This window comes from Nostoc sp. EspVER01 (assembly GCF_034530635.1).
In the GTDB taxonomy this organism is placed as follows: Bacteria; Cyanobacteriota; Cyanobacteriia; order Cyanobacteriales; family Nostocaceae; genus Nostoc.
Window position 1 is genome coordinate 1 of sequence record NZ_JAVRCS010000009.1, and the last position, 51,415, is coordinate 51,415.

General features: G+C 41.9%; 38 protein-coding genes and 2 riboswitches. Of the genes, 20 read left to right on the forward strand and 18 right to left on the reverse strand.

Annotated features, from left to right (window positions below; translation table 11 throughout):
• Positions 1-104 precede the first annotated feature (104 nt).
• Both RMX69_RS09940 and RMX69_RS09945 read right to left on the reverse strand, forming a co-directional pair.
• Positions 105-545, reverse strand: a complete 441-nt coding sequence (locus tag RMX69_RS09940; protein ID WP_322637347.1) for a hypothetical protein — start codon at positions 543-545, stop codon at positions 105-107.
• 133 nt (positions 546-678) lie between these two features.
• Positions 679-819 carry a tyrosine-type recombinase/integrase gene (locus RMX69_RS09945; protein ID WP_322637348.1) on the reverse strand — a complete coding sequence of 47 codons (141 nt, stop codon included), beginning with the start codon at positions 817-819 and terminating at the stop codon, positions 679-681.
• Between the two features lie 169 nt (positions 820-988).
• Between RMX69_RS09945 and RMX69_RS09950 the strand changes: the two genes are divergently transcribed.
• The 6 genes from RMX69_RS09950 to RMX69_RS09975 all read left to right on the forward strand — a co-directional run bounded on the left by RMX69_RS09950 (position 989) and on the right by RMX69_RS09975 (position 7,718).
• The gene (locus RMX69_RS09950; RefSeq protein WP_322637349.1) at positions 989-1,858 is read left to right on the forward strand and encodes a DNA adenine methylase; all 870 of its coding nucleotides are present in this window, start codon (positions 989-991) and stop codon (positions 1,856-1,858) included.
• Positions 1,825-2,958, forward strand: coding sequence for a restriction endonuclease, SacI family (locus tag RMX69_RS09955; RefSeq protein ID WP_322637350.1), 1,134 nt, complete (start codon positions 1,825-1,827; stop codon positions 2,956-2,958). Before RMX69_RS09950 ends, RMX69_RS09955 begins: the two co-directional genes overlap by 34 nt.
• A gap of 93 nt (positions 2,959-3,051) precedes the next feature.
• Positions 3,052-3,978 carry a DUF4349 domain-containing protein gene (locus tag RMX69_RS09960; protein ID WP_322637351.1) on the forward strand — a complete coding sequence of 309 codons (927 nt, stop codon included), beginning with the start codon at positions 3,052-3,054 and terminating at the stop codon, positions 3,976-3,978.
• Between the two features lie 234 nt (positions 3,979-4,212).
• Positions 4,213-5,568 carry an NAD(P)/FAD-dependent oxidoreductase gene (locus tag RMX69_RS09965; RefSeq protein WP_322637352.1) on the forward strand — a complete coding sequence of 452 codons (1,356 nt, stop codon included), beginning with the start codon at positions 4,213-4,215 and terminating at the stop codon, positions 5,566-5,568.
• Positions 5,569-5,730: 162 nt separating this feature from the next.
• On the forward strand, positions 5,731-6,966 hold the full coding sequence (locus RMX69_RS09970) for an LL-diaminopimelate aminotransferase (protein WP_322637353.1): 1,236 nt from the start codon (positions 5,731-5,733) through the stop codon (positions 6,964-6,966).
• 113 nt (positions 6,967-7,079) lie between these two features.
• On the forward strand, positions 7,080-7,718 hold the full coding sequence (locus RMX69_RS09975; RefSeq protein ID WP_322637354.1) for a Uma2 family endonuclease: 639 nt from the start codon (positions 7,080-7,082) through the stop codon (positions 7,716-7,718).
• 62 nt (positions 7,719-7,780) lie between these two features.
• Here the strand turns inward: RMX69_RS09975 and RMX69_RS09980 are convergent, their stop codons facing one another.
• The 4 genes from RMX69_RS09980 to RMX69_RS09995 form a co-directional block, all read right to left on the reverse strand.
• Positions 7,781-8,395, reverse strand: a complete 615-nt coding sequence (locus RMX69_RS09980) for an RloB family protein (protein ID WP_322637355.1) — start codon at positions 8,393-8,395, stop codon at positions 7,781-7,783.
• On the reverse strand, positions 8,388-9,578 hold the full coding sequence (locus RMX69_RS09985) for an ATP-binding protein (RefSeq protein ID WP_322637356.1): 1,191 nt from the start codon (positions 9,576-9,578) through the stop codon (positions 8,388-8,390). Before RMX69_RS09985 ends, RMX69_RS09980 begins: the two co-directional genes overlap by 8 nt.
• Positions 9,579-9,796: 218 nt before the next feature.
• Entirely contained in the window at positions 9,797-11,125 is a 1,329-nt protein-coding gene (locus RMX69_RS09990) for a voltage-gated chloride channel family protein (protein WP_322637357.1), read from the reverse strand.
• 61 nt (positions 11,126-11,186) lie between these two features.
• Complete coding sequence (locus tag RMX69_RS09995; protein WP_322637358.1) at positions 11,187-12,836, reverse strand: cation:proton antiporter; 1,650 nt, start codon at positions 12,834-12,836, stop codon at positions 11,187-11,189.
• Positions 12,837-12,931: 95 nt separating this feature from the next.
• A riboswitch (Fluoride riboswitch) is annotated at positions 12,932-13,016 on the reverse strand.
• Between the two features lie 104 nt (positions 13,017-13,120).
• Between RMX69_RS09995 and RMX69_RS10000 the strand changes: the two genes are divergently transcribed.
• Positions 13,121-15,190, forward strand: a complete 2,070-nt coding sequence (locus RMX69_RS10000) for a potassium channel family protein (protein WP_322637359.1) — start codon at positions 13,121-13,123, stop codon at positions 15,188-15,190.
• Between the two features lie 59 nt (positions 15,191-15,249).
• Here RMX69_RS10000 and RMX69_RS10005 read toward each other — a convergent pair whose 3' ends face one another.
• A complete protein-coding gene (locus tag RMX69_RS10005; RefSeq protein WP_322637360.1) occupies positions 15,250-16,461 on the reverse strand; it encodes an MFS transporter in 1,212 nt (403 codons plus the stop codon).
• A gap of 82 nt (positions 16,462-16,543) precedes the next feature.
• Here RMX69_RS10005 and RMX69_RS10010 point away from each other — a divergent pair, with 82 nt between their 5' ends.
• The 5 genes from RMX69_RS10010 (at position 16,544) to lnt (ending at position 24,196) form a co-directional block, all read left to right on the forward strand.
• Positions 16,544-17,095, forward strand: coding sequence for a Chromate resistance protein ChrB (locus RMX69_RS10010; protein WP_322637361.1), 552 nt, complete (start codon positions 16,544-16,546; stop codon positions 17,093-17,095).
• Positions 17,096-17,368: 273 nt separating this feature from the next.
• A complete protein-coding gene (locus RMX69_RS10015; RefSeq protein WP_322637362.1) occupies positions 17,369-18,238 on the forward strand; it encodes a zinc metalloprotease HtpX in 870 nt (289 codons plus the stop codon).
• A gap of 312 nt (positions 18,239-18,550) precedes the next feature.
• Positions 18,551-19,855 carry a chloride channel protein gene (locus RMX69_RS10020; protein WP_322637363.1) on the forward strand — a complete coding sequence of 435 codons (1,305 nt, stop codon included), beginning with the start codon at positions 18,551-18,553 and terminating at the stop codon, positions 19,853-19,855.
• 152 nt (positions 19,856-20,007) lie between these two features.
• Positions 20,008-22,611: a DNA topoisomerase (ATP-hydrolyzing) subunit A gene (gene gyrA / locus RMX69_RS10025; RefSeq protein WP_289796320.1), complete on the forward strand. Its 2,604-nt coding sequence runs from the start codon at positions 20,008-20,010 to the stop codon at positions 22,609-22,611.
• On the forward strand, positions 22,592-24,196 hold the full coding sequence (gene lnt / locus RMX69_RS10030; RefSeq protein ID WP_322637364.1) for an apolipoprotein N-acyltransferase: 1,605 nt from the start codon (positions 22,592-22,594) through the stop codon (positions 24,194-24,196). Before gyrA ends, lnt begins: the two co-directional genes overlap by 20 nt.
• Positions 24,197-24,471: 275 nt before the next feature.
• On the opposite strand, the gene RMX69_RS10035 is transcribed toward lnt, so the two are convergent.
• From RMX69_RS10035 to RMX69_RS10045, 3 genes are read right to left on the reverse strand one after another with little or no spacing between them, the layout of a single operon-like run.
• Complete coding sequence (locus RMX69_RS10035) at positions 24,472-25,083, reverse strand: rRNA large subunit pseudouridine synthase E (RefSeq protein WP_322637365.1); 612 nt, start codon at positions 25,081-25,083, stop codon at positions 24,472-24,474.
• 54 nt (positions 25,084-25,137) lie between these two features.
• Positions 25,138-26,400, reverse strand: coding sequence for a sensor histidine kinase (locus RMX69_RS10040; protein WP_289796317.1), 1,263 nt, complete (start codon positions 26,398-26,400; stop codon positions 25,138-25,140).
• A 45-nt stretch (positions 26,401-26,445) separates the two neighbouring features.
• Entirely contained in the window at positions 26,446-27,120 is a 675-nt protein-coding gene (locus tag RMX69_RS10045; RefSeq protein ID WP_322637366.1) for a response regulator transcription factor, read from the reverse strand.
• A 213-nt stretch (positions 27,121-27,333) separates the two neighbouring features.
• Between RMX69_RS10045 and RMX69_RS10050 the strand changes: the two genes are divergently transcribed.
• Both RMX69_RS10050 and RMX69_RS10055 read left to right on the forward strand, forming a co-directional pair.
• Complete coding sequence (locus RMX69_RS10050; protein WP_322637367.1) at positions 27,334-27,993, forward strand: hypothetical protein; 660 nt, start codon at positions 27,334-27,336, stop codon at positions 27,991-27,993.
• Between the two features lie 830 nt (positions 27,994-28,823).
• On the forward strand, positions 28,824-29,201 hold the full coding sequence (locus RMX69_RS10055) for a hypothetical protein (protein WP_322637368.1): 378 nt from the start codon (positions 28,824-28,826) through the stop codon (positions 29,199-29,201).
• A 369-nt stretch (positions 29,202-29,570) separates the two neighbouring features.
• On the opposite strand, the gene RMX69_RS10060 is transcribed toward RMX69_RS10055, so the two are convergent.
• Positions 29,571-32,309, reverse strand: coding sequence for a cation-transporting P-type ATPase (locus RMX69_RS10060; protein WP_322637369.1), 2,739 nt, complete (start codon positions 32,307-32,309; stop codon positions 29,571-29,573).
• A 481-nt stretch (positions 32,310-32,790) separates the two neighbouring features.
• Between RMX69_RS10060 and RMX69_RS10065 the strand changes: the two genes are divergently transcribed.
• A complete protein-coding gene (locus RMX69_RS10065; protein WP_289796312.1) occupies positions 32,791-33,783 on the forward strand; it encodes a 2-hydroxyacid dehydrogenase in 993 nt (330 codons plus the stop codon).
• 79 nt (positions 33,784-33,862) lie between these two features.
• Positions 33,863-33,959, forward strand: a riboswitch (TPP riboswitch).
• Between the two features lie 7 nt (positions 33,960-33,966).
• A complete protein-coding gene (gene thiC / locus RMX69_RS10070) occupies positions 33,967-35,340 on the forward strand; it encodes a phosphomethylpyrimidine synthase (RefSeq protein WP_322637370.1) in 1,374 nt (457 codons plus the stop codon).
• 229 nt (positions 35,341-35,569) lie between these two features.
• On the opposite strand, the gene RMX69_RS10075 is transcribed toward thiC, so the two are convergent.
• Positions 35,570-37,558: a S8 family serine peptidase gene (locus RMX69_RS10075; RefSeq protein ID WP_322637371.1), complete on the reverse strand. Its 1,989-nt coding sequence runs from the start codon at positions 37,556-37,558 to the stop codon at positions 35,570-35,572.
• Positions 37,559-37,674: 116 nt separating this feature from the next.
• On the opposite strand from RMX69_RS10075, the gene RMX69_RS10080 reads away from it, so the two are divergent.
• From RMX69_RS10080 to RMX69_RS10090, 3 genes are all read left to right on the forward strand, one after another.
• On the forward strand, positions 37,675-37,797 hold the full coding sequence (locus RMX69_RS10080; protein WP_289796310.1) for a hypothetical protein: 123 nt from the start codon (positions 37,675-37,677) through the stop codon (positions 37,795-37,797).
• 71 nt (positions 37,798-37,868) lie between these two features.
• The gene (locus RMX69_RS10085; RefSeq protein ID WP_289796309.1) at positions 37,869-38,153 is read left to right on the forward strand and encodes a hypothetical protein; all 285 of its coding nucleotides are present in this window, start codon (positions 37,869-37,871) and stop codon (positions 38,151-38,153) included.
• A 75-nt stretch (positions 38,154-38,228) separates the two neighbouring features.
• The gene (locus RMX69_RS10090) at positions 38,229-39,125 is read left to right on the forward strand and encodes a DUF4351 domain-containing protein (protein WP_322637372.1); all 897 of its coding nucleotides are present in this window, start codon (positions 38,229-38,231) and stop codon (positions 39,123-39,125) included.
• Positions 39,126-39,223: 98 nt separating this feature from the next.
• On the opposite strand, the gene RMX69_RS10095 is transcribed toward RMX69_RS10090, so the two are convergent.
• The 6 genes from RMX69_RS10095 to RMX69_RS10120 all read right to left on the reverse strand — a co-directional run bounded on the left by RMX69_RS10095 (position 39,224) and on the right by RMX69_RS10120 (position 47,400).
• Positions 39,224-40,396, reverse strand: coding sequence for a hypothetical protein (locus RMX69_RS10095; protein WP_322637373.1), 1,173 nt, complete (start codon positions 40,394-40,396; stop codon positions 39,224-39,226).
• Between the two features lie 169 nt (positions 40,397-40,565).
• Entirely contained in the window at positions 40,566-41,843 is a 1,278-nt protein-coding gene (locus RMX69_RS10100) for a decarboxylase (RefSeq protein ID WP_322637374.1), read from the reverse strand.
• Between the two features lie 32 nt (positions 41,844-41,875).
• On the reverse strand, positions 41,876-43,774 hold the full coding sequence (locus tag RMX69_RS10105; RefSeq protein ID WP_322637375.1) for an asparagine synthetase B family protein: 1,899 nt from the start codon (positions 43,772-43,774) through the stop codon (positions 41,876-41,878).
• A gap of 5 nt (positions 43,775-43,779) precedes the next feature.
• On the reverse strand, positions 43,780-44,403 hold the full coding sequence (locus RMX69_RS10110) for a DUF3859 domain-containing protein (protein ID WP_069068325.1): 624 nt from the start codon (positions 44,401-44,403) through the stop codon (positions 43,780-43,782).
• Positions 44,404-45,046: 643 nt separating this feature from the next.
• Positions 45,047-45,301, reverse strand: a complete 255-nt coding sequence (locus RMX69_RS10115; protein ID WP_322637376.1) for a hypothetical protein — start codon at positions 45,299-45,301, stop codon at positions 45,047-45,049.
• 284 nt (positions 45,302-45,585) lie between these two features.
• Positions 45,586-47,400: a ShlB/FhaC/HecB family hemolysin secretion/activation protein gene (locus tag RMX69_RS10120; RefSeq protein WP_322637377.1), complete on the reverse strand. Its 1,815-nt coding sequence runs from the start codon at positions 47,398-47,400 to the stop codon at positions 45,586-45,588.
• A gap of 207 nt (positions 47,401-47,607) precedes the next feature.
• On the opposite strand from RMX69_RS10120, the gene RMX69_RS10125 reads away from it, so the two are divergent.
• Positions 47,608-51,415 (forward strand): glycosyltransferase (locus RMX69_RS10125; protein WP_322637378.1); only part of this gene is annotated, 3,808 nt, incomplete at its 3' end.

The following is a 51,415-nucleotide window of genomic DNA, read 5'->3' on the forward strand; positions in this document are numbered from 1 at the left end:
TAGAGTTAGTGTAACTAGATATGTAAAGTTTTGTATTAGGATTCAACATTTCTGCCTTCCTCTATATATTTGACAGTCCCAAAAATCACCATCGATTGTAAGCTTCAGAGGTTGCATTTTTTATATTGCTTGATTTTGTCCATTTGTGTTTTAGTAATTATTCCTTTGTTTTTCCAGTCCATTAGTATATTTAAAGATGGTCTATCTTGTTTCCTTCTACAATAATCTGCTGGATAACCATGCCATTCAGTAGTTGAGCTACTATCGACAAACTTAGCAATTTTTAAAGGTTCATTTTGTTCAGATAAACCAAGTTCAGCTAAACCTCTTTCTTCTATGTTAATTTTCAATCCCCATCCTTTTTTCTCTTCTAACCATTTCTCAAATACTGCATACTTGAAACAATCTACCTCTTCTTCTACAGAAATAATCCATATGCACTTCTCAGCATTTCCATGTCGCCTATGTACTGCTCTCAACTTGTAATAAATTATTTTATCGGCTGAAAGGGAAATAGATATAGGGGTATCGTTAAAATTATACATTTGGTATTTATATTTAAATCTAAATTATATGCAATTACCCAACTTCATCTGTCTAACACTTTAGAAGTATTACGACAACTTAAGTATAAGTTTAGACCAAAATTATAACACTCTATTGTTCTTACAAATCACCCTAGTCAAAATTCAGGAACCGTCGAGCATTCAGCTTGGTATATTTTTCAGTGTGTTTGATATCACGATGTTCTAAGAAGTCCTGAATCTCTCTGGTGCTGTAACCCTGATTTACCAGATAATAACCGCAAACATGGCGCATCCAGGCTCAATGCCGCGATCGCCTTACCGAGAATGATAGATTATTCTCTGAAAAAATAATGTAAGTATTTTTGTTTGTTTATACTTTATTTCTCAAGACTATATAATAAATTGCGTTTTACCCTTATCCTCGGTTTCGGGTAAAGCACTCCCTTTGAGGTTGGTCTTTCATGGCAAAGAAAATTGCATTTGGTTGGTATGGCGGCAAGTACAGTCATTTAGACTGGCTTTTACCCTTGTTGTCAAAAACGACCCACTACTGCGAACCCTTTGGCGGTTCAGCAGCCGTGTTGTTGAACCGGGAGCCTTCGCCTGTGGAAACCTACAATGATATTGATGGCCAGGTAGTCAACTTCTTTCGTGTGCTACGCGACCAAAAAGACCAACTCATCGAGGCGATTGGTTTAACCCCGTTTTCGCGTGAAGAATTTCGGATTGCTATTACCAAAGAAGAAGAAAGTTTGTCAGACCTGGAAAGGGCTAGACGATTTTTTGTCCGGGCGCGACAAGTGAGAACAGGCTTGGCACAAACCGCCAGTGTTGGACGATGGGCGCACTGCAAACTTACTAGCCGCGCTGGAATGGCTGGTGCAGTTTCCCGGTGGCTTGGTAGTGTTGAGGATCTGCCCGAAATCGTGCAACGGTTGCTACGCGTGCAAATTGAGAACGACCGAGCAATTGATATTATTCGACGGTACGATAGTCCAGAAACATTATTTTACTGTGACCCTCCCTACCCGCACGATTCCCGTGGAGATAGCAAGGCTTACGCTTATGAAATGACCGACGACCAGCATCGGCAACTAGCGGATGTTTTGCGTTCAGTCAAAGGTAAAGTTGCCCTTTCAGGCTATGATTGTTCGTTGATGCAGGAACTTTACGGTGACTGGAACTGCATTAAAGCGCCCGTGAAACACTGCCATTCCATCAAGCAGTTACGGCAAGAAGTACTTTGGCTCAATTATGACCCCCAAGCCTCCACACTTACTGTTGAAGAAATCGCTCCATGTCCACAACCCCAGCAGCTATCCTTGATGTAGCCTTACAAAAAGCCGAAGCATCGATAGTCCAACCGATTGTCACCAACCCCAGCATTGCCGAAAAAATTGACTATGTATCGCGCTATGTAGGCAATCGTGCTGTAGTTCGTTTGTTACTGGCCTGCTCTTTGGCATCAATTCACCGTGGAAATGTTGATATCCGCAAGCCTTACACCGAAATAGGCACACCAGATGCTTACTCTGGACGCTACTACGATGAAAGCTACATCACAGCATTCATTAACAAGCACGAGTTGCCCTGTAATCCCACTACTGCGTTCCTCACCCCTGCCCTGCGGAACCGTAACATCACCTTAACCCCAGCAGTCAATCTGGTGGGACGACCGCCCAAACTCTATGAAGCTGCCCTGGAATTACTTGATGATGTTCATGAAGGTAGGATAACTGCTGAGGATTTGCTAGCCCAAACCATTCGCTGTCTAATTATCGCTCGGAACGAGAAGCGGCAGCGTATGGAAACACTACTAGCCGACCTGAAGAAGTCGGAAGACGCAATACCTTTGTCAGCAGAGGAAATTATCACACTCCTGAAACAGCATTTGGCTTGCCGAGGTTCAAGCCGTCTTCCTGTACTAATTGTTGCTGCTGCCTATCAAGTAGCAGAACAATATATTGGGGAGCGTTTTTTACCTCTAGAATCCCATAATGCCGCAGACGAGCAGACTGGAGCTTTGGGAGATTTGGAAATTACTTTAGTTGATGACAAGAAGGTGATTACCAGCTATGAAATGAAGACCCGACGCGTCACGTTAGCAGATATTGACCGTGCCTTGCAAAAAATCAACAGCACAGGCAAGCGGGTTGACAACTATATTTTTATCACGACGGATGCGATCGAAGAAGGTATTCAGGAATATGCCTCAAGTATGTACGACCGTACAGGTGGTATGGAAATTGTGGTTTTGGATTGCATCAGTTTTGTACGTCACTTTCTGCATTTGTTCCATCGGCTGCGATCGCAATTTTTGTCAGCCTACCAACAGCTAGTGCTAACAGAACCAGACAGTGCTGTTAGCCAACCTCTAAAAGAGGCTTTTTTGGCATTGAGACAGGCTGCTGAAAGTGCCAGGGAATTTTGAATGACTAAATCTGTTACATAAATCGCAACAATGCAGGCTTTGAGTTTTACTTCAGTAATACTGGGGTTAACTTCATCCATCTGGGGGTAGATTATGTATACTTCAACTAAATTACCGCGCACATCTGCTTTATTTGTGAGTGCATTATTAGGAGGGGTGATTTTCACCAGTTGCGCTTCTGCTGATCGCTCAACAAGTTCTGGTTTACCTCCAAATGCGGCTGATAGTACGGCAAATCAAGCAATAGCACCTGCTGGTGAAAGCAGTATTTCCCAAAAGGCGGAAGCTTCACCAATAGCGCGTTCTCGTCCCCAACTCATCAAAAAAGCGGCAATCTCTTTGACTGTCAACTCTGTAGATAAGACTGTTGATGCTGTTTCACAAATTATCAATAAACAGCAAGGGGATTTAATCGGTTTGAAGCAACAACAACCCAAAAGTGACAACCCGCGTCACACAGCAACAATACAGTTGCGGATACCTGAGAATCGGCTAGAACCTACCCTAGAGCAATTAGCTAAATTGGGCACTGTCGAGAGTCGTAATATCACTGCGGAAGATGTAGGCGATCGCCTTGTAGATTTCCAAGCTAGATTAACGAATTTGCAGAAAACTGAAGCCAATTTACAAAAAATTATGGATCGGGCTGGTTCTGTCAGAGATGTGCTTAGTGTTGCCCAAGAATTAAGTAATGTCAGACAAACCATAGAACAAATCAATGCCCAATTGAAAAGCCTACAAAATCAAGTTGCTTATTCCACGATTACGCTGAACCTAGAAGCCGCAGTTTCTAGTACCAGTCCCCAACCTGCCTTGGGTTTGCAAGTTCAAGAAACTTGGAACAACTCTACCCACTCTTTGAGTGCATTTTCTGTTGGCTTACTCAAGCTGGGTATTTGGTTAATTGTTTACAGTCCCTATTTGTTAATTTTTGTTGCTCTTATCTATGGCTTTAACCGTTGGCGGCGAACTCATTCACCACGTTTGACACAAACACCAGAATCAACTAGCTCTGAGTAAACTTGCATAAATCTTACATCTACCTTTGATAAATTTACACAAGTAAAAAGCGATTCAAGTATTCCCAACTATGATTGTCTGCGCCTCTCTCTTGAAAAGTTCTGCTTATCCTGTAGTTTTGATTACTTTAATCATTCTTTAAATGTAAAAGGCAATACAAAATATATGATGACAAGTTTGATACAAATTTGTTAAGAATAGTTACAATAGTCGGCATCCCGGATAATATTTCTTATGGTAAATTCACTTGACAATAATCCACCCCATCAAGTAGTTATTGTAGGCGGTGGTTTTGGTGGACTTTATGCAGCAAAAACACTAGCCAAAGCGGCAGTAAACGTTACTCTGATTGATAAACGTAACTTTCATCTATTTCAACCCCTCTTATATCAAGTCGCTACAGGTGCGCTGTCTCCGGCTGATATTTCTTCGCCGTTGCGTTCTGTCCTCAGCAAGAGCAAGAATACGACAGTGCTGCTGGGAGAGGTGAATAATATTGATTCACAAGCGCAAAAAGTTATTGTAGGCGACGAAGCAATTCCTTACGATACGTTAATTGTCGCCACAGGTGCGAAGCATTCCTACTTTGGTAAAGATAACTGGGAAGAATTCGCCCCAGGCTTGAAAACTGTAGAAGATGCGATAGAAATGCGTAGCCGGATTTTTTCGGCCTTTGAAGCCGCAGAAAAAGAAACCGATCCAGAAAAACGCCGGGCTTGGTTAACCTTTGTAATTGTGGGTGGTGGCCCAACTGGTGTAGAGTTAGCGGGTGCGATCGCAGAATTAGCAAATCAAACCCTCAAAGAAGACTTCCGCAACATCGACACATCAGAAGCCAAGATTTTGCTATTAGAAGGTTTGGATCGAGTTTTGCCACCTTTTGCACCAGAGTTATCACAAGAAGCGGAAGCATCCCTGACGCGCTTGGGTGTGGTTGTGCAGACAAAAACATTGGTAACAAATATTGAAAATGATGTTGTTACCCTCAAACAAGGCGATGAAGTTAAAGAGATTGCCTCAAAAACGGTATTATGGGCAGCAGGTGTGAAAGCTTCCGCAATGGGAAAAGTGTTAACCGAACACACAGGTGCAGAGTGCGATCGCGCTGGACGGATTATCGTCGAACCTGACTTGAGTATTAAGGGACATCCCAATATTTTTGTAGTTGGCGACTTAGCAAATTTTTCTCATCAAAATGGTAAACCCCTACCTGGTGTTGCACCTGTAGCCAAGCAAGAAGGTGAATATGTAGCAACATTAGTTCAACAGCGGCTTGCAGGTAAAAGTTTGCCACCCTTTGCTTATAAGGATCATGGTAGTTTAGCAATGATTGGGCACAATTCTGCTGTAGTAGATTTGGGCTTTATGAAGCTGAAAGGTTTCTTTGCATGGCTGTTTTGGCTAGTGATTCACATCTACTTCCTAATTGAATTTGACAACAAATTAGTAGTAATGATTCAGTGGGCGTGGAATTACTTTACTCGTAATCGCGGAGCAAGATTGATTACAGGTAAAGAATCAATTACGGAGTTTGTAATTAGCGATCGCAACAATTATTCAGCCGATAATAAACAGCCGGTAAATGTCTAAATTGGGAATTGGGCATTGGGCATAGGAGAAAGAACTCTTATAACTCCTAACTCCTAACTCCTAACTCCTAACTCCTAACTCTCCACTTCTAACTCCCCACAACAAAGTTATCGCCCTCATAAATTAGCAGTAAGCTATTTGAGGGCGTTTTTTGTATTTACTATGGCAACTATTAACGACAACTACCTGAAACTGAAAGCGGGTTATCTGTTTCCAGAAATTGCTCGGCGGGTGAATGTCTTTGCAGAAGCGAATCCTGATGCTAAAATCATTCGGCTGGGCATTGGTGATGTTACTGAACCTCTGCCAGAGGCTTGCCGCACAGCTATGATTAAAGCTGTGGAAGAAATGGGCGATCGCAATACTTTCAAAGGCTATGGCCCAGAGCAAGGCTACGCTTGGTTACGGGAGAAAATTGCTACTCACGATTTCCAAGCACGGGGAGCCGATATAGATGCTTCCGAAATCTTTATCTCCGATGGTTCCAAGTGCGACACAGGCAACATTCTAGAAATCTTTGGTCATGACAACATAATTGCCGTAACTGACCCAGTTTACCCTGTGTATGTAGACACTAATGTTATGGTGGGAAATACTGGGGATGCCAACGATAAAGGCGAATTTGAGGGTTTAGTTTATCTACCAATTACGGCTGATAACAACTTCACCGCCGAGATTCCCTCAAAGAAAGTCGATTTAATTTATCTCTGCTTTCCCAATAACCCCACTGGCGCAACTGCTACCAAGGAATATCTCAAAGCATGGGTGGACTATGCCAAAGCTAATAACTCGATTATTTTCTTTGATGCAGCCTACGAAGCTTATATCACCGATCCCTCGATTCCCCACTCAATTTATGAAATTGAAGGTGCAAGAGATGTTGCGATCGAATTTCGGTCTTTTTCCAAGAACGCAGGTTTTACAGGAACCCGTTGCGCGTTAACCGTAGTACCGAAGACACTCACAGCAAAAGCCGCCGATGGTTCCGATGTCGAACTGTGGAAACTGTGGAATCGTCGCCAGTCTACCAAATTCAACGGCGTTTCTTACATCATCCAACGTGGAGCCGAAGCGGTTTACTCCGAAGAAGGACAAGCGCAAATCAAAGGATTGGTGAATTTCTATCTAGAAAACGCCAAAATTATCCGCGAAAAACTCACAGCCGCCGGATTATCAGTTTATGGTGGCGTGAATGCACCTTACGTTTGGGTGAAAACGCCTAATGGTTTATCCAGTTGGGAATTCTTTGATAAGTTGCTGCAAACCGTGAACGTTGTAGGAACACCCGGTTCTGGCTTTGGTGCTGCGGGTGAAGGTTACTTCCGGATTTCGGCGTTTAACAGCCGGGAGAATGTCGAAGAGGCGATGAAGCGGATTACAGAGAAGTTTAAGGTGTAGAGCGATCGCTTTTGTTAAACTCATTCTATTAGTCTAAAGGTTACGGTGGGCTGTATTATCCACCGCAACCTGATAGATTTTGAATTTTGAATTTTGAATTGGAGCGAAGCGATGTGACTGCTGCTATCCCCGTTTTCAAAGCTGTTAGCCAGATGCAATTAGCACCTGGTAGCACGGTGACAATTCCTGATGTTAGCTGGCAAGAATTTGAATCTATTTTAGAAGAATTAGGAGAAAAAAGAACTACCCGAATTGCCTATAGCCAGGGTACTTTAGAAATTATGGCTCCTTTACCAGAACATGAAATTCCCAAAGATTTAATTTCTGATATTGTCAAAATATTGCTGAAGGCTAAAGATATCAGATATCAACCTTTTGGTTCCACCACCTTTAAACGCCAAGGCGTAGCAGGAGTTGAACCTGATGCTTGCTTTTATATTCAGAATTATCAACAAATGATTGGCCATCGTCGCTTACAAACTGATGATCCCCCGCCAGATTTAGCGATTGAGACTGATGTCACATCGAAAACTACTCTTGATGCTTATGAAGCCATTAAAGTCCCAGAATTATGGGTTTACGATAACGGAAACCTTTCTATTTATTTGCTGAGAGATGGGAAATACATAAAATCTAATACCAGTCCTAATTTTGCAGATATAGCTATTACTGAGATTATCCCTGCTGCGGTGGAACGTAGTTGGCAAGTAGGAAGTTTTCAAGCTTTGGAAGAATTGGAAGCGATGATTTAGTAAATAATAAAGTAGCCACTGGATGGTGTAAACAATAATTGATGTAATCTAAAAGATAAGAATTATCGAATGAATTTGTTTAGCTCCTCAACTAAAAGATGTACTGTTGTTGAAGGATTATCATTTACTGGATTGGGATGATTATATTGCTTCAGAAGACTTTTAGCGTGTTTGATGGCAGTAGATTGACGATTTTCTATTTCTTCATAGATGGTTGCACTATTTTTTTTATATTTGTATCCAAGTAATTTCTCTAATTTATCGATATAATCCTTGCGAGGAAGTCCAGTATTTAAAAACTCAAAATGCAATACATACCATAATTCAAAAGCTTCATTAGAATAAGCAACTTGAAATCCTTCTCTTTCAGCGTTTGCAATGGCGTTGTTAAAATCTTGCTTAGGCCAATCATCCCTATCAAATACGCACCAAATTTGATCGTAATCTCCTTGAGCTTTTAATTCTTTAGCTTCTTGTACTAGTTTACTTGGATTGTATCCAAATCCTCTAACATCAATCTTTTTCACAGTTGTGGAAACGCGAAAGCTCATGAAGTAATTTGGCTCGGTTTTTTCACCTTCACAAATAATTAAAAATATTTGCCTAAGCTCTCTTGTTTCAACTTTTCTATCGGTATATCCACGAGATGATGATCTCCTTGAATTATTTCTAGGCATTAGGCTCACCAATAAATGGAATAGCACCATATCTGCCTTTAAGATAGTCACTTTCAAAAGAGGCATCATTCCGTATTTTATATTCAACTAAGGAATATAAATCTGTAGCACCATATTTGTTTTTCTCAGTAAACCAAATCTGATCTCTCCGAAATATTTTATTACTGAGCAAATTGGTGTCATCAGTCATAAATATTAGTTGTGCATTATTAGAATTTGTCTTTATTGAATTAAATAATTCAACAATTGCTTTGCTGATTAGCGGGTGAAGTCTCGCATCCAATTCATCAAATATTAAAACTTTGCCATATTTAAGAGTATCTACCAAAAGTCCAGCAATAGAAATTATTTTTTTAGTTCCCTCCGATTCTTGATTTTCTAAATCGAAGAATTTTATAGAAACATAATTACCTTTTTTGTCAAATTTTTGATGCCCTGTCTTAATTAAATTTTCTGTTTTGAAATGATAAGAGCTTTGTTCTATAGGGATAATTTCTGCTTGCTTTATTCTTATTTGTTTAATGCCTAAATCTAGTTGTTTAATTAACTGAATGATTTCTGATTTATTATCATTATTTCTGGCTAAATAACTTACTGTATGAATCAAATGCTCTTGATCATCTAAACCTGAAACTATATTTACTTTTTTTGTAAGCCAATCTAGTATTCTCTCAGCTATTTCAACATTAAATTGAGCAGCTACTGATAGAAAAAGTGCATTACTCCTAGTTTTTGGGTAAATACCCTGAGCTTTAAACTTTTTAGATAGATATTTTAGCTTACGCGAATTTCCTTCAGAAACTCGCTCAAAAAGAGGAGTTTTTCTTGTGTTAGGAACGTAAGATAACCATTCAGAAATAACTCTTTTTTGATTAGCTTCAAACCCATATCTATACTTGATAGCATCTAATAAAAACACAATTTCAAAAAAAGATGGTTGTGCTTCAGTTTCTGTACTTAGCTCAAATGGCTCAACTCCTATTTTTTCTGTACTTTGAGTTTCCTTAGAGGAATTAATCATAAACCACTTCATGAAGCTCAAAGCTTTCGCAAGATTACTTTTGCCACTAGCATTAGCACCATAAATTGCAGCACTTTTGAGTAATTTTAGATCATCATCTATCGCAAAAACATTGTTTTCATCAAGTTCTTTTTCTTTGGCAACAATATTGGCAGCCACCATACTAAAGGTAACTTTATCCTTAAAAGATCGGTAATTGCCAATACTAAACTCTATGAGCATAGTAACTTTTTATCCTAAACAGCATATTTGTGAAACGATCGCAAATATATAAGTTAAGCATAGCGGTTATCGCACATAAAATATGACTACTCTGACTATGCGATGCCTACAACGGTAAACTATACACTTTCCCAATTATCCATTCATGCATCAATAAATTATTCCTGAGCATTACTTCCTCCTTCTTCACTATCATCAGGTAAATCAATTTTCGGTTGCCCATAATTAGCCAAAGTCACCCCTTCTTCTAAATATACAGCAGAGTATTTGCTCAACCCAATACGCTGTGCAGAATAAATTCCAGAATGACCGGAAAATAAATAGCTCACTACACAGCCAATAGCAATAAATACCCCCGATTCCAGACCAAATAATTCAATTCCCATTAAGGTTGATGCCAAAGGTGTATTTGCTGCACCCGCAAACACACCCACAAATCCCATTCCTGCTAACAGTGGTGCAGGTAATGCTAAAAGCAACGACAAAGCATTACCTAAAGTTGCACCAATAAAAAACAAAGGTGTCACTTCTCCACCCTTAAAACCTGCACCTAAAGTTAAAGCAGTCAAGCCTAATTTGGCTGCAAAATCCCAAGGAGGTAGCTGAGTATAGAAAGAATCAACGATTGTTGGAATACCAAGCCCAATGTATTTGGTTGTTCCACTCAACCCAACAATTGCTGCTATTATCGCACCACCTATTAAAGGACGCATTGGAGGATAAGATATCTTGGTTTTAAACAAGTTACTTATTTGGTGAGTTACTTTAGCAAAGAATCTCGCTACAATTCCAAAAATTGCACCTGCAATAATGGCAGAAATCAGTCCCCAGAGTGTGAGCGTCGGTATAGAGGGAGCGTGCCGATATGCTGTATGATGTAAACCTAATAGTAAGGTGACTTGATTTCCAACGATCGCAGCAATCAAAGAAGGAAAAAGAGCATCATAATGAATCCTACCAATTGCTAAAACTTCCAGACCAAATACGGTTCCAGCTAAGGGAGTACCGAACACTGAAGCGAATCCTCCACTTATACCTGCTGTTAATAAAATTCGCCGATTAGCCCCTTTAAAATGCAGTATTTTAGTTACCTGATCTGCCAAAGAAGCACCCATTTGTAATGCTGTACCTTCACGACCGGCTGAACCACCAAAAAAATGGGTGAGGTCTGTTCCTAGTAACACAAGAGGAGCCATGCGGAAGGGAATAACTTTTTTGGGATTATGAATTTCTTCAAGTAAAAGGTTATTTCCAGCTTCTACAGTCCGACCAAATCGATGATAAATCCAACCACTTAAGAAGCCGCCAAGGGGAAGGAAGGCGATAATCCAGCGATGTGATTCTCGCCAATCAGTTGCCCATTCCAATGATGCTAAAAGAGCCGCAGAAGCAGTTCCAGCCAGAATGCCAACTACAGCAGAAATTGGCAGCCATTTGATTAGGTGGGGTAAGGCAATAAAAGGTTCAAATTGACGTAGTTTTTTCATAAAAAAAATCGTAATTAAAGTAGAATCCCGAAATTACTTTATTTTAGATTTCTCTTTCAATCTAAAATCTAAAATCCAAAATTTCATTATGCTGAAGATTTTCTAGCAAGATTACAGGTATTGGGCTGGCTTCTAAGACTGCTTGTGATACTGAGCCAATAAGCACTTTTTCCCAAGGTTGATGTCCGCGTTTTCCCATCACGATCGCAGTGACACGATACTCCTCGGCAATGCGAATAATCTCTTCTGGAATCGCGCCTGTAACAGTCAAAAATTCATACCTGATATCAGATAACAACTGTTTGCTTTGTTCTTTTATTTGTTCGATATCTTGCTGGTTTGAAGTGTTAACTACATGCAAAACGATCGCTTCCCCGTTGCTGCGACGTGCTAAATCTGCGACTTTGGTTAAAACTTCTGTGGCTAAACTCGATGTATCTACGGCTGCCAGCAATACTGTACGAGTAGCAACTGTTACCTTGGTGGGGTCAACTTCGCCTTTGGTAAGCAATTTCGGCGCAAAGGTCATAGTTGCCCAAGCGCCTAATGGTGCTGTGATTAAAATTGATAGAGCTGCGATCGCTAAAATTATCTCACCTCCGGCAATTCCTTGGGAGAGGGGTATTGCCCCAATGGCAGCTTGGACTGTAGCTTTTGCTGAGTTTCCTGGTAGCAGAAATAATCTTTCTCGCCAATTCCAATTACTACCCAAGGTTGAAAGATACCAGCCCAACATCCTACCAATTAGTAAACCAATTACTAGAATTAAAATGCCAGGTAACAGAATCTTTTCTAATACTTGCAGTTGAATAGTTGCCCCTAACAAAACAAACAAAAAAATCTCCGCGACTATCCATAAAGTGTCAAATCCGCCGCGTAATCTTCGGGCTAAGGGAGCATCTAATTCAATTAAGAAAAACCCCATCGCCATTGCTGCTAAATAACCAGAAAAGTAAGGCAAAGCATGAGCAACAATGACCAGGAATAAAGCTAAACTGGCAGCAATCACAGTATCTTGAACGGCATTCTGAGTCCAGTTTTGTTTGGTTAATAGTAAAACTAATAAACGGGCTGCTAAATAGCCAAACAAAACTCCCAGCAATATTTGCATGATAATTTGGAACGGCAGCAATTGCAGAGCAGTCAAAGTAAATCCCCCAGGTAGGGTAATCTGCTCAACACCTCCGTCACCTAAGAAACTTAGCAGTAGGCTAAAAACTAGTAATAGCAGCACATCAGATAAAGCACTACCAGTCAAAATTGCATCGGGAATTCCTTTTGTGACACCCCAACCTAAACTTTTCAACCTGAGCATTCCTGGGACAATTACAGCCGGAGATTCAGCGCCAATCACACAACCCAGAAGTAATCCAGTGGGAAAGTCAAATTTAAAAATTATCATAGCGGTAATTGCGATCGCGATCGCTTCTGTTGCTGCTGGCAAAAATCCCAAGCGTAGCGCCACAGTTCCCTGTTGAGCCAGTTTTTCTCTATCTAAGCCCAGTCCGGCTTTCATCAGAATAATCATTACCGCCAAGGTTCTTAACTCATCAGCAGCACCCAGCACATCTTCACTGATGACATTCCGAACTTGGGGGCCGAGAATAATCCCCACTAAAATCATCCCAATTAAAGGCGGAGCACCTAAACGACGGGCAAGTTGACCGGCAAAAAAGCCCATCATTAAAATCCACAATACACTGGCTAGCATTCCATGACTCCTTGAGGCGCGATTTGTAGATTTACACTTTCTACAGGGGAGTCAGGTAATGCTTTTAGCCAAGCCCTACTCTCCCGCAGTTAGCGAAGAAAGTAGGAGCCATCAGCCTTCCATATCAGAATTTATCCGTTTGGAAAGGCGGTTTTGGCGAGCTCCATCACCATTGATAGTTTTTCATTAAATTAATAATACCATTTTTGCTGTGAGTCAATATCTTTGGTATTCTACGATATAAATAATATTAGTTAAATAATGTGTATCATTGGCGGTATTATATGCTGCCATCATCAGAAAGTAATTACCAGCCTGTTGAAGATTCTCAGACAAAACTAGATCAGTTTTTAGTTTGTGGGCTAGGAAGTTTGGGTCAGCATTGCGTTGCAGTTCTAAAAGAGTATGGTGCTGTTGTCAATGCTATTGATCAAGAACAACCCCAATATTTGGAAATACCAAATTTATTAAGTTTATTAGAAAACTTATTCATCGGAGATTGTCGTCAGAGCAGTGTTTTAGAACAGGCAAATATTTCTCGGTGTCGAACTGTACTTTTAGTCACTAGCAATGAACGGGTAAATATAGAAGCTGCCTTTGCGGCAAGGCTTTTAAATCCTCAAATTCGCCTGGTTGTACGTTCTGATAAACAAAATCTCAATGAACTGTTAAGTCAGACCCTTGGTAATTTTATTGCTTTTGAGCCGAATCAAATTTCCGCTTCTGGCTTTGCTCTGGCAGCCCTTGGAGATGACAATCTTGGATATTTCCAACTGGAAGAACGTCAATTTCGGGTAGTAAAGCGTCAGATAAAAATAAGTGATAACTGGGCTAATAAATGGCATATACATGAATTAAATACTTTATATCGTCGGGTTTTAAATTACGCTAATGATTCATCTCCTTTGCCTAAAGAATTTCATCATTGGGAACCAGAAGCGACATTAAAACCAGGTGATACGATTATTTATATTGAAGTTACAGAGCAGCTTAAAAGTTTAAAACAAATTGCTACTGTGCGTCAACATAACTGGCAGCAGTTATGGCAAGAGATTGTATTAGGTAGAACCTGGAAAAATTTAAAAAATAAAATAGTATATCTCTCGCGGACATTCTCTCGTTATCAGAGTTTGCGGGTGGCAATTATTTGTGGAATTACAGTACTTTTTCTTTGGTGTTTTGGAACAATTATTTATATCTTAAATTATCCTGAAAGTAACATAATAGAAGCATTTTATGCTATTGCTGTCTTGCTTTTGGGAGGATATGGAGATGTCTTTGGTGGTGTTAATTTTAAAACGCCACCAGAGCCAGCTGAAAATATGCCAGGATGGTTGCGATTGTTTAGCCTCGCGCTAACTGTAACTGGTATAGGTTTTGTTGGGGTTTTATATGCGTTGCTAACTGATACTCTGTTAAGTTCAAGGTTCCAGTTTTTTAATAATTACCAGCCATCAATACCCCAAAAAGACCATGTTGTACTTATTGGATTAAATCGAGTCGGTCAGCGAGTCGCGGCTTTGTTACAAGAATTCAAGCAGCCTGTGGTGGGTATTAGTAGCACAGCACTCAATGCCGATTTTCTCAACAAAATACCACTGATTATTGATAATATTGCCGATGCTTTAGATAAGGTAAATCTCGCTCACAGTAAAAGTGTCGTTGTAGTTACAGACGATGACATGGAAAATTTGGAAATAGCTTTGATGGCATACGCTAAAAGTCCTAAAACTCGTGTGGTTATTCGGACTTATGACCGATATTTTCGTGATAATGTCGCACGATTGTTTCCTTATGCTCAAGTTATTTGTACCTCTGCTATTTCAGCAGAAGTATTTGCTGCTGCGGCTTTTGGAGAAAATATTCTCAGCTTATTTAACTTCGATACTCAAACTATTTTGGTAGTAGAGTACATAATTGAAGCTGGAGATACACTAAATGGATTACTATTGGCTGAGGTTGCCTATGGTTATGGAGTTGTACCAATTTTATACCAAAGTCTCAAGCGATCGCCTGTTAAGTTCATGCCTTCTGATCATACACAACTTGCTGTTGGCGATCGCCTGATTGTTCTGGCAAATAGTCATAGCCTCCAGCGAATTGAACGAGGTGAAATGTTTCCTCGAAATTGGCAAGTACAGATTGAGAAAGTTTTAGCTCAAGATGCTATTTTTGATGGTGCAAATGAAATCAGTATAATATCGGGATGTAACATCGGCACTGCTAGAGAGTTGATGCATAATTTGCCTGGACTGCTACCAACAGCATTATATAAACAACAAGCTCTTTTACTAGTAAGAAGACTTAGTAAATTAAGAGTTACAGCCCGGTTGAAATCATTCGTTGAGAATTAAAAACTTATTAGAATAACGAACCGCAGAGGACACAGAAAAATGAGAGTTTGAAAGATATTTTACGTAAGTCCTACTTGGATTTGCAAATATTTTCTTCTATTAATTACTAATAATAAGACAGCAGCGATCGCAAATAAGCTTCCAGTTATAAATGTTGCCTCTGCTCCCAATGTTTGCCACAATCCACCAGCTAGCAGACTGGCGGGTAAAAGCGCTAATCCTACAGCCAAATTCAGGAATCCAAAAGCAGTACCGCGCAGATTTGCAGGGATACTATTTGCCACTAGCGCCAATAGCAATCCTTTACTCATACCCAAATGCAAACCATAAAGGGCAAACAATCCCCAGACTTGCCAAGATGTCTGCACGAAAGCAAAACCCAGATACACCAGGGCGTATAGGAGAAATCCGCCTACTAGTAACCCAAATTTACCCACGCGATCGGAAAGTATTCCTATTGGGTAGGCACTGAATGAGTAGGTGATGTTCATCATCATTAATGTCAATGGGATGAGTGAGGCTGAAATACCTGTTTGCTCGGCTCGCAACAACAAAAAAGCATTACTGGAGTTGCCTAAATTGAATAACAGCGCCACTGCTACAAGTACCCAGTATCCTTTACCCAAACTGCGTAAAGCTTCCCATTGAAGAGGGTTGCTTCGGTTCCCTTGAATTTCACTTGTTTTTGGTTCACTCACTCCCACTGCTAATAAAGCCACTGCGAAGAATCCAGGGATGAGTGCTAGCCAAAAAATCAGGCGGAAGTTGTTTTGGGAAGCAGCCATCAGGGCAAATGCTGCCAAAGGCCCTAAAAATGCTCCGATAGTATCGAGAGATTGACGCAATCCATAAGCTGCACCGCGTACCTCTGGATTAGTGGAATCAGCAACCAAAGCATCACGGGGTGCTACCCGGATACCTTTGCCAATGCGATCGCCAAATCGAGCTATTAATACTCCAGTTGGGCTGGTAGCTACAGCAAATAAAGGTTTTACAAAGGTTGACAATCCATACCCAAACACCGCTAATCCTTTACGATGTCCTAAGTAATCACTCAATACTCCCGAAAAGATTTTTAAAATTGAAGCTGTTGCTTCTGCAATACCTTCAATAATGCCCACTGTCAAAATATTCGCCCCTAAAACTGACACTAGAAATAAGGGCAACAGAGAATTAATCATCTCGGAACTAATATCTGTCAGTAAACTGACAAACCCCAAAACCCAAACAGTCTGAGGAATTTTCTGAACAAATTTATTTTGTAGCCGCATATTTACTTGCAATGCAACAAATGTTTCATTAGTTAACCTAACAATAAATTAAATTCAATGCAACACTTGTTACAATATCTCTATGGATAGACAATCTTGGAATCTATTGGTGTACAAAGTACCTGCACAGCCTTCGACGCAGCGGGTGTATGTATGGCGTAAACTTAAGGGATTGGGCGCACTTTATTTACAGCAGTCGGTGTGCTTGCTACCACAGCGAGAAGACTTGCAGAGCCATTTAAAAGAATTGAAAGCGGACATTACAGCAGGTGGCGGTGAAGCAGATTTATTCACCATTTGGATTGATGAACCTGAGCAAAATGCTATGTTGGTAGAGCGCTTCCAACAGCAGTCAGACCAAGAATATCAAGAGTTTTTGGGGCAATGTCGAGATTTACATAGCGAATTGAGCGAGGAACGGAAAATAAGTAACCTCACTTTTGCAGAATTAGAAGAGAATGAGGCGGAACTAACGAAACTGCGTTCTTGGTTGCCAAAAATTCGCGATCGCGATTTGTTTGATGCCCCAAAATACTCACAAGCCACTGAAACTTTAAAGGCGTGCGAATTAGATTTTCAGCTATTTTCCCAACAAATATATCAAGCACAAGGAATAGACTCAGAATCTTTATAAGTAAATGGATCTTAAATAATTGCATAGGCATAGGCAACACCTCAGTATCGCCCTTGTAATTTCTGCCTAGATAAATAATTTATTCCTATAGATAGATGCGTTTTTAGTATTTATAAATATTAATTATATGACTAAAACTTAAGTAGGAAAACCGTACTTATCTGATAGGTTTTCTGTACCATATATCTAAGTTTAGCTGGGTAAAATCAAAATGTAGCTGAAGTAATGCTGTTTTCTGAAAAATTTACACAGCATTAGCAGGAGAGCAAAAATATGACAAATCAATTAAAAACGGCTGCAATGCTTGCTGCACTAAGTGGTCTTTTGATTGCAATTAGTTACTGGGTAATTGGCGGTTCTGGTGGTTTGATTATCGGGATTGGCTTGGCAGCAGCAACCAATCTGTTTTCTTGGTATCAATCAGATAAAATTGCCCTAGCAGTATACCAAGCACAGCCAGTAAGTGAAAGGGAAGCACCAGGACTTTATCAGATGGTGCAGAGATTGAGCGATCGCGCTAACATTCCCATGCCTAGAGTTTACATCGTTCCAAGCCTTGGCGCTAACGCCTTCGCTACAGGGCGCGATCCAGAACACGCTGCTGTGGCTGTCACCGAAGGTATTCTAAATATATTGCCAGACGATGAACTCGAAGGTGTTATCGCCCACGAGCTAACCCATATTATTAATCGTGACACCCTCACACAAGCCGTTGCTGCGACTGTGGCTGGTGCGATCTCATTCCTAGCCCAAATGGTTAGTTACAGCCTATGGTTTGGTGGTGGTTCGCGAGATGACAACAGAGGTGGAAATCCTTTAGGAGTTTTATTAACAGTCATGCTTGCGCCGATAGCTGCGACAATCATTCAGCTAGCAATTTCGCGCACACGAGAATTCTCTGCTGATGCAGGTTCTGCTAAATTAACTGGTAATCCCCGCGCCTTAGCTAGGGCATTGCAACGCTTAGAAGCCTCAGCAAAGCAGATGCCTTTAAATGCTAATCCAGCTTATGAGCCGTTATTAATTATCAATTCCATCTCTGGACAGTTTTTGGGTAACTTATTTTCCAGTCACCCAGCTACAGAAATGCGAGTTGCAGCATTGTTGAAATTAGAGCAACAACTGCCAACAAAAGCTTATTAATTTGTTATTTGTCATTAGTCACTTGTACTGAGTTTCGACTGCGCTCAACTACCGCGTAGTCGAAGGCGTGGTAACAGAGCGTAGTCGAAGGCGTGGTAACTGAGCGTAGTCGAAGTGCAGCCTCTCGTAGAGAAGGGCGGGCTACGCCTAAGCAGATAAATATTTTAGGGGCGTACAGATGTACGCCCTTTTTTATAGCCCGTCAAAAATATCGCTCTTTGTAGACCAAAAATGATTCACTAAACTAAATAGCCCTTACCATAAAAAACGTAAATATTCAGTACTCTAGGTTTCACAAATAGGAAATAAGCAGTGTTACCAAACAAGCCCCCCGCCAACAATCAAACTCAACGCTGGACATTTGCTCAACTTTTTGGACTGGTAAAGCGTAATCCCCTAATGATTTCGCAGTGGGTTATCCGCTGGATAGTCGTGGGGACTGCTGGTGGTCTGTTTGCAGCGTTGTACTGGAATATTCTAGAGTTTTTAACTCACAGACTCCAGCGATTTGAGGGTTTTAGCCTCCTGATAGTGATGCCACTTAGCGGTTTAATTATCGGTCTGGTGATTCATTTTTTAGGAAATCCCGGTGAAATCGCTGTGATTGTTGATAATATTCATTTTCGTGGCGGACGCCTAGATGTTCGCAAAAATCCTTCCATGATTCTTGCTTCTCTAGTCAGCATCTCGGCAGGCGGTAGTGCTGGGCCAGAAGCGCCACTGGTACAGGTAACAGGTTCTTTTGGTACTTGGATTGCCGATCGCTTAAAACTCCAAGGTGAAGACCTCAGAACCATGAGTTTAGCAGCAATGGCGGCTGGCTTCACTGCCTTATTTGGCGCACCTCTTGGCGGTGCGATGTTCGCTTTGGAGATTTTGCACCACGAGCATATTGTGGAATATTACGAAGCCTTAATGCCAGCCATTGTTTCGAGTTGCGCTAGCTATCTGGTGTTTGCAGCAATTACACATTTGGGTATTGCCCCTACTTGGCATTTTCCTCAGTATCACTTAGAAAGGATTGATGATTTTGCGATCGCGATCGCATTTGGAATTATCGGGGCTGTAGCGGGATGGATTTTTATGGGCATTTTTCGCGGCTGCGATGCCTTTTGGCAAGCCGTTTCACCAACTTCTGTTCCCATTTATGTACGTACAACACTAGCAGGAGTGGGACTTGGCATTTTAGCAGTATTATTACCCCTCACCCGTTATTTTGGACATGAAGAGTTAGATTCAGTCTTGATTGCTAACTTTGGTGCTGTTTTTCTCTTAACTCTAGCTCTTGGGAAAATGGCTGCCATTAGCATTACGGTAACAGGTGGGTGGCGCGGTGGATTCATCATTCCCCTATTTTTCACTGGTGCTTGCATTGGTAAAGCAGTAGCAATCTTAGTTCCGGGACTCGATCCTGCCCTTGCGATGATTTGTACAATGGCGGCTGTCAACGCAGCCGTAACGCGCACACCGATAAGTACGACTTTGCTACTGTCAAAACTGACTAACTTAAGTCCCTTTACGCCAATCCTTTTTGCCAGTTTGGTGGGATTTTTTCTTGCCCCTAAAGTTCCCCTGATCGCATCTCAACTCAAATCCCAGAGAGAAGCTACAGATTGAACAATTGCCTGAGTTAGCTGCCCAGGCAATAAAAAGCAATATATGCTAAGATTGTATCAAATTATAGCAATTATTCAAGAGCAATTTAGAATAATTTTGCGCTTTGTTGAGTAAACAAGCTAAAATCTACGATTTTTGGAGATTTTTAGGTTATGACAACCTCACAGGAGAGGATTATCCCGATTGACTTGCGAACCGAAATGTCGCAGTCTTATCTGGAATACGCCATGAGCGTGATAGTGGGTCGGGCGTTGCCAGATGCCAGGGATGGTCTAAAACCTGTGCATCGTCGCATTCTCTACGCAATGCACGAGCTAGGTCTGCTCCACGATCGCCCCTTTAAGAAATGCGCCCGTGTAGTGGGTGAAGTATTGGGTAAATATCACCCCCACGGTGACACAGCAGTATATGATGCCTTGGTGCGGATGGCGCAGGATTTTTCCATGCGATCGCCCCTAGTTAACGGACATGGTAACTTTGGTTCGGTAGACAACGATCCGCCAGCCGCCATGCGGTACACTGAATGCCGCTTGCAAGCTTTAACTAGCGCTGGTTTACTCCACGACATTGAGTATGAAACCGTAGACTTTGCCGATAACTTCGACGGTTCCCAGCAAGAACCCACAGTTTTACCAGCACGGATTCCCCAGTTACTACTTAACGGTTCCTCTGGGATTGCCGTGGGCATGGCCACCAACATTCCCCCCCACAATTTGGGCGAATTGATCGATGCTTTGGTGGCTGTAATCCACAATCCAGAAATCACCGATCTCGAATTAATGCAGTATGTCCACGGCCCAGACTTTCCGACTGGGGCGCAGATTTTGGGAACATCAGCCATTCGAGAAGCTTATACTACCGGGCGTGGTTCCATCACTATGCGTGGTGTCGCCAACATTGAAACCGTTGAACAACGGGGACGCCCAGATAGAGAAGCAATTATCATCACCGAATTGCCCTATCAAACCAACAAAGCGGCGCTGATTGAAAAAATCGCCGAAATGGTGAACGAGAAGCGTCTAGAAGGGATTGCAGATATCCGGGATGAAAGCGATCGCGACGGGATGAGAGTTGTCATCGAACTCAAGCGTGATGCTTACCCTCGCGTCGTTTTAAACAACCTTTACAAGCAAACGCCGCTACAAGCCAACTTCGGCGCGAATATGCTGGCGTTGGTGAATAGCGAACCCCAAGTACTCACCCTCAAGCAGTTTTTAACCGTCTTCTTGGATTTCCGTATCGAATCCATTGCCAGACGCACCCGCTACGAACTGCGGAAAGCCGAAGAACGCGACCATCTATTGCAAGGGTTATTAATTGCCTTAGCCCAGTTAGATCCAATTATCGTCTTGATTCGTCATGCTCCCGATGCACCTACAGCTAAAGGTGAGTTGATCACAACTTACGGACTTTCAGAAGTGCAAGCAGATGCGATTTTGCAAATGCAATTGCGGCGCTTGACTGCCTTAGAAGCAGACAAAATTCGTTTGGAACACGAGGAATTACAAGCGAAGATTACCGACTTGCAAGATATTTTGGCACGTCGGGAGAGAGTGCTAGAAATCATTGAAACTGAAGTCGGGCAACTCAAAACTAACTTCGCCACACCCCGCCGCACGATAATTTTACCAGGGGAAGGGGAATTAGACGATCGCGACCTGATTGCCAATGAAAAAGCGATAATTCTGGTGACAGAGCAAGGCTACATCAAACGAATGCCAGTTAACACCTTTGAAGCCCAAAGCCGTGCTACCAGAGGCAAAGCCGCAGCCAAGGTGAAAGATGATGATACCATTGAGCATTTCTTAACTTGCTGCGATCACGACAGTATTTTATTCTTTAGTGAGCGTGGTGTTGTTTATTGCCTGAGAGCCTATCAAATCCCAGCGAGTTCGCGTACCAGTCGCGGCACACCAATCGTCCAGATGTTACCGATTCCCAAAGAGGAAAAAATCACCTCAATTGTACCCGTTGACGAGTTTAGCAGCGAAGAATATCTGGTCATGCTCACTAAGGGCGGCAATATCAAGAAAACCGAATTGGCAGCCTTTAGTCACATTCGCGCCAATGGCTTGATTGCCATTTCCTTAGAAGAAGGCGACCAACTCCGCTGGGTGCGACGCGCTAGAGTTGAGGACAGCGTAATCATTGGTTCTCGTAACGGGATGGCGATTAACTTCCGGTGCAACCACGAACAACTGCGTCCTTTAAGTAGGGCGACTCGTGGGGTGAAAGCCATGAAACTTAAGAATAAAGATGAGCTGGTGGGTATGGATATTCTGCCCGCAGCAATTCTGGAAACTTTGGATGTTACAGAAGCAGAAATTGAAGATATCGAAACAATCGAAACAGAAGATATCGAAATTACCGAAATTACTGAAGAGTCCGCAGAAGTGCCTAGCAGTGGCGTAGTTGGCCCTTGGGTGTTGGTAATTACAATGGGTGGATATGGTAAGCGCGTACCAGTTGCTCAATTCAGGCTGCAAAATCGTGCTGGTCAGGGTTTAATGGCAACCAAGTTCAAAAACCGCAAAACCAAGGACAAGTTGGCAACCCTACGCATTGTGAACAACGATGATGATGAAATCATGATGGTGACAAATCGCGGTATTATCATCCGTCAAGCGGTGAATGCGATTTCTATCCAATCGCGATCGGCAACTGGAGTCAGAGTGCAGCGTTTAGACGAAGATGACGCTATTACCGGAGTAGCAATAGTTCCACCTGATGCTGTCGATGCAGAAGAAGCAGAATAAAAAGCAGGGGGAGAGGTTAATCGCCTTACTCCCCTATTTGATTGCATTCGCTAGCGGCATTTTAATGGGGCTAACCGTAGCCCCAGTAGGTGCATGGTTCTTGGCTTGGATTGCCATAGTTCCCTTATGGGTGCTAGTTGTCACTTCAGCCAAAGGTAAAAACAAATTCCCCCCGGCTTTCCTATGGGGTATTGGTTTTCACGGTGTCGCCCTATTCTGGATTACCGGAATTCATCCGATGACATGGTTGGGCGTTCCTTGGTTGCCAAGTTTGGCAATTACGATTTTTTGTTGGGGATTTATCAGCTTCTTGGGAGGGGTATTCCTTACTATTTGGGCGGCTGTGATGGTTCGCCTAGCCGGACAAAAACCGTGGCTACGTATACTAATTGGTACAGCCGTTTGGTGCGGTTTAGAAAGTCTGTGGAGTGCTGGCCCTCTGTGGTGGAGTTCTCTTGCGTACACACAAAGCCCGCATAATCTCGTAATTGTACATCTGGGTCAACTGTCTGGGTCTAATACTGTGACAGCAGCGATCGTTGCCATTAATGGTTTAATTGCTGAAGGATGGATGAACCGCAGAGAGGCAGAGAGAATTTCCTCTGTGTCCTCCGCGCCTCTGCGGTTCGTTAATAAATACTGGGTTATCGCCACAGGACTATTAATTACCTTACACTTGATTGGTTTTATCTTATACAGCCGCCCCATCGCTCAACCCCCAGAAGCGGCTTTAAAAGTGGGGATTATTCAGGGTAATATCCCGAACCGACTTTTACGAAGTTCCGAAGGGTTTCGTCGCGCCCAAGAAAATTACACCAATGGATATCTAACTTTAGCAAATCAAGGTGTAGATGCAGTCCTGACCCCAGAAGGAGCCTTACCTATTTTCCAGCGTAACTTGATGCAAACTGCTTTAGTCGCAGCAGTGAAAGAAAAAGGCGTAGTTGCTTGGATTGGGGCTTTTGGCGAACGGGGAGATAGTTATACAATTAGTTTGTTTACTTTCAACAGTAAAGGTGAAATTGTCAGCCGCTACGATAAGTCCAAACTAGTACCTCTGGGAGAATATATTCCCTTTGAAGGGATTTTAGGTGGACTAGTTCAGCGCTTGTCGCCTTTGGATGCACACCAAGTTGCTGGCTCAGCAAATCAGCTATTTGACACTCCTTTTGGTCGCGCGATCGCTAGTATATGTTATGAATCTGCTTTTCCCGAACAATTTCGCCGTCAAGCGGCGGCGGGTGGGCAGTTTATTCTCAGTTCTTCTAACGATGCCCATTACACTGCATCCATGCCATTCCAGCATCATGCACAGGATATCATGCGGGCAATTGAAACTGATAGATGGTCAGCACGGGCAACTAATACCGGATATTCAGCCTTTGTAGATCCTCATGGCAGAACCTTATGGATGTCTGGATATAATACCTACGAAACTCATGCTGAAACAATTTATCGGCGACAGACACAAACTTTATATGTGCGTTGGGGTGATTGGTTAACACCGTTGTTATTGATCTCCTCTGGAGGAACTTGGCTAGTAATTCGCGCTATAAAGAAATTTAGTAATGTTGGAAATCTTTAGCATATTAATGGCAAGTCAACGTAGAAACTCGACTTCCTGTTAAGGGACTTCTAAATAAAAAAATATCCAATTAACTCCTGTGGGGTGGGCGTCTCGCCCGCCCAGTTGATATGGCGGGCAAGATGCCCACCCCACAATATTGGATAATTTATTTCTTGAAGTTCCCTAAGCAATTTTTTCCTTCTCTTTCTTTTCTCTGCGTCCTCTGCGCCTCTGCGGTTCGTAAAAAAAATGACTTTGACAAAGACTGCTAGGCTTAACCCAAGCGTATTGTGTTATTGGGCATTGGCTTTTGAGGGAAAACTTTTCGATTTACTAAAATTATCGAGTTCAGAAGCGGTGAGGTCACGCCATTGACCCAATTGTAGGTCATCTAATTGTAGGTGAGCGATGCTAACTCTAACCAGTCGCAAAGTCGGAAACCCAACAGCCGCAGTCATGCGCCTTACTTGGCGGTTTTTTCCCTCTGTTAAAGTCATTTCCAGCCAAGCTGTCGGTACATTTTTACGAAATCTAATTGGTGGAGTGCGTTCGGGTAACTGTGGTTCTTCTGATAGAAGCTCAACTTCTGCTGGTTGAGTGCGGTAATCTTGAATTTCCACACCTGTTTGCAACCTTTTGATAGCCTCTGCATCTGGAATTCGCTCTACCTGTACCCAGTAAGTACGTTTATGACCAAAACGCGGATGGGCGAGGCGATGTTGCAATTGTCCATCATTTGTTAACAGCAGCAATCCTTCACTATCCCAGTCCAAGCGTCCCACAGGATACACATCAGACACATCAATATAATCTTTTAGGGTGCTATGTGTGGGGGCATCTTTTGTAAACTGGCTGAGAACGCCATAGGGTTTGTAAAAAATAATATATCGGTAATGATTGGGCATGGCGCATTGGACTTCTGAATTCTCTTTTAACAATAGAAGCAGAATTTATAAATCTTACTTTAGAGGCAAAGCAATTTGTAAAATTGTACCTTCTTGGAATACACTCTTAATAGTAATTTTACCACCATGAGATTCAACTATTTGTTGGACAATAGCTAACCCTAAACCAAATCCTCCAGTTTGACGCGATCGCTTTTTATCCACTCGATAAAATCGTTCAAAAATATATGGCAAATCAGCTTCAGGAATCCCAATACCATTGTCTATAATTTGAATTACACCCCAATGTGATTGGGTAAATAATTGCAATTGAACTTGGCCACCAGTAGGAGTATATTTACAAGCATTATTAAGTAAATTTATAACTACTTGACGGAGCAAGTCGGCATCGCCAAGCACCGTTATATTATTATTTGGTAGTTTGCAAACTAAACTAAGATGTTGTGCATCTGGTTGAGTGGCATAATCATCTGTTATCTGCGCAAGCAAATTATTTAAGTCAATTACTTGTAATGATTCAGTCGGTAATTGTCCTTGAGAACGTGCCAGAAACAGCAGATTATTTACTAGAATACTCATTGACTTAGCGATATCAAAAATCTTTTGGAAGCGCTGACGTTGCATCTCCAAATCGGTAGATTTAGATAAAAAGCCGTACTGAGCATTACTAATAATTGCTGTCAGAGGCGATCGCAATTCGTGGGAAGCATCAGCTGTAAACCTTTGCAGATGATGGTAATTGTGGCGAATTGGTTGCATTGCTAGCCCTCCCAACCACCAACCTGTGAGGGCAACTACAGCTAAAGTTATAGGCGCTGAGATAGCCAAAACCATACGGAATTCAGCTAAAGCGCTTTCAGTAGCTATCATCGGCATCGCTGCCTGCAAATAACCAATTAATAAACCATTTTGGTAAACAGGCAACGTTACCTGACGTAGCCAGACTTTACTATCAGTCTTGATAGTATCAAACCCACCTGAGATTGAAAGGCGATCGCTAGGAATCGTACCAAAAAATTGTACCAGCTGCTTTTGCTCATCGTACCAGCTTGCATACACTAGTTGACTATCCGGCAATGGTTGTACCATACTTCCCAACAATGGTACATGTTCCAAGTCTACCTGTCGCTGGCCATTATGCAGCTCCGACTTGACATTAGCTGCCATCACACTCGTTTTTTTATAAAGTAATCGATCTAGTTCCTCCAACTCATCTATGACTTCCCAGTAGTACACTACCGCCGCAAACACAATTAAAATACTGCCCATTGTTAGCGTGAACCAACTTGCAAGATTGCGACGGCTGCGATTAAACATAAGTAATCGTTAGTAATGTTATTATTCTTCTCACTCTCCCAGTTTTTATTCTTGAGGATTTAAGCGATAACCCATACCATAAACTGTTCTAATCCAGTCTTCTGCACCCAATACTTGCAAGCGCTGCCGCAACTTGCGTATTAGCACAGTTAGGGCATTGCTTTCTGGTTCCATACCGTACTCCCACAAAGCTTCTTCAATCTGGTTGCGAGTTAAAACCTGATTGGGATGACGCATCAGGTATTCTAGTAATTGTCCTTCACGTGGAGATAATTCTACTTTTACCTGACTCCGTTCTACACTTAATTCAGCTAAATGAAATTGTAAATCTGCTATACGTAAACTATATCCCTGCCAATTAGGAACTCTTCGCCCCAAAGCACGTACTCGTGCTAACAGTTCTACCAAGTCAGCAGGTTTAACTAAATAATCATCGGCTCCTGCGTCTAAACCCATAACTTTGTCGGCTGTGGTATCTTTAGCAGTTAACATCAATACTGGTGCATTTTTACCAGAGAGACGATACTGGCGACACAAAGCCAACCCACTAATTGTTGGTAACATCCAGTCCACAATTAATAGATCGTAATCTTTTTGCGAAATCAGCCATTGGGCAATTTCCCCGTCTTCTGCGGCATCTACAATATATCCTGCCTCGGAGAGAATACCTTGTAGTGGTTCTAATTGTTCTAAGTCATCTTCTACTAGTAAAATCCGCATAAAACTTTTTGGTATGAAGCCTTGCCAGAGAATTATTAACTCTCTTTTAAAATTAGATATGTTAATTACCTCTATGTCTTCTATCTAATTTTAGATTTTAACTTTCAGATTATTCTTCATCAGGAATAAAGTATATCTGTCAACAGGTAGTTACAAACCATGCTATACCTTCGTGACTATTGAAATTTAGGGTTATCTATAAAATTACAAAATATGCCTGATTTACGTCCAAAAATTTTACTATTGTTTCTACCTCTGCTATTAGTAGGAATTGCCTTTTGGGCTGGTAGTGATTTCCTAACAAAGCAATTATTAAGTTTCTCTTACAGAACGCCAGATAAATTGCAAGCTGATAAACTACTACAGGTTTTGCTCAAGCTTAATTTTACAGTAATTGATCTGAAGATACAGGAACAACAAAACTTTACTCAAGTTCAAATTAAAACGGCAAACTCCATCATTAAAAGGTTAGAACTAGAAATTCCTAATTCAAAATTTACCGAAGTAGCGATCGCACAAAAATTAGGATTGTATCCTCAAATTAAAAAACTAAAACGTAATCAACAAATACAAATACAAATTCCCTTGAATTTGACAGCAATCAAAGCTGAAATTCAAAAAAAACAAGGATTTAGCTTTGTCGAAGTTAGAACGGCTAATAGTCCTCTAAAAAAGTTGAATTTTGCACTGCCAATAACTGAAGTTAATATATTAGAAGTCATGATTGCTCAATTACTTAATTTATCTCTTGAAGATGTCAGAAAACTTATAAGTTATCAAGTTAAAAATCAATCGCGTTTAAAACCACAACCTAAACAACGCATACAAATAGAAAAAGATGCTAAAACTGAGACAATCTCAATTAGTAATTGAAATTGCAAGGGAGCTAGAGCCAAACCCCAAATTAGAAGAATTGTCCCGCTGATCATAGCAGTAATGCGACTAATTTCGTCTTTAGTATTGAAAGCTAAGAAAAAAGTTGCTAAACCAATTAATAATAAGATTAAGCTACTCATAAACATATTTCTGAGTTGTACTGTTTTTTGTGAAGCTGTATATACAGCAGAATTCAGGAGTAAAACACACTTCATATCAGTCTTTAAGACGAATCGTTGTATTCTTTACCTTCCTTGAAACCTGTTGTATTTCCTCCTGTGTCTTACCGTTAGCTTGGGCGGACTACAGGGAAGGCTTGTTATGTGCATCTTAATACAGAATTGGTATTAGTAATTAAAAATCAATCAATACAAATTTACCATATCGCATACAGCAATCCTATTTGAGTTGTGAAAATTACCGAACCGCCATCTCTACGAGAGGCTTCCGCCAACGCGCAGCGTCTCGTTAGAGAAGAACGCCAAGAAAACAAGCAGATAATTAAGTATACTAAAAACCCCCGTTTCCATTCCTCTCCCCGAAGTGAAAATAAAGTTATTGTCTTCCTGTCACTTTCTGCTCACATTTTTTTTGTAGATTTTTTAATGTAAATACAATACTTGTCGGATTTTGGGGAAAGAAAAAACCTTTAACCCAAACTCAGTAACCTTTTTATCAAACCAAATTCCAGTTTAAAATTCTTAACCTAGCAGTATTGAATGTAAATAGAATTAGTATGAAAGTTTCAGTAATAAACTAATTCACAACTATCTTTAAATTTATTTAAAGGATATATGAAAAATTATTTTATATCAAAGGTAAATAACATGGAATCCAATAAAAATTTCAATATATATATACCAGATGAATTAAAACTTTATTCAAGTTCAACAAACATATCTAGAGAAATATCGAGTACAGAAAAGGGTGATAGCGAAAATTTAATTAGAGAGAATACAACTACTGCCATAACTTCAGATCCATCTCTAATTTTGGCTCCTTTTATATTGTTAGTAATGGGTGGGACAGTTATTCTTCATAAGATAAAACTGTCGCGTCAGACTTACGACATAAAAAATTCAAATGACTTTCCCTGTCAAAATTGCCATTTTTTTTCAAAGAACAGCTATCTCAAGTGTGCAGTGAATCCTTCTCTGGTTTTCACAAAAGCAGCAATTAATTGTTGTGATTATCAGCCGTTGTAATATCATGTCCGCTTGATTACTTACTAAACCCCAAGAACCCCACCCCGCCAAAGCTGCGCTTTGTCTCCCCTCCCCGCTTGCGGGGAGGGGCTGGGGGTGGGGTGCAATGACTCTGGGAATCATAACTAATTATGCGGACATGATATAACCCATCATAAAAATTAGATATTCCAATATTTCATGGTAAAAGCAAAGTTAAATAAACAATTATTAAAACAATTTCTTCCTGGCACTCACATTGTTTTCTATAGCTTTGATATAGGTAAGTGAGAAGCAAAGCAAGTAATTAGAGTAAACGGCACAACCCTTTATCTATGAGTAGTGCCTGAGAATGTAGCTGTAAATTTGGGATTAGGTTAGGAGAGTAAATCAGTTGAGAGGGTCGAAACGATTTACTATAATTGATACTCCAATCATTGGCAATCCTATAAGGAAGCAAATTAACCATTGATTTAAATTCAGTGGAGCAGTATAAAATAAGCTATTCATTAAGTTCCACTGACTAAAAATAATCTGCAAAACTATTGTAGTAGCGATACCAATTCCCATTGCTGAGGCATCACTAAATGTCTGTCTGACTCCCCGAATCGTATTAACTAGAGCCGTTCCTAATTGACTAATACTTAAAAGATAAAAAATTCTTCCGGCGACTAAAGCCTGAATTGCCATTGTTCGGGCTAAATCGATATTTCCTGTAGTTTGTCGTATCCATTCAAATACACCAAAAATCAAAATCCAGTTAAAGAGAGAAATTGCTATAATCCGTTTGACTAAACTTTTAGAAAGTAACGGTTCGCGGGGGCTGCGTGGTGATTGTTCCATTACCCGTTCAGACTTTGGCTCAAAGGCTAAGGGTACTGTCATGGCAATGGAATTCACCATATTCAGCCACAAAACTTGTAAAGATAAAATGGGCAATTCTCTGGCAAATAATACACTAATCAAAATCGTCATCGATTCGCCACCATTAACGGGTAGGATAAAGGCGATCGCTTTGAGCAAATTTCGATAAACAGTCCGCCCTTCCTCAACGGCAGCTTCTATTGAGGCGAAGTTATCATCAGTCAAAATCATATCTGAGGCTTCTTTGGCTACCTCTGTACCAGCGCCTCCCATTGCAATACCAATATCTGCTTGTTTTAGGGCTGGTGCATCATTAACACCATCCCCAGTCATGGCAACAACCTCTCCTTTAGCTTGCAGGGCTTCAACGATGCGAAGTTTCTGTTCTGGTGCAACACGGGCGAATACTGCCCCATCTTCTATCGCTGTAGCCAGTTCTGATTGATCCATTTGCGCCAGTTCACTGCCTGTAAAAGCGAGAACTTCGCCATTTTTATTAAAGCCCATACTTTGAGCGATCGCTCTTGCAGTCACAGCATGATCGCCTGTAATCATTTTGACTTGAATACCAGCATTTTGACAGGCTTCTACAGCCTTGATAGCCTCACTTCTGGGCGGATCGATCATCCCTTGCAATCCCAAGAAAACCAAATTCTTTTCGATATCTGCATGATCGAGTGAATCTTGAGCATTGGATACAGATTTATTCGCAAAAGCTAGTACCCGTAAACCAAGATTCGCCATCACATCAACTTCTTGATGTATGGTTTCTGGATCTACAAAGGTAAGGTTTCCCTCAGCATTTAACATCTGCTGACAACGTTTCAGAATTGCCTCTACCGAACCTTTGACGTAAATAGTTTTAACTCGTGAAGAATTTTCTCTACTCCCATCGTCATGCAAAGTTGCCATGTATTGAAACTCAGACTCAAATGGGATAACATCTAGTCTGGGCATTTGGGCTTCTAAGTTACTGCGATTCAGTCCAACTTTATCAGCAACAGCGATCAATGCTCCCTCTGTAGGATCACCAAAAACCTGCCATAGTCCTTCCTTTTGTTCTAGATACGAGTCATTGCATAACAAACCGGCTTTGAGACATTCTGCTAAAGCCGGAAGATTCTGCCAATCTATTGGCTGTTCATCTAATAAAATTTCTCCTTCTGGCGCATATCCCGTACCAGTGGCCGTATATTGTTCACCGCCTACATAAATTGCTTGTACAGTCATCTGGTTTTCAGTTAGCGTCCCAGTTTTGTCAGAACAGATGACTGTAGCACCGCCAAGAGTTTCCACCGCTGGCAATTTCCGAACGATCGCATTTCGCCGCGCCATCCGCGAAACCCCGATTGCTAGTGTCACAGTTACTACAGCTGGCAATCCTTCAGGAATCGCACTCACAGCAAAAGCAACAGCCGCTTCAAACATTTCTGCCCAGGTATTGCCGTATCCCAACCCGACGGCAAATGTCAACGCCGCGATGCCGAGAATGATGTACAGCAGGGTGCGGCTAAATTTATCAAATTTTCGAGTCAGGGGAGTTTTCAGGCTCGTTCCTTGCTCAATCAGTTGGGAAATGCGCCCGGTTTCCGTGGCTTCTCCAATGGCCACCACAATTCCACTACCAGTACCAAAAGTTACAAAGCTACCAGCATAAGCCATATTGAGGCGTTCGGCTAAGGCTGTATCTGTATTCAATGGCTGGGTATTTTTTTCGGTAGCGACTGACTCACCCGTAAGTGCTGATTCATTCACTTGCAGATTTCGGGACTTTATCAAACGCAAATCCGCTGGTACTTTATCGCCAGAAGTGAGTAGTACCAAATCCCCAGGTACTAACTCCATTGAAGGAACTTGTATCTTTTGACCGTTGCGAAGGATAGTTGCATTAGTTTGTACTGAAGAAGCTAAAGCTGCGATCGCACTTTCAGCTTTCGATTCTTGAATAAAACCGATAATCGCATTAATTAAGGTTACACCCCAAATTACCCAAGCATTTACCCATTGTCCAATTAAGGCTTTAATTGCACCCGCAATCAGCAAAATGTACAGTAACGGTTGGTTAAATTGCAACAAAAATCTTAATACTGGGCTGGTTCCACGTTTGCCCTTAAGTTCATTAGCACCAAAACGTTCTTGTCGTTTTACTACCTCATCTGAAGTTAAACCTGTTTCTAGATTTGCCTCTAAATGTTGAGCTACCTTTAATGCCGGTAGATTGTGCCATTCACGTGGCTGGATGATTTTTTCAGATGTTACTGTCATTTTGTTTCCGCCAAAATTGACTATTAGCCGATTGGTAAAATTATGAGAAATAAATGTGATGGAAATATGAGCGAAGTGCGGCATTCCATATCTGTAGTAATTCGGCAAACATCGCAATTTGGAGCAGTACGGTAGGGGCGCAAGGTAATTTTCAACAAAGAAAATACCTAGCGACTTTTGACAACTCTTGGAGACGCTACGCGTAGCTTGCTTAAGAGCAGGGGTACACTCAACTCTCGATCTATCAGTTGGTTGAGCGAACTTGTACTGAGCGACTCGTGCCGAGCGGAGCCGAGGTAAGTCGAAGTAGCCGAAACCAACGGCATCAGTATATTTATTCTTGTAAATCACCCAAGCCTTGCGTCCCTAGATAGCAATTAAAAATGTCCCAGCTACGCTCGTTGTAGACATCGCTTTTCTAAAGGTCAAGGTATTATGTACTCGAACGACCGTGCAGCATACATAAAATCTGAGGTTTTGCATGAAAGTAGCAGTTTTCAGTACAAAAGCCTACGATCGGCAGTTTTTGTCAGCTGCAAATTCTCCTATCCAACACGAATTAGTATTTTTTGAACCCCGTTTAAATCGAGATACAGCTATCCTGGCTGCCGAATTTCCGGCGGTTTGCGTATTTGTCCACGATCAGGTTGATGCCCCAACTTTAGAACTTCTCGCCTCACGGGGAACTCGTCTAGTAGTCCTTCGCTGTGCAGGGTTTAACAATGTAGACTTACAAGCCGCGGCAGACTTAGGAATTACCGTTGTGCGTGTTCCCGCCTATTCACCTTATGGGGTTGCAGAACACGCCGTAGGATTGATTTTAAGCCTAAATCGCAAAATTCATCGTGCCTACAACCGTGTCCGAGAAGGCAATTTTTCTTTAGATGGACTGTTGGGATTTAATTTGTATGAGCGTACAGTGGGAATTGTCGGCACTGGCAAAATCGGTCTGATTTTAGGACAGATTATGAAAGGGTTTGGCTGTCAACTACTCGCCTATGATGTTTATCGCAATCCCGAATTGGAGGCGCTAGGTGGAAAGTATGTAGAACTACCTGAGCTATTTGCCAATTCTGATATTATCTCCCTGCATTGCCCCCTAACTCCTGAAACCCATCACTTAATTAATACTGAGGCTATAGAAAAAATTAAGCCAGGTGTGATGCTAATTAATACTAGCCGAGGAGCGTTGATTGATACCCAAGCAGTAATTGAGGGATTGAAGTCTGGTAAAATTGGCTATCTTGCTGTAGATGTCTACGAACAAGAATCGGAATTATTCTTTGAGGATTTGTCTGGGGAAATTATTCAAGATGATATTTTCCAGCATCTGACAACGTTCCCCAATGTACTGATTACCGGACATCAAGCCTTTTTTACAGCAGAAGCTCTCTACAATATTGCAGAAACAACTTTTGCTAATATTACCGATGTTGAACAGGGTCGTCCTTGTGCAAATGAAATTCGCGCCTAAACCCTAAAATCCAAAATTGTAATTACCTCATAAAATTGTTAACACCCTTGCTCCCAGATATAACGAAGGTGATACACTACATCCATGCTAGGGGTGCCTACATAACCAGGCTGAGATCACACCCTTAACACCTGAGTCTGGGTAATACCAGCGGAGGGAAGCTGTTTATTGAGGAATTACAATATGCGGACTGAATGGGTTGCTAAACGACGTGGGCAGGTTAATGTATCTCAAATGCACTACGCTCGCCAAGGTGTTATCACCGAAGAAATGCACTACGTCGCCAAACGGGAAAATCTCCCAGCCGATCTCATTCGTGAGGAAGTAGCGCGGGGAAGAATGATTATCCCGGCTAATATTAATCACACTAACCTAGAGCCGATGGCTATTGGCATTGCCTCTAAATGTAAGGTAAATGCTAATATCGGCGCTTCCCCCAACTCTTCTAATCTTCAGGATGAAGTTGATAAACTGAATCTGGCGGTGAAGTACGGTGCTGACACCCTGATGGATTTGTCCACAGGCGGCGGTAATTTGGACGAAATTCGTACCGCAATTATCAAGGCTTCACCTATTCCCATTGGTACGGTTCCTGTTTACCAAGCTTTAGAAAGTGTCCACGGCACAATTGAGAATCTGACTGCTGATGATTTTCTCCATATCATCGAAAAGCACGCCCAGCAGGGAGTAGACTATCAAACTATCCACGCTGGGATTTTGATTGAGCATTTACCTTTGGTAAGAAACCGCATTACTGGCATTGTCTCTCGTGGCGGCGGTATTTTGGCGCGGTGGATGTTGCATCACCACAAACAAAACCCGCTTTATACCCACTTCAAAGACATTGTTGAGATTTTCAAGAAGTACGATGTCTCCTTCAGTTTAGGGGATTCCCTGCGTCCTGGCTGCGCCCATGATGCCTCAGATGAAGCACAATTAGCTGAATTGAAAACTCTGGGACAGCTAACTCGCAAAGCCTGGGAAGATGATGTACAGGTGATGGTGGAAGGGCCTGGACACGTGCCAATGGATCAAATTGAGTTCAATGTCCGTAAGCAAATGGAAGAGTGTTCGGAAGCACCTTTCTATGTTTTAGGGCCATTGGTGACAGACATTGCTCCTGGTTATGACCATATCACTTCAGCCATTGGAGCCGCGATGGCTGGATGGTACGGTACTGCAATGCTGTGCTATGTAACACCTAAAGAACATTTGGGTTTACCAAATGCTGAAGATGTCAGAAATGGGTTGATTGCCTATAAAATAGCGGCTCATGCAGCTGATATTGCTAGACATCGCCCTGGTGCAAGGGATAGAGATGATGAACTTTCTAAGGCGCGTTACAACTTCGATTGGAACCGTCAATTTGAATTATCACTCGATCCAGAAAGAGCTAAGGAATATCACGATGAAACTTTACCAGCAGATATCTATAAAACTGCTGAGTTTTGTTCGATGTGTGGGCCTAAGTTCTGTCCAATGCAAACTAAGGTTGATGCTGATGCGCTGACAGAATTAGAGAAGTTCTTGGCGAAAGAGGCTGTGACTCAAAGTTAATTGAAACGGGGCATGGGGCATGGGGCATGGGGCATAGGGTATGGGGAAAGAATGCAGCAACTTCTCTTTATCTCCCTCATCCCCCTCATCCCCTCACACTCCCTAACTCAAACGTATTGGTTTAAGGGACTTCCAGAAAATAAATTATCCCATTTTCATCGTGGCAGATTCTTTCTCCTCTGCTTCCTCTACATACACAACGATGGAATATTTTTTTAGTTGGAAATCCCTAAAATCCCATTTCAATAGTCAAACTGCGAATTTTTCCTGTATCTCCTTCAGCTTTATCTGCAACTTCCAGAGTCCAGGTTCCTTGGGGACTTTTACCTTTAAAGGCAGCAAGTTTTGGGGTGTTTACCTCGTCATAAGTTGTTTTAATATTATCTGTAGCTCCACCCTGGCGATCGTGCAGATTTATGGGAAGTATGCCTGTTTGCACCGGGGGAAGGAGAGTAACTATCAGATCCCCAATATAAGTATGCTCGATATCTACATTAACTTTGATGGATTTTAGGAGGGTGGTATTAGCGATCGCCACCGATAATGTTGATGTTTGCAAGTCGTTAATTGGCACATCTTGCACTGCTTGGAATCTGCTGATGGGCGATGTTTGCGGTGGCTTGGCCAATTCTACAGCTTTCAGAGCATTGATTCGACCGTAACCGTAGAAAGGACTGCGACCATTGGCATCATATTTACCTCCGGCTGAATCAATGCGATCGCAGGAGCGTTTAAAAATGTCTCGTACTTCATCCCAACGCAGATTTGGATTTCTGGCAAGAATCAAGGCTGCTACACCTGCTGCACCTGGACAAGCACTGGAAGTTCCGCCAAATTCGTTCGTATAGTTGCCTAAAGCCTCACCCAGATTTCGATTACCCGAATTATAGCCAAGTACACCAGAGCGATCGGTTGTCCAAATTCCAGTGGTTTGAGAAATATCACCATTGTTGCTGGGGAAGGCGCACCAAACCGCCTGACCAAAGTCACTGTAAGCGCTTCTCGTGCCGTAGTCGTTACAAGCTGCCACTGCAATCACCTTTTGGTAGCTGGCGTAGCCGTCGTTATCGACGCTTTCGTTACCATTGCCAGCTGCAAATAAAATTACACAGCCCTTGCCGTTGCGCCCTTTATTGATTGCAAAGTCTATAGCCAGCCGTGTGGAATCAGGCAAAGGTACTTTCTGGTTGTGTACAGGATCGTCTGGCTCAAACCAAGTACCATCTGCTGGGCCCCAGCTGCAAGAAATAACATCAGCACCATTTTGAGCCGCCCAAATAAAAGCATCTGCTTCATCCTGCGATCCCAACGCTGAAGCTAAACGAATCGGCATGAGTTTTGCCCCCGGTGCTACACCAGATGCCCCAAAGTTACCGTTTGCACACGCTACTCCTGCACAGGATGTACCGTGGTTATTATCGTTTCCCGGTCTGGGATTGTTCGTTTTACGTGTGACATCTCGTGGGGCAACAATCTTACCAGAAGAACGGAACTCTTCATGATCGAGATCCATACCATCGTCGATAATTGCAATAATTATCCCAGTGCCATTGCTCAACTTCCAAGCTGCTTCAACGTTGGCATGGGCGTTAATTGTCTTACCATTAATTGTTGTTTGCTTTAAGTGCCACTGCTGCGGGAAAACCTGACGTTGGCGTGACTCACGCGCTAGTTCGGGATGGCACAGTTCAACTGATTCCTCATTTAGAAGTCTCTCGGCGATGTCAAAGACGGCTATACCAGTATTTGCAGGGGCACTGACAAAGTAAGCATTTCGTGCATATTCAAGTTGGCGTTTAATTGTTAAGTTGTAACGTCTTAAAACCTCTTGGCAGACCCTTGACTCTTCTTCGCTATCAAATTTAACAAAAAGGTTTTCAGTGTAAATTACAGGTTGTTGAGATACTGGATCGATTAAGACACGTCCGGCAAATTGGACTTCAGACTCATTGTTGAGAATTTCACGAGCGCGATCGCGCAGAGCGACACCCTGATTCGGAACTTTCGCTTGTAAAATTTCTACACCCGCTTGCCGAAACCGTGTTTTTAACTCAAATTGATTAAGGATGCTACGAGCCGTGGGTGATACAGGTGCGACTTCAAAGGATCTTGCACCAACCAAAGTGCTGCGGCTTTCGGTACGCACTACAACGTATTCGTTACTGATAGCAAATTCATACTGTTGGCCGTTCTGTCCACCATAGCGAACCTGAACCATTGTTTAATCTCCTAAATGTTTTGAAAATTGGGAATTGGGAAAACCGTATTATGCCTTACTTTTAACGACGGTGCGATGTCTACGGTGTCACTGAGCCTGTCCTGAGCGTAGCCGAAATGAGCCGAAGTGCGGGCTACGCCTACGCAGTTTTTTCAGGCGAACCCAATCAATCAGAACAGGGTATATTAGACCTCTTGCAAAAGTGCTTTTTGCAAGAGGGAGAAAAGGGAAAAGGTTAAAGGGGAAGGAGACAATACAGAACCTTTTCCCCTTCCCCCTTACCCTTTTCCCGACTTATGCAAGAAGTCTATTGAGTCCGGTTTATACGCTAGAATCCAATGCTTCCTTAGCAGTACCAACTGGACTGGTTTTTATCCGCTTTGCTGAAGGCGTTGATGTGGAATCGCAACGCGAGGTAATTAATCGAGCAGGTTATGAAGTAGCTCAAAGCCTTTCTTATGCGCCTCATACCGCTTGGTTGCGTGCTAAATCAGGTAATATTATTGATGCAATCACTGGGATTTCTCAGTTAGAAGCGATCGCTAATGTTGAGAATGTCGAACCTCAAATGCTTATGGAAAGAGGTTTAAGATAAATTACAAAGTATACATCTGGTAAAGGTAAATAGGGCGATCGCCAATTCATTAGCTAAATAAATTTTTTTGATTGAATGACTAGATTTATCCATGATCAATTTGCAAAAGATTATTTGGAAGAATTACTAAAACCTTATGGAGAAGTCCAAGGTTCTAGCCGTGTGGCGGGAGAAGTTCGAGAAATCGATGTTTTATTTTCTCCTTTAACAGAACAAAGCACGAATTTAGAAACACTAGGATTATTAGGAAGGTTTGCCGCTACAGCAGCCATTTTTGAACCCTTCCGCAACGCTGCATCACAAGAAGAAATTTGTGATTGCCTGTTAAAATTATTAGAAGTAAGGGGTGGATTACAACGTCAAGCAAATCGTAATAAAACTTCCATTCCAGAATTAGAACTTCCTAAATTATGGATACTCACCCCAACAGCATCTACAACACTCTTGTCAGGATTTGGTGCTACTCAAAAGGTAGACTGGCTACCTGGAGTACATTTTATCGCAGAGTATTTGCGGACTGCGATCGTTGCGATTCACCAGTTACCACGCACCCAAGAAACTCTGTGGTTAAGGATTTTGGGTCGAGGAACAGTACAAAAACAAGCAATAGATGAATTAGAAGCACTACCATTAAATCATCCATTTCGCAGAGCAACGCTAGAATTACTTTATAACTTGCGACAAAACTTACAAGTTAATCAAAATTCAGAAGAAGACGATCGGGAGTTAATTATGCGATTAAAACCACTTTATCAGCAAGACCGAGAACAAGCTATACAAGAAGGAAATAAGCAAGGCGAAGAACGTTTAATTATACGTCAACTAAATCGCCGTTTTGGTGAGATTGATTCATCTACTATTGAGCGAGTTCAAGGATTATCTATTGAACAATTGGAGGCATTAGGAGAGGCTTTGTTAGACTTCTTAGATATTTCTGATTTAGAAGCTTGGTTAAATCAACAAATTGAATAAATCTAATCTGTAAATCAATTAAATAAATTTTATGTAAAACTAAGCTTTATTCGTGTAGGGGCAAGTTATGAATTACCCCTACAATTGAAATAAGAATACTAACCAAAACTTTCAACAACGTACATATCATTTCCTGTATTGCCGACTAAAAGCAAGCTACTGTCATCACTTTCTAAAGTTTGGCTACCAGCAATACCCTTTTGCAGAACTTTAATTATTCTTTGGGGAGTGAAAGATTCCAATTCTACAAATTTTCCAGATTCTAACCATGCTAATTCTTCAGCAGATAAACTTTGACGTATTTCTTCAGGCAATTGTTTAGCTGCTTGCGTTGACTCTGGAGAGGATTGAATGAACATTCCGCGCTTAGTAGCGATAATTTGACGTGGTGTCAGTCCGATATCAATAATCACAATCTCGCTATTGAGAAACCAATTAGCGTTGGTTCTCAAATTATGAACTAAAGCAATTCCTCGTGGATTGCAATCATGTACTGCATAGACTTTTAAATCGGGATTGCGGCGCAGCATTTGCATTGTGGTGTCAAAAATGCTTTGGGGATATCCAGTAATGCTGAGGATTGCACAGTTGTTTTCAAAGTGGAAATTATTAGCGATTAATAGTTGAGCAATACTGGCAGTATCACAAACGACTAATCTATCAAAACTGTAAGCAGTTACATCAGGATTAATCGTGGCTGGTGTATTTTCCTGCTTTGGTGAAGGAAGAATTTTGAGAATGGAACCATTTATTTGCTGCCAGCGAGCTAGCCAATCTTGAAACTGAGATTGTGAAAGTAAAAATTCTTGTGTTAAAAATTTAATTCGACCTAATTGTCGAGTTCCTAAATATAACGAGAATAGTCCTGTAATAAGAATAGTAACAAAGAGAATAACTGTTCTCGAACTCAGACTGAGCGTGAAACTGAAGATAATTCCTATACAAAGAAGAATACCTCCTATAATTTGTAAATTTCTAGCATTGTCTTTGCGATTCGTAATGTTGAGTTTACTTGATATGGTATTATTACAAAACTTCCAAATAAATATAAAATTTATTATCAGTGGTACGACAATAAATATTGACGTAAATAAATTAAGAAACAAATAGAGAAATAGCCAACTAAATCGTGAAATTGACTTTGACTTTGACCTTAGACGATTATCTAGAAAATACAGCAGTTGTTTGGGTGTAAAAAATAAGGTATTATTTGCAGAAATATCAGCGATCGCCTTTGCAAAAAAAGGGTCGGTAATCTGAACATTACTCATACTAGTCGGTTCAAAGGCAAAGAGATGATTGCATTTTATACACCGACCTTGATTTGCTATCCGGTCTTTTAGTCTATTGTCAGTTCCGCAGTTAATACACTTCATAATGGTTGTTTTATGTTAGTTATTAATTGTTAGTCAATACGGTTGAGATTGGGCTTGATCCCCCCTAACCCCCCTTAAAAAGGGGGGAACTATCAAGGATCTGATTTGTTAGTAAAACACTGTAGTCTTCTCGTTGGCGAATCAAGCGATGTTTGTCATTTTCTAGCAAGACTTCCGCCGGTTTGGGACGGTGTAAAAAGTGAGAAGACATTGCATAACCATAAGCACCGACATCTAAAATGGCAACGATATCGCCAATTTCTAATGCCGGAAGTTGGCAATTTTTCCCCAGATAATCTCGTGAATATGTGGTGTTACCACAAATATCAGTTGTGAATAGGGAGACGCGATTAATCGCGTCTGTACAAGAGTGGGGAATTGAGGATTTATCTACTTGCTTCCAGGTGATAATTTCTCGGTAGCCGCCGTGTACTGAAGGTACTGAAAGATTAGCAACGGTGGTATCAACTCCAACAATCTGTTTTTCTCCTTGCCATTTTACAGAAACAACTTGAGCAAGCAAAGTTGCACATCCTGCGATCGCACTTCGTCCCGGTTCAATTACCAAATCAATTTCCCGCCCTAAACGAGTAATTCTCTCGGTTAATTCAGCCCCAAATATTTCCCAGTCAAAGGCTGCTTTGTTGTGATGATAAGGGTAGCCAAAGCCGCCACCAAAATCTAGATATTCCCAGTCTGGTAACTGTTGGGCTGTGGCGATGACTGTATCAATCACCTGGGTGAATGCAACTGTAGCGTTAGTTCCCGTCCCTCGATAGAAGTGTAAACCACTCAGCTTTAATCCAAACTCAGCAGTTAAAGCGATCGCATCACCAAATTCTTCTGGACGCACACCAATGCGGCTATCTCCGGTAATTTCCGGTAAATTGAGGCGTAAACCCAGACGAATATTTTTCTCTCTGCGTCTAACTTCGCAGCACAATTGCAATTGAGCAAGACTATCCAGATTGAGAGTTGTAACTCCCCAATTCAAGACTTGTAGCATCTCAGCCCGATTCAAATTACTACCGCTATAAACAATCTCACTAGGATCGAAACCAGCTTGCAATCCCAGATAAATATCTCCTGGCGTATTGGCGTGAAGTCCCCATCCAAAGGAGCGAAAAATTTTTAACAGCGCAATGTTGCCATTAGTAACGCTAGCAAAGCGAAATTGCGTGCGCGGATAACTGACTGCTTTGCTAATCCGCTTAATAGTTTCGCCCAAGCGATCGCCATTATAAACATAAAGCGGAGAACCGTAGTTATTCAGCAACTCTTGAGCAAGTTCTTTAGAGAATGGGAGATTAGGACGATTTTGAGTCAAATTATTTGATACCATTTACCAAAAATACTGATACAGTAAATTACGAATTACGAATTACGAATTATTTTGTAGTTTCTCCATAACCAACGATGTAACCAAAAGGGATGATCCCAAGATTGTTTACTTAGTTCTTCATTTAAAACATGCGATCGCCAAAGTTGCCACATAATTAGTAACCAGAGTGTTTCACCAATTCGACGGCCTTGAATAGCTGCTCCTAGTTTGCCTTCAACGATTTGGGCCGCAATGTGAGGATAAAAGTGATTGTAAGTGCGAAGTACTTCTGGATTGAGCCAAATACCCAGTTGATGCCAAAAATCATTTAAACACCAAGAAGTTAAAGGAACCCCCATACCCCGCTTTTGTCGCCAGACAATTTCCGGTGGGAGCCAATTTTCTACAGCCCGTTTGAGGATATATTTTTCACAAGCTCCTTGTAAACAGAGTTCTCCAGATAGGCGGAATGTCCACTCAGTTAGAGGTAAATCACAAAAAGGCGATCGCACCCACAACCCATGAGCAAACCCCAATGCAGTTGCACGAGGATGGATATTCTGCGCTCCTTTGAGCATCAAACTAGCACGGCGGAGGCGATGCAGCAAAGATGGACATTCATTGCGATCTAAAGCCGCCAACAGCCAATCTTCGGGATGCAAATTTTGGATCTGTGCATAGATATCTGGCTGATAAACTTGAGATTCGTATCCCCCAAGACGGTGAAAGGTGCGGAGATATTGCTGGATAAAAGTTTCCTCTCCGGCGGGATTTTCTGCTTGATAAACACCTGCGGCTATTAAAGGTTTATTCGTCCAACCAGCAAATAATTGATCTCCACCTTCGCCATTAAAAATTACCTGAGTTTCCTGACTCGCTCTCTCAGATAGGAGATACAACGGCACACACACACCATCTCCAAAGGGTAAATCTAATGCTTTTACAGTCGGAATTAGGGCATTTTTGATTGAATTTGGGTTTGCTGCAACTTTAATTAGCGGAATTTTGAGAAACTGGGCGACTTGTTCAGAATATCCATACTCTGAAATCCCTGTGTCACCAAAATCTAAAGTATAGGCGCGGACTTTCACCCCTGCTTGTACCAGCAGCGCCGCCACCACTGACGAATCGAGTCCACCAGAGAGAAACACCCCAACAGGCTCATCTTTTAAATCGGCAATCTGTCGCTCAATTGAGTCTTTCAGGAGAGTTTGCAATTCAGTAATTGCTGTAGCTTCATCTGTTAACTGTTCTGGTGCTTCCCGCCACGAGTGGATGTTTTTAGATTCAGGTGTTTGCAGCTTACCTGATTGGCGATCGCTCTGCCAAACTAATTCAGTTCCCGCCGTCACTGCAAATACTCCATTAACAGGAGTTAAGGGTGTAGGAACGTAAGAAAAACAGCTATAGCCATATAACCCCGGAATGCTAACTTCTGACTGTTGCAAAATCGGTAAAAGTAATTGCAGTTGCGATGCAAACCAAATTATTTGTCCTTGCTGAGTCCAATACAAAGGAACTCTTCCGAAAGGTTCTCTTCCCAAAATTAGGCAGTTGTTTTCCTGGAGACTTACCCAAGCATCGGGTGAACTAAATAATCCTGATGCGGAAATGGCAGCAATTTGATTTTTAGAACTTACACAGAAGAGATCCCCCAACCCCCTTAAAAAGGGGGCTTTCAAGGTTCCCCCCTTTTTAAGGGGGGCTAGGGGGGATCTAGATTTCAGGTGTTCAGCGTGTAAGTCCTGATTTTGTTGCCTTCTGGAATTTCCATCGATTCCTACATAAACAACATTCCAGATGGGAAGAGGATAATGGGGAAAAGGCTTTGAATTTTCCCTTGTAGGGGAGAGGTTTGGAGAGAGGTTTTCCACAACACTAGTTAACAGCGCTTCTAACTCCTGTTGAGTGCCGTAACCCCAATAGCCAAGAAAGTGATGCGGGTTGCCCATCTGGACTATTTCACTTCAAAGGTTGCATCGCTAATCTGCCGGCCTTCCAGGAACATCTGCACCTGCCAATTGCCAACAGTTGCAGCCGAATTAATAGTGTAGCGACACTGGGTATCCCAGACAGACGTATTAATTTCGCGGGTTTGATAGTTGTTTTGCTTGACAATTTGACCGCTTGGGTCAATCCAATTACAAGAGAGAGCCAGCTTTTTACCCAAAGGTGCATCCTTTAGAGTGACACGATACAACACTTCTGGATTGGTTTGGCGAGAAATTGTCTTTAAGTCGCCGCCATTATCTTGTGTCAAAGTGATCCGGTCTTGTTGAGTAGAAACACGAGAGAGTGTAGAACTTTGCTGCTGCATGAAAAATATTGTAGATGCAATGACAACCACTACAACTGCCACCACTCCAGAGGTAATCCATCGATTTCGGCGTTGCTGTACTTCTAGTGCTTGGCGGCGATTTAACTGAATCAGCGCTTCATCTAATAACTCAGGCGGTAAATTCAACTCCTGTAAAATTTCTCTCACCTGCTGTTGGTCTAGTTCCGCTTCCCGACGCAATTGCAGACCTTCTACTTCTGTAACTATTTGTGATAATTGCTCTTGAGTCAATCGCTGCGCCATAGCTTAACTCCTGTTGAAAAATTTGATTGCGATCGCTAAATCTCATTTTTTTAGGTACATCATAAGCTACAAAATAAAGTTGTTGCTTTTCGGATTTTTTAAGAGATACTTTTGTAAACACAAACGCGATGAATCGCCGTCTCTACAATAAACCTCTTGCATAACGGACGAAAGTACTTGTGTGTACACCGTAGCCTTAGCGAATGGCACTAAGAAAAGCCCAAAGACTTAGGGACTTCCAAATAAAAAAATATCCAATTATTTATTGTGGGGTGGGCGACACGATAGCCCTTGATTACGGGCGCTCATGTTGCCCACCCCACAAGATTGTATAGTTTATTTCTTGGAAATCCCTTATTGTATCCTCAACTACTAAAATTAACATTAGGACTTACGCAATAACTCTCTGAAACTCTTATTTCTCCGTGTCCTCTGCGCCCTCTGCGGTTCGTTTTTTCATGATTTTGCGTAAGTCCTGAACATGACATAACAGAACTGGTATTACTTGTAAGAACTAGAATTAACATTACGAAAAAGATACTTCTTGCAAAAGCCAAAAAACCGCCCTAAAATCACTTTCTGGGCGGCTCAAGTATTTTTGCACTAGATTTAAAAAAATTACCAATACCTCCTTCACATTAGTTTAAATTTCCCGATTTCCGCCAATAGAGAGTTGTTTTTTGCTATGTTTCAACTCTTTCCAGAGTGACTTAATCTGCTGGTAAGCCTCTTCCTGAGACAATTTACCCCCTGTCTCTAGGCAAGTGATGTAACTAATTTTTTGAGAGAATTCTTGAAGGTTGGCATTAAACACTAAATTCTCTGGCTGAAATTTACCATAATACCGACTACGAGGGTAAAGAAAGCTGTTTTTGTCTTGCGAGTTAGGTTGCGTCATAAGTTTTCTCTTATAATTCTTTCCTTCTTAAATTTATAAACTAAAACTTTTCCCTTTGTGTATATACACAGGATAAAATTCAAATTCCTGAAGAAAGAAGTTAATTTTTTAGTTCAATATATAGGATAAAGCAGAAGAATAGGTAATTAACTGTGGAAAATACTGAATTAAGCACCTTATCTACCAAAAGTAATAAGTAAAATGACCTGTTTTTTGCGGAAAACACTAAAAGTAGTAAGTAATATCATGTCCGCAGAATTAGTTATGATTACCATAGGCTTTAGTTAGGGTTGATAGCGAAGGCTAAAGTAAAAGCCATCATCCTGAGCGTTATTACCACGATCGCTCAGATCGATAAATGGAAATCCATAATCGAGGCGCAAAAAGAGATTATCAATTCCCATTGCCTGATTCCACAATAATCCTAAGCCTGCGCCCACTAAAAAAGTTTGATTTGGTAGCGGATTGGGATTATCAGACTGATTCCAAACGGCTCCCATATCCACAAATGGCGCAAGTTGAATTGTCGATAATCCAGATTCATTACGCTGCACTGTAAACCGATCTTCGATCGCTACCCGAAATCCATTATCCCCAGAACGGATATTTTGGCGATATCCCCTTACCGATTGTCCACCGCCAATTACAAATTGCTGGGAAGGTAAAAGGCTATCTGGTGTAAGCTGTAAGTCTGCTTGAATCAGCAATAGATGATCGTTGCTGAGTTGCTGCACGCGCTGTATTTGACCTAGCCAACTGAAAAAACGACCATCGGGTATGGGGTCATTGTTGATAGTTGCATCTAATATATCAACGCCAAAATTAAATTGCGATCGCAAAAACCAAGCTCCTTTTGGTTCGCGCTTGATATATTCTTGACCAAATTTAATTACACTGGTGCGGCTAACGCCATTGGCATCAGGCCCAATGCCAAAGGGGGTTGCGAGGTTATCAAAAAGGAAGGTTTGACCATCTTGATAGGTAAATCCTAAAGATAGGGCAAATTCAACTCTAGGCGATCGGATCAATGGCTGACGATAATTGATTTCATAAAGATCCTGGTTTGCCCGAATGTCAAAGGCATCAAAGGGTGGCTCAGTAATTTCGTTGCGATTAAATGCGGCTCGAATCTGCACTTTGCCGTTCATAGCGTTCACGGGGACTTGATAACTAAAATCAAAGACATCGGAACCACCAGAGAGTGTATGGTAATAAGAGCCAGCTAACTCATCTCCCATACCGGTTAAATTGCGCGATCGCAATTCAACACCCAATCTTTGGGCCCCAATACTGGGAGGCGAATAATTATCTACACCCAAGCTACCAGTTAAAGGGTTTGCCTCTTCAACTCTGACAACGAGAATACTTTGACCAACCTTACCCGTTGGACGCAAACTCGCTTCCACATTTGTAAATAGGGGATCGAGTCGCAACAATTTCAACTGTTCTTCGAGCTTACCAGTATTGAGAGGAATACCAGCACCTAGTTGGATGCGACTACGAATATAAGATGGGTTTAATCGCCGCGTCCCTTCGATATTAATCTCTGTCAAACGCCCTTCCAACACCCGAATTACCACAACACCATTTGCGGTACTAGATTTTTGAGTTTCTGGAATTGCTCTGGAATTTATATACCCTTTATTTAGGTAAAGCTGAGTAACGGCATCGGCGGCTTGTCTGATTTCTTCTAAAGTTAAGTCCCGTTCTTCAAACGGTTTCACTACTAGATTAAAATCATTTTCCTGAAAAACTGTGCTACCTACAACCTGAATTTTCCGAACCCGAATGCGTTGTGGTATCTCTGGTTGTGGGTTAGTTGCTGGAGTAGCTTCTCTTTCTTGTACTATTTGTAACTCTGACTGACTGCTATTTTGAATTGAGTCAGGTGTAAAAATATTAGCTCTAGCTCTCAGTCCATTTGCAGTTACAATCCAGACCGCAGGCAGAATTAACAAACCGCACCGAAAACTGAAACTGTGCTTACTGCATTTAGTAATTGCCAAACTCCGCCAAGTCTCTAACTGATGAGATAAATAGACAATTCTTTGCTGAGTCGTTGCTCTAGGCTGAACACAAGTTTCTGTTTCTTTTCTCATTTCTCTTCAGGGGAGTGCCTTATTTAACGACTGGGCTGATTTTGATTTTGGAGTATGCTATGGCTGTATGAATATTTGAATATCATATTTTTGATATTCAAATTTCAAAAGATTTGTAACTAAAACTATAATTAACAGCGAATTATTCTAAGTGATAGTCCTTAGCATTATATTGTGGTAACAGGTAGAAAACTTGGGAAAACTTCGATGTCACCACTGATTTCCATTGTCATCGTCAATTACAACCGGGAGTCTTACCTTCAAGAAGCGATCGCTAGTGTTATAGCGCAGACATGGCAAAACTTTGAGTTATTGATTTGGGATAATGGCTCCACAGATGGATCAGTGGCGATCGCTCACGCTTATGCTCAAAAAGATGGGCGAGTGCGGGTGGTGGAAGCAGACAATCAAGGAGTTGCTGCGGCTTGTAAGGCAGCGATCGGCCAAACTAGCGGCACTTACGTCGGTATATTAGACAATGATGATATCCTTGCCCCCACAGCTCTTGCTCAAACCGCTACAGTCCTCAATAGCCATCCAGAAACGGGATTTGTTTACACCGACTACTTAAATATCGATCCAAACGGCAAAGTTATCGGTTATGGTCATCGCTGTGACATTCCTTACTCTCAATCAGGTCTGTTGGTAGATTTCATGACGTTTCACTTCCGCTTGATGCGGCGATCGGTTTATGACCGAGTGGGAGGTGTTAACGAATCGTTCTCTTGCTGTGCCTATGATTATGACCTATGTCTGCGACTTTCAGAAGTAGCCCAAGTACGCCGAGTCAAAGAGCCACTCTATTTCTACCGAAATCATTCTCAAAGCATGTCTGTTAACAGGAGAACAGAACAAATCCTCTGGTCACAAAAGGCGATCGCTCAAGCACTTTGGCGGCGAGGATTAGCAGACAAGTTACAAATCGATGTAGAATTGCCTACAAGTCGCTTCATATTACGCCGCAAAGAATCTTTATTAGACCTCTTGCATAAATCAAAAATAAGAAAGAACCCCACCCCGCCAAAGCTGCGCTTTGTCTCCCTTCCCGAAGAGCGGGGAGGGGTTGGGGGTGGGGTGTTAGGGACTTGTGCAAGAGGTCTATTGTCTAATATCGCCGCTTCAGTCCTAGTTATTGCCTCGTTGGTAAATCCCAAATTAGCCCAAGCACAACAAATAGTTCCTGCTAACGATGGGACAGGTACAATTGTGACTCCCAACGGCAATCGACTTAATATCACTGGCGGCACAACTTCTGGTGATAATGCAAACCTCTTTCACAGCTTTCAACAGTTTGGAATTTCACCAGAACAAATTGCCAACTTTCAAGCTAGTCCGGCGCTGCAAAATATCCTTGGTCGAGTTACAGGCGGGAATGCCTCAGTCATCAATGGTTTAATTCAGGTGACAGGTGGCAATGCTAACTTTTTCTTGAGGAATCCAGCCGGATTTATTTTTGGCGCAAACGCCAGTTTAAATGTGCCTGGTGCTTTTACGGTGACAACAGCTAACGGCATCGGTTTTGGGAGCAGTTGGTTTAACGCTATCGGTGTTAATGACTACATAAATTTAGTTGGAAACCCCAATGGATTTGCCTTTAGTACAAACCAGCCAGGAGCGATCGCAAATGCTGGAAATTTGGCAGTAAGTACTGGGCAAAATTTGAATTTATTAGGTGGTACTGTAGTCAACACCGGGCAACTTTCAGCACCAGGAGGGCAGATTTCTGTCACATCAGTACCAGGACAAAATTGGGTGCGTCTTAGTCAGCCAGGAAATCTGTTGAGTCTAGAAATTCAGCCCCTCGCCTCTAGTAGCAACCAACCTAATAACTGGACAATTCCCATTGCCTCAATACCCGAATTGCTCACAGTTGGTAACACAGGCTTAACTGCCAATCCTGATGGAACTGTAAAATTAACAAACTCTAATGTGACAATTCCCACAACTCCAGGTACAACGATTGTTTCTGGGAAAGTAAATGCAGCGAGTCAAACAGGCGGTAATATAACTGCTTTGGGTAAAAAAGTCGCGGTGATTGATGCCAATATTAACGCCTCTGGGAATAATGGCGGCGGTACTGTGCTAATTGGTGGAGATTATCAAGGTAAGGGGACTTTACCCAACGCAGATCGGACTTATGTAGACTCAAAATCTGTCATTAATGCTGATAGTAATTTGAATGGAAACGGCGGACAGGTAATTGTTTGGGGTAACGACACAACCAAGTTTTTTGGTAACATTTCGGCTCGTGGAGGAGCAAATGCCGGCAATGGTGGTTTTGTAGAAGTATCAGGTAAAAATTTCTTAAATTTTAACGGTTTAGTAGATACTTCAGCCCCTAATGGTAACTTTGGCACTTTATTGCTAGACCCCAGCACATTGACCATTATCGATGGTGCAGCAGGGACAGGTGATTTTGATGCTACAGTAGGCAATATTGCCTTTGGCGATGCAGATATTGGAGATAACACTGTTTCTTGGGGTGCGATCGCCTTATCGGGTACAAATATCAATTTACAAGCCACAGGCAATATTACCATCAATGACATCACCGGAGCGACACCCACAGTAACAACCGATGGTGTCGCTATATTAAACTTGGGCGGTGGTAGCTTCAGCCTCACATCACAAACCGGTTCTGTAAACTTTGTCGATCCCACCAACACCATCCAGACAACGGGAGGAGGCATTAACATTTCTGGAGCTAGCTTATCGCTGGGAAATCTAAATACAAGTAGAACTACTGGTAATAGTGGCAACGTAACGTTGTTTGCAACTGGCGATATTACTGCGGGCAACATTATTGCCAGTGGTCAGGGCTACTCAGCAGGTAATATTACAGTCCAAAGCACAAATGGTGGAATTACCCTAAATAACCTTGACACTAGCAATATTCAAGGGTTTTCTGGATTTGGATATGGTGGCATTATTATTACGGATGCAGGAACAGTAAATTTGACTGCCGCAGGCAACATCTTAACAGATGCTATTAATACCTCTTCAAATGATGCTAATAGATCAGGTAAGGCTGGCGATGTAGTTGCAACAACCACAGGCGGCAGTATTACCACAGAGGCAATTAACTCGTCTGTAGTTAAGGAAGGAGGTGGCGATTTTATTGGCACTGCTGGCGCGATAAGTTTAACTAGCAGAGATAATATCACCGTGAATGATGCCATAAATACCTCAGCGATCGCTACCGGAGTCGATGGTACTGCAAATGTTACAAGTGGCAACGTTACTTTACAGACTACCAATACTGCTGGCAGCAATATTCGTTTTACCAACATCAACACCCAGTCCATAGCAGACGATTTTGTTGATGGAAACACTGTTCAAGGTGGCAATGTGCAAGTGCTAACCAACGGACTGATTCAGGGAATCGGAACCGGCGAAGCGATCGCAACTGGTGGATTTTTTACTGGCGAAGGAGGTACTAACGTTCAACCTTCAGCAGGAGGTACTGTTAGCATTCGCCATGATGGTGGCCCAAACAATGTAGATTTTATTGTCGGTGATGCAAGTGTCAATGGTACAGCAGGGTCAATCACTACAGGTGACAATTCAATAATCGCTAATAGCTTTCCAGTCTTGCCAAATGGTGGAGATGCTAGCGGTACACCAACCGGCATCACCATTACATCTGTTAACACCCCGCCGACATTAACAGCCAACTCATCCCTACCCGATACCCAGACCAATCAGCCTGTTACCTTAACGTTCTCTAGTTTGGCTCCGCTAGTCAGCGATGTTAATAATGACATCACCTCCATCAAGGTCGATGTCGTGAATACGGGAAATATCACTGTCAATGGCGTTCCCGTCATCCCTGGTGTTACAACCTTATCTAGCGGCGATACTTTGGTATACACACCTCCAGCAGATACAAATGGGTCACTAAATGCCTTTGTAATTAGTGCAAATGACGGCGTTTCCTCTTCTGCACCTGTACAGATAGGAATCAACGTCAGTCAAATTCCTACTCCCAATCCTGAGACTCCCAATCCTGAAACTC

Coding starts and splice junctions, on each gene's coding strand:
- RMX69_RS09940 (WP_322637347.1), bottom strand. CDS start 545: ATGTATAATTTTAACGATACCCCTATATCTATTTCCCTTTCAGCCGAT.
- RMX69_RS09945 (WP_322637348.1), bottom strand. CDS start 819: ATGCGCCATGTTTGCGGTTATTATCTGGTAAATCAGGGTTACAGCACC.
- RMX69_RS09950 (WP_322637349.1), top strand. CDS start 989: ATGGCAAAGAAAATTGCATTTGGTTGGTATGGCGGCAAGTACAGTCAT.
- RMX69_RS09955 (WP_322637350.1), top strand. CDS start 1,825: ATGTCCACAACCCCAGCAGCTATCCTTGATGTAGCCTTACAAAAAGCC.
- RMX69_RS09960 (WP_322637351.1), top strand. CDS start 3,052: ATGTATACTTCAACTAAATTACCGCGCACATCTGCTTTATTTGTGAGT.
- RMX69_RS09965 (WP_322637352.1), top strand. CDS start 4,213: ATGGTAAATTCACTTGACAATAATCCACCCCATCAAGTAGTTATTGTA.
- RMX69_RS09970 (WP_322637353.1), top strand. CDS start 5,731: ATGGCAACTATTAACGACAACTACCTGAAACTGAAAGCGGGTTATCTG.
- RMX69_RS09980 (WP_322637355.1), bottom strand. CDS start 8,395: ATGCCTAGAAATAATTCAAGGAGATCATCATCTCGTGGATATACCGAT.
- RMX69_RS09985 (WP_322637356.1), bottom strand. CDS start 9,578: ATGGTGGCTGCCAATATTGTTGCCAAAGAAAAAGAACTTGATGAAAAC.
- RMX69_RS09990 (WP_322637357.1), bottom strand. CDS start 11,125: ATGAAAAAACTACGTCAATTTGAACCTTTTATTGCCTTACCCCACCTA.
- RMX69_RS09995 (WP_322637358.1), bottom strand. CDS start 12,836: ATGCTAGCCAGTGTATTGTGGATTTTAATGATGGGCTTTTTTGCCGGT.
- RMX69_RS10000 (WP_322637359.1), top strand. CDS start 13,121: ATGCTGCCATCATCAGAAAGTAATTACCAGCCTGTTGAAGATTCTCAG.
- RMX69_RS10005 (WP_322637360.1), bottom strand. CDS start 16,461: ATGCGGCTACAAAATAAATTTGTTCAGAAAATTCCTCAGACTGTTTGG.
- RMX69_RS10010 (WP_322637361.1), top strand. CDS start 16,544: ATGGATAGACAATCTTGGAATCTATTGGTGTACAAAGTACCTGCACAG.
- RMX69_RS10015 (WP_322637362.1), top strand. CDS start 17,369: ATGACAAATCAATTAAAAACGGCTGCAATGCTTGCTGCACTAAGTGGT.
- gyrA (WP_289796320.1), top strand. CDS start 20,008: ATGACAACCTCACAGGAGAGGATTATCCCGATTGACTTGCGAACCGAA.
- lnt (WP_322637364.1), top strand. CDS start 22,592: ATGCAGAAGAAGCAGAATAAAAAGCAGGGGGAGAGGTTAATCGCCTTA.
- RMX69_RS10035 (WP_322637365.1), bottom strand. CDS start 25,083: ATGCCCAATCATTACCGATATATTATTTTTTACAAACCCTATGGCGTT.
- RMX69_RS10040 (WP_289796317.1), bottom strand. CDS start 26,400: ATGTTTAATCGCAGCCGTCGCAATCTTGCAAGTTGGTTCACGCTAACA.
- RMX69_RS10045 (WP_322637366.1), bottom strand. CDS start 27,120: ATGCGGATTTTACTAGTAGAAGATGACTTAGAACAATTAGAACCACTA.
- RMX69_RS10050 (WP_322637367.1), top strand. CDS start 27,334: ATGCCTGATTTACGTCCAAAAATTTTACTATTGTTTCTACCTCTGCTA.
- RMX69_RS10055 (WP_322637368.1), top strand. CDS start 28,824: ATGGAATCCAATAAAAATTTCAATATATATATACCAGATGAATTAAAA.
- RMX69_RS10060 (WP_322637369.1), bottom strand. CDS start 32,309: ATGACAGTAACATCTGAAAAAATCATCCAGCCACGTGAATGGCACAAT.
- RMX69_RS10065 (WP_289796312.1), top strand. CDS start 32,791: ATGAAAGTAGCAGTTTTCAGTACAAAAGCCTACGATCGGCAGTTTTTG.
- thiC (WP_322637370.1), top strand. CDS start 33,967: ATGCGGACTGAATGGGTTGCTAAACGACGTGGGCAGGTTAATGTATCT.
- RMX69_RS10075 (WP_322637371.1), bottom strand. CDS start 37,558: ATGGTTCAGGTTCGCTATGGTGGACAGAACGGCCAACAGTATGAATTT.
- RMX69_RS10080 (WP_289796310.1), top strand. CDS start 37,675: ATGAGCCGAAGTGCGGGCTACGCCTACGCAGTTTTTTCAGGCGAACCC.
- RMX69_RS10090 (WP_322637372.1), top strand. CDS start 38,229: ATGACTAGATTTATCCATGATCAATTTGCAAAAGATTATTTGGAAGAA.
- RMX69_RS10095 (WP_322637373.1), bottom strand. CDS start 40,396: ATGAGTAATGTTCAGATTACCGACCCTTTTTTTGCAAAGGCGATCGCT.
- RMX69_RS10100 (WP_322637374.1), bottom strand. CDS start 41,843: ATGGTATCAAATAATTTGACTCAAAATCGTCCTAATCTCCCATTCTCT.
- RMX69_RS10105 (WP_322637375.1), bottom strand. CDS start 43,774: ATGGGCAACCCGCATCACTTTCTTGGCTATTGGGGTTACGGCACTCAA.
- RMX69_RS10110 (WP_069068325.1), bottom strand. CDS start 44,403: ATGGCGCAGCGATTGACTCAAGAGCAATTATCACAAATAGTTACAGAA.
- RMX69_RS10115 (WP_322637376.1), bottom strand. CDS start 45,301: ATGACGCAACCTAACTCGCAAGACAAAAACAGCTTTCTTTACCCTCGT.
- RMX69_RS10120 (WP_322637377.1), bottom strand. CDS start 47,400: ATGAGAAAAGAAACAGAAACTTGTGTTCAGCCTAGAGCAACGACTCAG.